The sequence below is a fragment of the Amycolatopsis panacis genome, assembly GCF_003600245.1.
Classification (GTDB): Bacteria; Actinomycetota; Actinomycetes; order Mycobacteriales; family Pseudonocardiaceae; genus Amycolatopsis; species Amycolatopsis sulphurea.
The window spans coordinates 1-55,842 of record NZ_QZFV01000142.1 but is presented as its reverse complement, the minus strand read 5'-3'; the positions used below and the strand labels follow the sequence as shown (position 1 = coordinate 55,842).

The following is a 55,842-nucleotide window of genomic DNA, read 5'->3' as shown; positions in this document are numbered from 1 at the left end:
CATGGTCGAGGATCCCCTCCCCCACCCCGAAAACGCAACCGGCGGCACACGAGGAAAACCTACGTGCGCCGCCGGGGGTCCAGGGGGCTTGCCCCTGGCGGGGGCTTGGGGGTTCGACCCCCAAAGGCTACTGCGGAGTGAGCCCAGGCGAAGCGCCCTCAGACGCCGGCATGGCTCGACCCGCGACAGCAGCGGAAATCAGCGCTTGCTGTACTGCGGAGCCTTGCGGGCCTTCTTGAGGCCGTACTTCTTGCGCTCGGTGGCCCGCGCGTCGCGGGTCAGGAAGCCGGCCTTCTTCAGCGCCGGACGGTCCTCGCTGTCGACCTCGACCAGCGCACGGGCGATGGCCAGGCGCAGCGCACCGGCCTGGCCGGAGATGCCGCCGCCGTGCAGGTTGGCGAAGATGTCGAAGGAGTCCGGCTTCTCGACCGTGACCAGCGGCTCGCGGATGAGCTGCTGGTGCACCTTGTTCGGGAAGTACTCCTCGAGGGTGCGGCCGTTGAGCTTGAACTCACCGGTGCCCGGCACGACGCGAACGCGCACCACGGCCTCCTTGCGGCGGCCGACGGTCTGGGCGTTGCCCCCGGCGGCCCGCGACGGACGTGCGGCGGCGGGGGTCTCGCTGGTCGCCACGGCCTCGCCCTCGGGGGTCTCCGTGGAGGCGACGACCTCGGTCTCGGTGCTGGTCACAGACTGTTCCTCGCTCACTTCGCGACCTGCGCGATCTTGGTGATCTCGCGCGCCTGCGGCTGCTGCGCGGCGTGCGGGTGCTGCGGGCCGGCGTACACCTTCAGCTTCTTGCCCATGGCGCGGCCGAGCTTGGTCTTGGGCAGCATGCCCTTCACGACCTTCTCGACGAGGCGCTCGGGCTTGGTGTCGAGCAGCTCGCCGAAGGAGCGCTTCCGCAGGCCACCGGGGTAGCCGCTGTGCCGGTAGGCGAACTTCTGCTCGCGCTTGTTACCGGTGAGCGCCACCTTGTCGGCGTTGACGATGACGACGAAGTCGCCGGTGTCCACGTGCGGGGCGTAGGTCGGCTTGTGCTTGCCGCGCAGCAGCGTGGCGACCTCGGTCGCGAGCCGTCCGAGCACGACATCCTCGGCGTCGATCACGTGCCAGGCACGAGTGACGTCGCCGGGCTTGGGGCTGTACGTGGGCAAGGGTCTACCTCGTCGTCAACATTGCGTGTGGGTTCTGTGCGGGCCGAGCGCTGACGCGCCGCAACGCACAACGACGTATGACGATACCCCTGGGGTACCGAAGCGGTGCGACGGGGGTCGCAACCCGGTCCGTCGCGCGGTGCCGGACTTTACCGTTCCGGGTCGCCGGAAGCCGCCGGAAACGCTGCGTCGCTGCTCCGGACACCTCAGTCGGCCGCGCAGCGCGCCCGGCCGAGGACCTGGGGACAGGGGTGAGCGGTCGAGCGAGGACGCCCCGGACGATCTGTGCCACGGTTGCGACGCTGGCGCTCGCCACGGCGTGCGGGCAGGCCCGTGCCGGCACCGCGCTCGCGGACGGCGACCAAGCCGCGGCGTACGTCGACGCGCACCGGCAGCCCCGAGAGCCGCGTAGCGCACAACCGGTCGCAGCGGGACCCGAACGAGATCATCGACACCCTCACTCCGGCCGAAGGCACAGGCGAGTACGTCTTCCTCGGGGCGACGTACAAGTCGCTGGCGCCGACGTCGTGGGTGTCGATGCCGAAGCCCGAAGCGGGCCTCACACAGCCGTGCGCGTGGACCTGCGGCCGGACTCCGCAACCATCCAATGTGGACAATGCGACACCGGGCGGCGGGTTCGGCGCGTTCGCCGGGGACACCTTGGCACAGAATCCCTTACAGGACGGTGTTTCCCGGGTACTCGAAGAGAGTTGCGGAGACCCGGGTGTCCAGAATGTCGAATGCCCGGCCGGAGAAGCCGCCGAAAACGGGACCACCGTGCAGATCGGCGGGCAACCGAAGAAGGTGACCGCAGGAGTCCTCAACGACAAGCCGGAATACGCGTCGGCGCGCCACGCCGAGAACCCTTGCGCAGCAACAAAAGGGCTGCGCACGAAAACGGCGGGCCCGCACCCGGAGGTGCGCGGCCCGCCGTGGTTTCGCCGGAACCCGGATCAGAACAGGTTCTGCACGTTCCGGTCCGTGGCCTGGTAACCGTCGGCGATCTGCGGCAGCACGGCGGCGATCTGCGCGAGCAGCTGCTTGAGGTCCTCGAACTTGCTGTCCCACTGACCCTGCGCGACCATGTACTGGTCCTTCGCCTCACCGGTCCAGTCCTGGACCAGCGGGTCGAGGTCCTTCTTCAGGTTCTCGAACAGGGTGGCCAGCTGGTTGGTGGTGGCGGTGCAGTCCTCCGACGCGCGGTGGATGGTCGCCGGATCAACGACAATGCGGCCGTCAGGCATGGTGAACTCCCATCAAAGAAAGAAAGCTGGTGAAAGAAAAAAGAAACGAGCAGCTCAGCCGAGGACGCCGAAGCCCTTGTTCATGGACTCCATGATTTCCTGCTGCTGCTGCTCCGAACGCTGGTAGGTGGAACCGGCTTCCTTGAGCAGTTCACCAATGTGCTGCAGGGCGGAGTTGAGGCCCTTGCCCGTTTCGTTGAAGCGCACCATCACGTTGGTGAACGCGGCCTGGGCCTCGCCCTGCCAGCCCGCGCGAGTGGCCTCGATCTCACCCTCGAGCTTGGACAGCTGCTGGTCCATCTGCGCACGAACGTCAACGACGCGACCTTCGGCCGCGGTGAACTGTTCAGGAGTCCCGGTAAAGCCGCCAGCCATGGGAGCTACCCCCTTCGTTAGTGGTTGTGCGTACCGCCTCTGTGTTCCGGTACGCACCTACGACGAAGACAGTGCCAGTTCGGTTCACACTTGTCGCGATTTCCCGGGAAGTAGTTGCTTGCGTGAACGCCGATCGGGGGAACCGATCCCCGAACGGATCATCGACCCGGCAAGGGCCGGCCGAAAAGATGGTTGCCCACCAGCGTGATTAGCACTCGCACAGCGGCACCGAAGCTCACGCCTCACGCATGATTCGCACCTGCGAAAAGTCCTCGTCTTCACCCGGCCGTGGCGAATCGGCGGGAACCGGCGCGGATTCGGCGGGCACGACCGGGAGCGGCAGCCCGCACGCGCGGCGGAACCGTCGCGCGGCACCACGCAAGGCCGGTGGCGTCGCGGCCCCGGCCGACGGCCGTCGCCTGCCGAATTCCTTGCGCAGTTCCCGGTTCTCGTCGCGGTGGCGCTCGGTGCGGGCGAGGGCGGTGCCCGCGACCCGGCGGGAGAACGTGACCGCGTCCTGTCCCGCGCGGGTGAACGCCGCCGCGGCGGACTCCGGTTCCGAGGACACAAGCGGCTCCTTCAGTCAGTTGCCGATCTTCAGCGTCCGCACAATCTGCGTACAGGCCGCATCGACGCGCTGCCGCAACGCCGGATCCCGGTACTGGCAACCGACGTGCACCCCGAGCCGGCCCTGCACCACGACGTACCAGTCGACCTCGGCGCCGTCTTCCTTGCTCTGGTGGTAACCGAGCACGGTCCGGCCACCATAGGCCACGTCCGGCCGGAATGCGCTGTATCCGGCACGCTGATTCACCGTGGAACGCAGATCCTGCTGGAACCGCTGCGGATTCGCGGTGGCGTCGTAATCGAGTACGTGTTCCTCCGCGGCCACCAGATCATCGCCCGTGGGGACGTCCTGCGGGCGCAGGATCACCTGCCGGTCGGCGACCACGTCACTGGTCTGAATCCAGTCCGCCGGTGCTTCGAGACTGAAGTCGTATTGCCGGAACGTCCGTCCGGCCGCAGCCGAATCCCCCGAGCTGCTGAAGATCGCTACTCCCACCGCGACAAGAGCGGCGACCACCACGGCAGTGCCGATCAGCACCAGCGGCCGACGCCGGTTCTTCGCACCGCTGCCCGGATTCACCGCAGGCGGGATGGGCACCGGAGCGCCGGGGGTGCCCGGACGGTACGCGGCCGGGCCGGCGCCGAAAGCGCGACCGTACTGGCCCGCCGGAGCCGCGCGACCGGGAAAGGAACCGGGCGGTGGTAAGGGAAAACCCCGTCCCGGCGACGGCGCAGGCGGCCCGCCACGGTGAGCGCGGACGTCCGGTTGTCCGGTCGGGCGAACCACCTCGGTCCGCTGCTGCTCCGGATGCGGCCCCGCGATCGAGGTACCGGGCAGCGCGCCGGTGCGGTCCGGATCGATCTGCACCGCACGCAGCGCGCCACGGGCGACGACCGTCTCCGGCTGGTCGAGACTGGTCGGCACGACACCGGTGCGTTCGTGTGCCAGCCGCGAGATCATCGGGATCCGGCTCGACCCGCCGACCAGGAAGATCGCGGCGAGCTGCTGGGGCCGCAGCCCCGCGTCCGCGATGGCCGCGCTGGTCAGCTCGACCACCCGGCCGAGCGGGGTGGCGATCAGCCGCTCCAGATCCTCCCGGGTGACATGCGCGTCCGGAAACGGCGGCGGCAGCGGTACGTCGGTGTAGGCGTGCCGGGACAGCGTTTCCTTGGCACCACGCACATCCTGGCGCAGCACCCGGCGACGACGCCGGTCGGCCAGCTCCCGGCCCGCCACCAGTTGTTGCCAGGCCTGCGGATCCGCCTCCGACACCAGTGATCCGACGTGGTCGAGCAACGTCTGGTCGATGTCCGCGCCACCGAACCCGGGGTCCCCGCGAGTGGCGAGCACCTGGAATCCCCCGCGCCGCGGCGGCCCGCCCGCGGCTCGCGCGGCTTCCGGCGAGCGGCGGACCACGCTGACGTCGACGGTGCCGCCGCCGAGGTCGAGCACCGCGAGCACGTCACCCGGGGTGCCGGAGTACTCGACCGTGCGCCCGTCCGGCCGGGAACTCGGCGCGAACGTGGCCGCGTGGTAGACCGCCGCGGCGACCGGCTCCGGCACCAGGGCGACTTCCCTGGCCAGCCGCCCCGCGGCCTGGCGGAGCAGCCGGGTGCGAATGGCGCCCCAATCGGCCGGATGCGTGAGCACGAGGAGATCGACCTCGGCCTGCCCGGCAATGCGCCGGGCCTCCGCGACGCCACGGGCCAGCACCGCGTGCACGACGTCGGTCACCTGCAGCACGGAATCGCCGAGCAGCAGTTCGCCTTCGTCGATCCGCCGCTTCGGATTCGGCTCATAGCGCGACGGATCGACGGCGGCCTGCCGTTCGGCCTCCTGGCCGACGAACAGCGTGCCGTCGGCCGCCGCGTACACCGCCGAAGACATGAGCGGCTGGCCGTCGATGACCACCACCTGCGGGTCGCGCCCGTGGACCGACGCGACAACGCAGGTGCTTGAGGTCCCGAAGTCCACCGCGACCCGCACGCTCACCCGGCACCTCGGTCACCGGCCGCCGGCACGCGCTCGTCGCTGTGGTTCAGTCGGGCTGGATCCATGAGACCTGTACGAGTTGGCGGCCGCCCTTGCGGCTGAGCATGGTGCCCCGGCCGGGCGGCATCGGGCCGGCTTTGATGGTGCCGATGAGGGCGCCCTCGTCCTTGGAACCGTTCATGACCATACCGGGTGCGGCGAGTTCCTTGAGCTTGCCGATGATCGGGTCGTAGGCGGCGCGGGAGGCGCCACCGGTGCGGCGGACCACGATCAGGTGCAGGCCGACGTCCTTGGCCTGGGCGAGGAACTCCGACAGCGGCTTGAGCGGGTTGCTGGTCTGGGTGGCGACCAGGTCGTAGTCGTCGACCAGGATGAACAGCTCGGGGCCGGTCCACCAGGAACGGTTCTTCAGCTGTTCCTGGGTGACGTCGGGGCCGGGCAGGCGCCGGGTCATCGACCCGTGCACGTCCTTGACCATGCTGTCCAGCTGCGCCGACGACACGGCGTAGCCGAGCAGCGAGTCCCCGGACAGGAAGCCGAGCATGGTGCGCCGGTAGTCGACGAGCAGGATCACCCCTTCCTGCGCGGTGTAGCGCTCGGCGATCCCGCGGGCGATCTGGCGCAGCAGGTTCGTCTTGCCCGACTCGCCGTCGGCGAAGGCGAAGAAGTGCGGCTCGGCGTCGAAGTCGAGATACACCGGCGAGAGGTCTTCCTCGCTGACCCCGAACGGCACGAGCTTGCTGTCCCGGCGCTTGTCCTGTGCCAGCACGTCGTCGTAGGTGATCAGCTCCGGCAGCAGCCGGACCTGCGGCGCGACCCGGCCCCGCCAGGCGCCCCGGATCTTCGCCACCGCGTCCGCGACCCCGGCCGCCAGCGTGTCCGGATCGCTGGACCCGTCGATCCGCGGCAGCCCGGTCAGCAGGTGCAGCTTGTCCCGGGTGAGCCCGCGCCCCGGCCGGCCGGTGGGCACGTTGCCCGCGGTCCGCCGGTCCATCTCCGACTCGGTCGGATCACCCAGCCGCAGCTCGAACCGGGTCCCGATCATGTCCTTGATCGCCGGGCGCAGATCCGCCCACCGGTTCGCGGAGATGACCACGTGCACCCCGTAGGCCAGGCCCTGGGTGGCCAGCCGGGTGATCGTCTGCTCCAGCTCGTCGAAGTCGTCCCGCAGTGCCCGCCAGTTGTCCACGACCAGGAACGCGTCGCCGAACGGGTCCTGCTCGGCGGTGATCTCGCCCCGGCGCTTGCGGTTGCGGAAGTCGGTCATCGAGTCCACGCCCAGCGCGCCGAACCGGCCTTCCCGCTCGGTCATCAGCGTGGTCAGCTCCGCCACGATCCGGCGGGCCTTGTCCGGCTCCCGGCGCGCGACCGCGACCCCGCCCACGTGCGGCAGGTCCGCCAGCCCGGCCAGCGTGCCGCCACCGAGGTCCAGGCAGTAGAACTGGATCTCCTCCGGGGTGTGGGTCAGCGCCATCGACATGATCAGCGTCCGCAGCATCGTGGACTTGCCCGACTGCGGGCCACCCGCCACGATCCCGTGCCCCGCGGCGCCGGAGAAGTCGCCCCACAGCATGTCCCGGCGCTGCTCGAACGGCCGGTCCACGACCCCCAGTGGCACCTGCAGCCTGCCGTTGCCGAAGAAGCCCACCGGCGAGAGCCCGCGGTCCTCGGTCGGGTTCAGGTTCGGCAGCATGGTGTCCAGCGAGCTGGGCTCGTCCAGCGGGGGCAGCCACACCTCGTGCGCGGGCGGGCCCTGGCCGATGAACCGCTCGACCATCACGTCCAGTTCGGAAGGCTCGTTCGAGTCCTCCACCTCCGGTTTCGGGGCCTCCTGCGCCACCGGCTCCGGTTCGGGTTCCGGCTCGGGCGGCAGCTCCACGAAGTCCGGTACGAACAGCTGCGGGCGCTTGTCCGCCCGCACCACCGTCGCGGCCGGCCCGGCCGCCTTGATCCCGGCCGGGCGGTACGGGCCCGACACGTACGAGGCCTTGAACCGCACCATCGTCAAGGTGTCGAACTTCAGGTAGCCCGAACCCGGGATCGAGGGCAGCTCGAACGCGTCCGGCACCCCGATCGCCGCCCGCGATTCCGCCGCGGAGAACGTCTTCAGGCCGATCCGGTAGGACAGATAGGTGTCCAGCCCGCGCAGCTTGCCCTCTTCCAGCCGCTGCGAAGCGAGCAGCATGTGCATCTGCAGCGACCGGCCCACCCGGCCGATCTGCAGGAAGATGTCGATGAAGTCCGGCTTCGCGGTCAGCATCTCGGAGAACTCGTCGATACAGATGAACAACGCCGGCAGCGGATCCAGATCGGCCCCGTTCTCCCGGGCCTTCTCGTAATCCCAGACGTTCTTGTAGTTCCCCTTCGCCAGCACCTCCTGGCGCCGGTTCACCTCACCCGCGATCGCGTCCTTCATCCGGTCCACCAGGGTCAGGTCCCCGGCGAGGTTCGTGATCGTCGCGGCCACGTGCGGGGCCTTGTCCAGACCGAGGAAGGTGGCGCCACCCTTGAAGTCCACCAGGATCATGTTCAGGCTGGTCGAGGAGTGCGTGGCCAGCAGCCCGAGCACCAGCGTGCGCAGGAACTCCGACTTACCCGAACCGGTCGCCCCGATGCACAGGCCGTGCGGGCCCATGCCCTCCATCGCGGCTTCCTTGATGTCGAGCTCCACCGCCTGCCCGTACTCGCCCACCCCGAACGGCACCCGGTAGCGGTCACGCACCGGCCGCGGCCGCCAGGCCTGCTGCACGTCGAAGGTCATCGGGTCGCCGGGGATGCCCAGCAGCTCCAGCAGCGTCGGGTTCGACAGCAACGGCTCGTCGTCCGAGGCCTCCGCGCCCTCGCCGCCACCGACGCGGTACGGCGCGATCAGCCGGGACAGCGACTCCGCCTCCACCATCGACAACCGGTCCGGACGGCCGAACCACTCCACCCCGCCCGCACTGCGCGCGCCCAGCCGTTCCTGCTCCACGACCAGCCGCAGGCCACGCCGGGCCGCCAGGTTGCCCAGTGAATCCGACAGGTCGATCAGCGTGACCCCGACCAGACCCTCCTCCAGGATGATCTGCTCCTCACGCGTCACCTCACCGTCGTCGATGATGATCACCACGTGCGGCTGATCCGGCGGCGGCGTCGCATTCCGCGAGAACCGCTGCCGTTCCCGCAATTCCTCATCCAGCCACACTTCGAGCTGCGCCAGCGAACCGGCCATCATCCGCAGCTGCCCGATCCCGTCCGAGAGCGCTGGATGCTGCACGTGCGGGAGCCACTTCGCCCACTCCCACTCCTCTTTCGCCCGGCCGCTGGTGGCCACCGCGATCATCACGTCGTCCGGCGAATGGAAAGTCACCAGCTGGGCCACCATCGCCCGCGCCAGCTGCCGGGTCAGTGCCCGCTCGCCCTGCATGCTCACCGCCGCGAAACCGCGCAAGGTGATCTGGGTCGGCAGATCCGGCACGATCGAATGCGCCCGCACGAACCGCCGCAGCGCCAGCGTCGCGATCGGCTCCAGCTCGTCGACCGGGCCGGTCTGCGGCGGCACCAGCCGGGTCGCCAGCCGGTGCGAGCTGCGCCCGACCCGCAGGTGCAGGAAGTCCTGGTCGTTCTGCCGCCGCTCCCACATCCGCCGGCTCGCGGCCAGCGACCACAGCGACTGCGGATCCGGGTGCACCCACTCCAGCGCCGCCCGCTGGTCGACCATCGCCTCCCGGGCGCGGTCGCGCATCTGGCCGAGGTACCGCAGATAGTCCTTGCGGTCCTCGTCCATCTCGGCCTTCTTGGCCCCGCCGCTCTTGCCGCCCCCGCCGGCGAGCATGCCGACGGTGCCCATCAGCATCATGCCGCTCATCATGATCGTGGTCGGCTGCCCGCCACCGGCGGTGAACATGTAGACCATCATCCCGAGCGAAGCGAAGATCATCACGCCCGGAATCGCCTTGGCGACGATGTTGCCCGGGATCGTGCGGGGTACCTCGGGGGGCGGTTCGAGATGCACCTCGCCACCCGGCGGGCGTGGCGCGGCCAGCCGCGGTGACTTCTTGAACTGCAGCGTGCTCATCGAAGGACCCCTCTACTCCTGCTCGACGCCTGCACCCGGGTGCGCGGGACAACCTACCGAACGCCGCCCCGGAAATCCGGCCAACACCGGGATCGGCGTCGCCGGCCGCCCGCCGCCCGGTCCAGGCAGCCCGAGTGTAGGGACCTGCGCCGACCGCGAGCGCCGCCCCCGGCCCGCCCTGGGGCCTGGCCGGGTATTTCGCCGACGATTTATCGGCAGCGGCTGAAACCGGGCGGCAGGTTCGGTATAAGTTCCCCCGGAGTGACTCATCAGAGCGGGGGCATCTAGTGGCAACGGGCACGACGGTTTTCAGCAGGGTCACGGTGGTGGCACCGACGACACGCATCGACGTCGCGTTGCCCGCCGACGTCGGGGTCGCCGACCTGCTGCCGATGCTCCTGAAGATGGCCAAGGAGGTCACCCCCGACGGCGGAGCGCGCCACGGCGGGTGGGCGCTGGCCAAGCTCGGCGACGCCCCGCTCGACCCGAGCCGCACGCTGGCCTCGCTCGGCGTCGTCGACGGCGAACTGCTGCAGCTGCGCAAGCGCAACGAGAACCCGCCGCCACCGCTGTTCGACGATGTCGTGGACGCGATCGCGGAGGCCGAGCCGGACACCTTCCGGCCGTGGACCAAGGAAACCGCCCAGCGGTTCGGGCACGCCGCGGGCGGGCTCGCGCTGGTGCTGTCCGCGGTCGCGCTGTTCTTCAGTGGCTCGCTTTACGGCGGGTCCTCGATCGGCGCGGCCATCGCCGGCGGCCTCGGCGCGATCGCCTGCGTCGCGGTCGGCGCGACGCTGGCCAAGGGCTACCAGGCCGAGGCGACCGGGGTGCTGATCGCTGCGGCGGGCGGGCTGCCGCTGGCCTTCGTGAGCGGCTTCTGCATCGTGCCGGGGTTGTCCGTGCGGGCGAATCTGCTGCTTGGCTCGGTGCTGGTACTGATCGTCGCCGCGGTCTGCATCCTGGTCATCGGCGCGGGCATCCGGGTGTTCATCGCCGCGGCCACGGCGGGCGCCTTCGCCGCGCTCGCCGCGCTGGTGGCCACGCTGGTCACCACGGCCTCCGCGCCGGAGGTCGCCGCCGGGGTCGTCGCCGTGGCGCTGGCCTGCATCTCGCTGCTGCCACGCACCACGATCTGGCTGGCCAAGCTGCCGCTGCCGCACGTGCCGAGCACCGCGGAGGAGCTCAAGGAGGACTCCGGCTTCCCCGACTACGCGGCGATCGAACAGCGCACCGCGATCGCGCACGACTACATGACCGGCCTGATGATCGGCTGCGGTGCCAGCGCCGCGCTCGCCTCGATCATCGCGGCCAGTGGGCCGAACATCTTCGGCCCGATTCTCGGCATCGTCGCCACGCTCGTGCTGCTGCTGCGCGCCCGTGCCTACGCCAATGGCGCGCAGGCGATCGCGCTGCTCACCACGGGCATGATCGCCGCCGCGGGGATCCTGATCGGCGGGCTCTTCTCGGCCACGCCCGAACATCGGCTGATGTACGTCTTCGGCATTCTGGTCCTGGTCGCCGCGGGTTCGCTGGTGGTCGGCGTGATCTTCCCGAACCAGCGGTTCTCCCCTCCCCTGCGGCGCACCGTGGAGATCATCGAGGCGATCTGCATCGCGGTGGTGCTGCCGCTCGCCCTCGGCGTGATGGACCTCTACATGACGCTGCGCCACCTCAACCTCAAGTGAGGGCCGCGATGGCTGCTGCCTCCCGACGTTCCGCCCCTCGCCGGCTCGGTCTCTCCGGCCGGGCCGGGGCCGCCGTCGTCGCGGCCGGCCTCGGAGTGCTGTCCCCGTTCGCTGCCACGCCGGCGGCCGCGCAAAGCGCCCCGGCCGGTTCCTGGGCCACCCCGCCGCCGATGAACGGCTACGACGGCCTGCCCAACGACACCAAGGCGCCGGACAAGCCCTACGAGCAGAAGACCGACTGCGTCAAGCGCAGCCTCGGCGAGAACGTCCAGATCAACTCCCGCCCGTGGGGCCAGGACTACCTGCAGCTGCTGAAGGCGCAGGAGATCGTCCGGGCCGCCAAGCACAGCGTCGGCGGGAACCAGCGGGTCGCGGTGGTGGACACCGGCGTGACCCGGCACCCGTGGTTCCAGGGCCGGGTGGAAGCGGGTGGCGACTACGTGCTCCCGACCCCCGCCGGGCAGGCCGGGCTGCAGGACTGCGACGGGCACGGCACCGAGGTGGCGGGCATCATCGCGGGTGATCCGAAGGACCCGAAGGTGGGCTTCATCGGAGTCGCGCCGGACGCGCGGATCGTCTCCTACCGGCAGCTGAGCGAGAACTACGGGCCGAAGGACAAGAACAGCTCCCCGAACGGCGGCGGCAGTCCCGGCGGCACCGGGCCACAGCAGGGCGGCAACAACGGCGACAGCAGGCAGATCGAGAAGGGCGACACCGCGGGCACGCTGGGCTCGCTCGCGCAGATCATCCGCGGCATCGCCGACCGCGGCGACATCGGCGTGATCAACATGTCGCTGGACCACTGCCGCCCCGCCCCGCCCGCGGACATCCAGCCGAGCGAACGCCAGGTACAGGCCGCGGTCAAATACGCGACGGACAAGGGCGTGGTGATCGTCGCCGCCGCGGGCAACGTGTCCGACAGCTGCCCGCAGAACGACCAATCCGATCCGAACAAGCCGAAGTCCATCGTGACGCCGCCGTGGTTCTCCGACGACGTGCTCTCCGTCGGCGCGATCGACAAGGACGGCAGCGTCGCGAGCTTCAGCGTGCACGGCCCGTGGATCGGCGTCGCCGCGCCGGGGACCGAGATCGTTTCGCTGGACCCGGCCGAGAACTCGACCGGCCTGGCGAACCGCGTGATCACCAGAGGCACCCAGGCCAGCCCGATCCAGGGCACCAGTTTCGCCGCGCCGTACGTGGCAGGCGTCGCCACGCTCGTCCGGCAGATGTACCCGGATCTCGACGCCCGCCAGGTGATCAAGCGGATCAAGACGACCGCGCAGCACCCGGCCGCACCGGGTGGCCACGACGACTACGTGGGCTACGGCGTGATCGATCCGGTCGCCGCGCTCACCGCGAACCTGCCCAACGACGTCGGCAACCTCGCCACGCCGAACCCGGTGGTGCAGGCCGCCCAGCTGCCACCGGCGGACGGCATCAGCTCCACCCCGATGATCGTCGCGCTCGCCGGTACCGGCGGCGGGCTGGCCGCACTGCTGATCACGCTGTTCGTGATGCACACGATCCGGCGCAACCGGGGACGATCCACGCCGCCACGCTGACCGAGCGTCCGTCCACTGTGGACGGGCGTCCGGTCAGCCACGGCGCTTTCGCTTGGCGGCCTTTTCCGCGTCAGTGGGCTCGCCGAGGACCGGGGGCGTGACCGGATCCGGCTCACCGAAGATCTCCCCTGGTTTGGCCGGGAACCGTTCCCGGCCCTTGCGCGGGCGCTCGCGGCCACCGGCATCTCCGCCGAAACCACCGAAACCCATCATCGGCACGCCGTTGCCCTGGTTCTGCGGCGAAGCCGGTGCGACGGCCGGCAGCGGTTCGACCGGCGCCACCCCCGCCTGGCCCGGTTCGGCGGCGGTCTCCTTGCCGTGCTCCAGCGCGGACGGGTGCACCGAATCGTCGCCCGTCACCTCGTCCACTGTGGACGCAGGTGCGGAATCGCCTTGCGCGGAAAGAACTTCCGTCCCAACCCCTTCGGCCGTGAGCCGGAACTGCCCCGCCGGGTAATGGCGGCGCAGCTCGATGCCCGGCTGTCCGGACGGCGCGTCCATCCCCTCGCACAGCCTGACGAACTGCTGCAGTACGTCCTGGGCAGAGGCGTGCAGCACCTCCAGCGATTGCCCGGTCTCGCGCAGCTGCGCACGGGCGCGGGTGCTCCCGCCGACTGGCAGCAGCGCCGACTCGGACAGCACGTCCGCCGCGTCCACGAGAATCTCCTCGGCCGCGTCGACGATGCGGCGGACCGAGCCGGACAGCTCTTCCAGCGCACCGGCGAGCACTTCGAGCGCGTCCTCGGCACCTTCGCTCGCCGACCGGATCTCGCCGAGGTAAGCGACGAACGCGTCCGCGTCCGGACCCGTCCACACTGCGTCGAGTTTGCCGAGATCCTCGGCGAGATCAGCCGAAACCCGGGCAGCCGTGCCCGCCGCGGCCCGCAGCCGTGCCGCCTCTTCGGTCAGCTCGTCCCACTTCCCGGTCAACGGCCGGTAGAAGGCCTCGACCGGATCGGTGGCACCGAGTTCCCTGGCGAGTTCGGAGACGAACGCCGCCGACGGCCCGGTCACGAGATCCGCCCCGCGCGCTCGATCCGCTCGGCCGCGTCCGCGTCGCGCTGCTCGTGGCCCGAAGTGAGCTGCTCCAACGCTTCCGTGACCGACCGCAGGGCGGCAACCCCGGCACCGAGCTGACGGCGCAGTACCCCGGACGCCACGGCGTACGACTCGCCGACGCCGAGATCGGCGCCGAGCCCGCCGTAAGTCTCGGGTCTGGTCGCGCCCTGGCCCACTTCGGCCGCAGCGGCAGCGAGTTCGTCGGCGGCTCGCGCGACTTTCGCCGCGTAGCCGCCGACAACCGCGCTGTCGATGCGTACAGCAGCCGGTCCCGGCACGCTCATGGCATCCTCCGCTCCACCAGGGTCATGTGTGGAGTGGACGGACGGACTGCCCGGTCAGTTCCCGGCTGCCTGCTGGTTTTTCGCTTGCGGGAACGACCCGGCGTTCGGGTCGATCGGCACCGTGTCGAACTGCTTGAGCACGTTCTGGGTGTTCAGCGACGCCCCGGTGGGCAACAGCCCGATGATCGACTCGGGGGCGGGCAGCCGGTGGTCGAGGCCGAGACTGTCCGCGGTCGTCACATCCGGGACGCCGTAACGGATCCCGCGGTCCGAGATCAGCTGGATCGGGCCCTTCTTGAAGGTCGCGCTCGCGTCGGTCGCCGACTGCACCACAGCGGCGCGGCCGGGCGGCATGTAGAAACCGGTGATCGGCAGCCCGCTCGGCCCGGTGCTGCTGACGTTGAGCAGCTTGGACGAGCCGTCCGCGTTGTTGTCCACCGGGAGCTTGTCGCTGACGTACACCGAGGTGTGCGCTTCGTTCTTCCCCTCGTCGTAGGACCAGCCCAGGCAGGCCACCGGCGAACCCTGGGTGGCGTCCAGCACGGTCGGCACCTGGGCCGGGAAGTCGTCCACCTTGATGTAGTTCGGGTCCGACGGCCGCAGCTGCTGGACCCCGTTGATCGAGGGCAGCGGCAGCACCGGCGTGGTGCTGGAGCTGCCGTTCACCGCGGTGCGCACAATGTCCGCGACGGCGGGCGTCACCTCCTGGATCCCGCCCTGGCTGATCAGCCAGAACTGCTCCGGGCTGCCGGTCGGCTGGGTGGCGAACACCTGGCCGATGGTCATCCCGCTGAGCCCCTGCGGTGGCGTGCCGCCCGCGTTCGCCACCGTCGGCGGGACCAGCTTGGAGACCTCGGGGATCGCGTTCAGGAAGGCTTGGGACATCTTGCGGGCCTTCTCCGGCAGGTGCAGCGCGGCGCGCACCGGATCGTTCCCGCCGGAGGGCACCTCGGCCCGCACCGTGCCCGCGTTCGGCCTGCTCTGCGTGGGCTTGAGCCGGTAGATCAGGTAGGTCTTGCCGTTGCCGGTGGTGCCGAGCAGGGCCGCGTTGTCCTTCAGCTCGGGACCCAGGTTCGGCACTCCGGCGAACACGTCGGTGTCGGTCTGGTTGGGCGCGTCCTGCTGCGGCAGGCTCGGGTCCAGCCGCACCTGGTCGCAGACCGCCCAGTTGGGTGAAATGCGCTGGTCACCGCTCGGCAACAGCTGCGGCCCGTCCGGGATACCGGTCAGCTTCTCGCGCGGGATGTTCTTCAGCTGCTCATCCGAGACGACGGTGGGTGCCTTCACCTCGACCGCCTGCTGCGGCCCGCCCTGTTGCGGCTGTCCGCTGCCCTGCTGTTGCTGCGCCTGCTGCTTCTGCGCCATCAGGATCAGCCTCGCGGAGGCGAGGTTGAAGGTGGGGATCAGCCGCTGCGGATTCCCGGTGACGACGTAGACCGTGCCGGACTGCTCACCGATCACGATGTTCTCCGAGGCGGGCACCGAGGGGGCCGGGCTGAGCAACCCCCACAGCACGAAGACGACCGCGCCGAGCACGCCGAGGATGACCCCGACCACGGTCGCCCGGGAATGGGTGCGCATCGGATCGTGCAGCATCACCGCGTCGCGCCGGACGAGCGCCGACTGCATCCGGCGCAGCACGAACTTGTAGGCCTGAACCTGAGATTTAGTCGTGGGCGTTGATGGCATTCTCGACCTACAGTCCTCCCCGTCGCGGTACGGTTCCGCAGGATAGCCGTACGGGGACCGTCTGGTGTGGGGTTTCTACCAACTCCGGCTAGGGTCAGGCATCCCGGGATCGGCTTTCCGGTACATCGCACTCACGAGGGGAACAGACGCGCGGATGTCCGTCAGCACGCCTCCACGTCCGCCTGGTCCGCAGGGACCGCCGCCGCCTCCCGGAGGTCGTCCCCCGGGTCCGCCGCAGCGGCCCGGCAGAACCGGTGGGCCGGGTGTGCCGCCGGGTGTGCCGGTGATGCCCCCTCGGGGTCCCGGTGGACCTGGTGGGCCCGGTGGACCTGGTGGACCCGGCGGGCCGAGTGGTCCGGGCGGTCCCGGACCGAACGGACCCCGGACCGGACGCCCCGGTGGGCCGAACGGACCCGGCAGGCCCGGACCCGGCGGCCCGAACGGACCCGGCGGAAGTGGCGGTGGCCCAGGCGGGCCGAGTGGTCCGGGCGGCCCCGGCGGTTCCGGTGGTGGCCCGGGTGGTCCCGGCGGCAACGGTCCCGGTGGCCCCGGCGGTCCAGGCGGTTCCCCGGACGGCGAACCCTCCCCTCAGCCCCCCGGCGTCCGGATCTCCCCGCCGCTGCGGCAGCGTTCCGGCGGGATCACGCTCGGCGCGCTGCCGGTCGCGAACCTGGTGCTGCTGGAGATCGGCGTCACGATCGGGCTCGTGCTGCTCGCCATCGACATGTCGCTCAAGTACGTCGCCATCGGGGTGGCCGCGCTCGGGCTGGTACTGGCCTTCCTGCGCTGGGGCGGCAGCTGGTTCACCCAGTGGCTCGGCCTGACCCTGCGGTACCGGTTCCGCTCGCACGGCCGGGTCGCGACTCCGCCGCCGCCCGATCTCGAAGAGCTGCCCGAGGAGAGCGCGGTCACGGGCCCGGAGGACGCCCGCGTCAACCTGCTGCGGCTGGCCGTGCCCGACCTGGTCGTCGCGCACGGAGTGGATCACGAGCGCCAGCAGGTCGGGATCGCGTGGGCCGACGGCACCTGGACCGCGGTCCTGCTGGTGGAGCCGACGCCCGCGCTGATCACCCAGGCCGGCGGCGCGCCCAGCCTGCCGCTGTCCGCGCTGGCGCCCTGCCTCGAAGACCGCGGAGTGGTGCTCGACTCCATCCAGATGATCTGGCACAGCTACCCGGGTTCGGCCGCGCTGCCGTCGGATTCGCCCGCGCTCAGCTCCTACATGGAGGTGCTCGGCCCGCTGCCCGCGGCGGCTCGGCGCACCACCTGGATCGCCGTCCGGCTCGACCCGAAACGCTGCCCGGCCGCGATCCGGGAGCGTGGCGGTGGCGTCGTCGGCGCGCACCGTGCGCTGATCGGCGCGCTTTCGCGGGTGCGCAACGCGCTCGAATCCCGTGGCGTGCCAACGCGTCCGCTCGATCCGGACGAGCTGTTGCGCGCCAGCATCTCGGCGGCGGAACTGACCTCGGTCGCGGGTTCGGCCACGGAGGTCACCCTGCAGGAGAACTGGACCGGCGTCACCGCGGCCGGGATCGGGCACTCCAGCTACGCGATCACGAACTGGCCGAAGAGCAGGATAACCGGCAGCCTCAACGCACTCACCAGCGTACGGGCCTTGTCCGCGACGGTCGCCATGTCGATTTCGCCCTCCGCCGACGAGGGCCGCATCGGCCTGCGCGGCGTGGTCCGGCTCAGCGCCCGCAACCCGCGTGAACTCGACGCCGCCGACCAGCGGCTGCAGAGCATCTCGGAGCGGCTCGGGGTCGAGCTGACCCCGTTGCGGGGCCTGCAGGTCTCCGCCTTCGCCGCGACCCTGCCGATCGGAGGTACCGCGTGAGCATGCGGTTGCGTGACGTCGTCCAGAACGCCGGGGTGTCCCCGGAGTTCTCCGTCGACCCGGCGATGCTGGACGCGATCAGCCCGTCCGGCGACCGCGGCGGGATCGTGCTCGGCTCCGGGCTCAAGGGCGAGCCGCTCACCGTGTCCGCGCTGCGCTCGGCACCCACCCGCATCGTGCTCGTCGGCGGCCTCTATCTGGCCCGCCAGGTGGCCATGCGCGCGATGGCGGTCGGCGCGTGGGTGGTCGTGGCCACCGGGCGTCCGGCGGCCTGGCAGGTACTCTCGCAGGCCGCGGGCACCCGCGATGGGCGGTCGTCCCCGCTGGTGCAGATCCGCCGGCTGTCCCCGGTCGAGCTGCCGCGGCCGTCCGAGGACGCGCCGTTGCTCGTGGTGACCGACGGCGGGCCGACCCCGCAGGACCTGTTCCCGCCCCGGTCGCCGTGGCAGACCACGGTGTACGTGCTGCCGTACCTGCACCCGCAGGCGGGCGCCACGGCCAACGCCGCGGACCTGGTACTGATGCAACGGCTTCCTGCCGGGCAGGCCGAGCTGGCCGCGCGGATCTGGCGCCTGCCCCCGCAGATGATGCGCCAGCTGACCACGCTCAAGGACGACCAGGTGGTGGCGCTCGGCCGCAATCTGTGGCGCCCGCTGCGGCTGGTCACCACACAGAAAGAGCAACAACTACTCGGACCGGTCCGCCGCGGTGACTGAAAACCGGCCGATGATCGCCCGATCGGTTCCCGAATCGGCCGATCGGCTGATCACCTAGGACCAACGGATCGGCCACGATGAGCCACATGCTGATCAAGAAGCTCATCGGGCCGGCCCTCGCCGGACTGCTGCTCGTACCACTCGCACCCGGGGTCGCGACGGCAGCGGACACCCTGCACTGGCAGCCCTGCCGGAAGATCGCCGGCGAATGGCCCGCGGACGACCAGCGCACCGAATGCGCCACGATCAAGGTTCCGGTCGACTACGCGAAGCCGGGCGGACGCACCTTCGACCTCGCGGTGAGCCGGATCAAGGCCACCGGCACCCGGGACGGGGCCATCCTCGTCAACCCGGGCGGCCCCGGCGCCTCCGGAATGGACATGCCGAAAAAACTACTCGATTCGAAGGCAGCCGGTATCGGTGTGCACCACGACCTCATCGGCTTCTCGCCGCGTGGGATCGGCTACAGCGCGGCACTGTCCTGTAAGTGGGACCGGGCGAGCCCGGACTCTTCGCTGACCGAGAAGGAAAAGGCCCGTTTCAAATCCGAGAAGAACGCCACGCGGTACCGGGAATGCGTGGCGAAGGATCCGGAGTTCGTGGCTAATCTGACCACCGGAAACATCGCCCGCGACATGGACCGGATCCGGCAGGCGCTCGGCGAGGAGAAGATCGGCTACTACGGCGTCTCCTGGGGCACCGCGCTCGGTGCGGAATACCGCACGCTGTTCGACGACCACGTCGACAAGATGCTGCTCGACTCGGTGATGGCGTCCACTTTGGACCTCACAAGGGTCGATCACGACACGGCGGCGGCGCAGGAGAACACATTCCACGACTTCGCCGGCTGGCTGGCCGGCAACGACCGGATCTACCACTTCGGCACCACGAAGGCCGCCGTCCTCAAGACGCTACTGGACCTGCGGGCGAAGATCGACCACGGCGACATCGATCCCCTGCTCACCTCTGCCCGCCAGGACTGGCCGGGGTCGGCTCAGGACCTGGCGAAACTCCGCGACGGTAAGCCCGCCCACGCCACGGCACCGGCCGACCGCACCGGCTTCGACTGGCACCATCCGGACCCGACATTCGGCTGGGACCAGCAAGATGCTCTGCTCTGCAACGAATCGACCGGCACCCGCGACTTCGAAACGCACTGGCGCAACCGAACGGCGCTGACCGCCGAATTCCCCATCGCCGGCAGCTACGGCGAATACGACGGTCGCTGCGCCGGCTGGCCACTGCCCGCCACGCCTTGGCATTTCGCCCCGGGAAAGAGCCCGCTTCAGCTCGTCGGGCACGCCTACGAGTCGGTAACACCGCTACCCTGGGCCAAGGAAATGCGCGCCCACATCGGCGGCTCGCTCCTCACCATCGAGGACGACCAGCACGGCTCGCTGCCGTTCCTTCCATGCGCGTCGAAGGCGGTGGAGTTCTTCGACACCGGCAAGACCTCGGACACCACCTGCCCCGGCGCCCCGATCCCGCCGGCGGCCTAGGACCCGGTCACGGGTGGCTGGGCGTCCTCGGCGCGGACCCATTTCGCCAGGCGCTCAGCCACCGACTGGTACGGCAACGTCCCGGTCGCGGACGCGATCACCAGGTCGTAGGCGTCGTCCTCGAGTGCATCCAGGTCGTAGCCGTTCAGCCCGTAGAACACGAACACCGACATCCAGCCCAGCCGCTTGTTCCCGTCGACCAGCGGATCATTCCGGACAAGGGATTCCAGCAGCACCGCGGCCTTGTCGTGCAGCTCGGGATAGGCGTCCTGCCCCATGAGCGACACTTTCGGCCGGTGCGCCGCCGCGTCCAGCAAGCCGAGATCCCGCACCCGGGAAACTCCGAGATCACCCGCGAGGGCGAGCAGATCGTCCAGCGTCAGATACTCGAACTTCACTACTGCTCGAACTTTACTGCGCCAAGCGATCGAGCAAGCCCGCGTACCGGGACCGCCCGGCCACCGAAAGGCTGTGCACCCGCTCATCCCGGACCTGACGAGCCGCGGCGTCGGTGATCGCCCGCACCACCGCCTCGTGCTTGCTCACCCCGTTCACCTCCGCGAGCATGCCCAGAGCGCGCTCCTGCTCCTCGCTCAGCCTCAACGTCATAGCCATACCCAAGATGATACCACTCTGGTATCACGCGCCTCGACGTCGCTCACTGTCCAGTCCCACCACGCACGTTGCGCGTCTGCTCCGCGCGAGCCGCCAGTTCGGCATCCGGGGGGTAGTCCACCGCGGTCAAGGTGAGGCCGTGTGCCGGGGCGACGGCGCTGTCCCGCCGCCCGCTCGCCAGTACGTCCCCCGGCCACTCCGGGGCGCGGCGGCCATCTCCGACCAGCAGGAGAACACCGACCAGGCTGCGGACCATCGAATGACAGAACGCGTCCGCGGAGACCCGGGCCTCCACCAGGTACTCGTCAATCCGAGTCCAGGAGAGGTGCTGCAGCTCGCGGATAGTGGTGCCGCCCTCGCGCTGCTTGCAGTACGCGGCGAAGTCCTGCAGGCCCAGCAGATCCTGCGCGGCCGCGTTCATCCGGTCCGTGGACAACGGACGCCCCCACGCCAGGGTGTCGTTGCGGCGCAACGGATCCACGCCCCACGGCGCGTCCGAGACGCGATAGCGGTAATGCCGCCGGACGGCGGAGAAACGAGCGTCGAAACCGGCGGGGGCCACGCTCGCCCGCAGCACCCGGACGTCGGCGGGCAGCAGCTTGTTCCACCGGCCGCGCATCCGGGTCAGGTCCGGGATGCCCTGCTCGTCCACCGGGATCCGGCCGGGTGCGGCCGGAACCAGCGGCACCACGTCGACGTGCACGACCTGTCCGCTCGCGTGCACGCCGGCGTCCGTACGGCCGGCCACCACGACCGATTTCGGTACCTCGGCGCCCGGTGGCTGGCGCTGCAGAGCCTCCTCCAGGCAAGCCTGCACGGTGCGGCGGCCGGGCTGGCGGGCCCAGCCGGAGAAGTCCGTGCCGTCGTAGGAGACGTCGAGGCGCAGACGAACGAGCCCGCCCTCCCCGGGGGGAGTGGCGGGCTCGTCCGATGCCGGTGTTGCCGTCAGGACTCAGTCCTTCTTGGCGTCCGCGTCGGCCTCGGTCTCGGCGGCGGCCTCGGCCGGAGCCTCCTCGGTGGTCTCCGCGGTCGCGGCGGCCTCCTCGGTCACCTCGGCGGCGGACTCCTCCGAGGTGGACTCCTGCGAGGTGGACTCCTCGACGACGGCCGGAGCCTCGGCGTCCTTCGCGAACTTGGTCTTGCGCGCCCGCTCGGCCTCCGAGGTCACGGTCTTCTCCGCGACCAGTTCGATGACCGCCATCGCCGCGTTGTCACCCTTGCGCGGAAGCGTCTTGGTGATCCGGGTGTAGCCACCCGGGCGCTCCGCGAAGTGCGGCCCGATCTCGGCGAACAGCTTGTGCAGCACGTCCTTGTCCCGGACGACCTTCTGCACGAGGCGACGGTTGTGCAGGTCGCCCCGCTTCGCCTTGGTGATCAGCTTCTCGGCCAGCGGGCGGACCCGGCGGGCCTTGGCCGCGGTGGTGGTGATCCTGCCGTGCTCGAACAGCTGCGTGGCCAGATTGGCCAGGATCAGCCGCTGGTGGGCGGACGACCCGCCGAGCCGGGCTCCCTTGGTAGGGGTGGGCATGGGTTCTCCTCGTTCAGCTCACAGCGTCCGGGCACGCGGCCTCAGAGCTGCTCGGTCTCTGCGTAGTCCTGGCCATCGTCGTGGCCCTCGTCCGAAATCCCGCCGCCGATCCCGGCGACCCCCTCGGCTGCCCAGCCTTCGCCGTCGTACCCGGCGGCGGCCGCGGACGGATCGAACCCGGGCGGGCTGTCCTTGAGCGCCAGGCCGAGGCCGACCAGCTTCAGCTTGACCTCGTCGATCGATTTGGCGCCGAAGTTGCGGATGTCGAGCAGGTCCGCCTCGCTGCGCGAGACGAGCTCACCGACGGTGTGGATGCCCTCGCGCTTGAGGCAGTTGTAGGACCGGACGGTGAGGTCCAGGTCCTCGATCGGCATCGCGTAGGCGGCGATGGTGTCCGCCTCCTGCGGCGACGGGCCGATCTCGATGCCCTCGGCGTCGACGTTCAGCTCGCGGGCGAGGCCGAACAGCTCCACCAGCGTCTTGCCCGCCGAGGCCACCGCGTCCCGCGGGGTGATCGACGGCTTGGTCTCGACGTCCAGGATCAGCTTGTCGAAGTCGGTGCGCTGCTCGACCCGGGTCGCCTCGACCTTGTAGGTCACCTTCAGCACCGGCGAGTAGATCGAGTCCACCGGGATCCGGCCGATCTCCGCGCCCGCCTGCTTGTTCTGCAGGGCCGGAACGTACCCGCGGCCGCGCTCGACGACGAGCTCGATCTCGAGCTTGCCCTTGCCGTTCAGCGACGCGATGTGCAGATCCGGGTTGTGCACGGTGACGCCGGCCGGCGGCACGATGTCGGCGGCCGTGACCTCACCGGGGCCCTGCTTGCGCAGGTACATGGTGACCGGCTCGTCCTCCTCCGAGGACACGACCAGTTCCTTGAGGTTCAGGATGATGTCGGTGACGTCTTCCTTCACCCCGGGAACGGTGGTGAACTCGTGCAGCACGCCGTCGATGCGGATGCTCGTCACGGCCGCGCCCGGAATGGACGAGAGCAGCGTGCGCCGCAGCGAGTTGCCGAGCGTGTAGCCGAAGCCGGGCTCCAGCGGTTCGATGGTGAACCGGGAGCGGGTCTCGTTGACCGTCTCTTCGCCGAGAGCCGGCCGCTGGGAAATCAGCATCTTCCTTGTTCCTTTCCAGACGGCGCCCGCCATATGACGCCGAAGGGATGGCGTGGCGGCGGCGCACCGTCCGCGCCGCCGCCGGTGAAACCTACTTCGAGTAGAGCTCGACGATCAGCTGTTCCTGCACCGGAACGTCGATCTGCGCACGCTCCGGGAGCTGGTGCACCAGCACGCGCAGGTTCGACGGGACGACCTGCAGCCAGGCCGGCACCGGGCGCTCGCCGAAGGACTCCTTCGCCGCCACGAACGGCAGCATGCCCATCGACTTCGGCCGCACGTCGATGATGTCCCACTTGGACACCTGGTACGAGGGCACGTTGACCTTGACGCCGTTGACCAGGAAGTGGCCGTGGCTGACCAGCTGGCGCGCCTGGCGGCGCGTGCGGGCGATGCCGGCGCGGTAGATCACGTTGTCCAGCCGCGACTCGAGGATCTGCAGCAGCACCTCACCGGTCTTGCCCGGACGCCGCACGGCCTCCTTGTAGTACCGGACGAACTGCCGCTCGAGCACGCCGTAGGTGTAGCGAGCCTTCTGCTTCTCCTGCGACTGCAGGAGGTACTCGGACTCCTTGATCCGGCCGCGGCCGTGCTGGCCGGGCGGGTACGGGCGACGCTCGAAAGCCTGGTCGCCGCCGATGAGGTCGACCTTGAGGCGACGCGAGATGCGCGTCGCGGGGCCGGTGTAGCGAGCCATGTTTTAGTACTCCTCCCCGTTCCTCAGACCCGGCGCCGCTTGGGCGGGCGGCAGCCGTTGTGAGGCTGCGGGGTCACGTCCTGGATGGTGCCGACCTCGAGGCCGGCCGCCTGCAGTGAGCGGATCGCCGTCTCCCGGCCCGAACCCGGGCCCTTCACGAAGACGTCGACCTTCTTCATGCCGTGCTCGGCCGCCTTGCGGGCGGCGTTCTCGGCGGCCATCTGCGCGGCGAACGGAGTGGACTTGCGCGAGCCCTTGAAGCCCACGTGCCCGCTCGAGGCCCACGCGATCACCGCACCGGTCGGGTCGGTGATCGAGACGATGGTGTTGTTGAAGGTGCTCTTGATGTGCGCGTGACCGTGCGCGACGTTCTTCTTTTCCTTGCGGCGGACCTTTTTGGTCCCCGCAGTGCGTGACTTCGGTGGCATATTCGAGGGTTCTCCTGTTAACGCGCGTTCTGGAGGTGTTCGGCGACGGCTTCCTGCTGCCCGCGCCGGATGATCGATCCGGCGTCGGTGTAGAGCTCGCGCAGCGCCATCGGACGGGCGTAGAGCGCCTTGGGCGAGACACAAGCCGTCGCGCGGCGGCTCGCGCCGCCTGCCATGCGCACGGCCTTCTTGCCCCGGACGCTCACTTCTTGCCGGCCTTCTTCTTGCCGGCGACCGTCTTCTTCGGGCCCTTGCGGGTACGGGCGTTGGTCTTGGTCCGCTGGCCACGGACCGGGAGACCACGACGCCAGCGCAGGCCCTGATAGGTGCCGATCTCGATCTTGCGCCGGATGTCCGCGTTCACCTCACGGCGAAGGTCACCCTCGACCTTGAAGTTCTCGTCGATGTACTCGCGCAGCTTGATCAGGTCCTCGTCGCTGAGATCCTTCACGCGGGTGTCCGCGTTCAGCTCGGCGGCGGCGATCATCTGCTTGGAGCGAGTACGGCCGATGCCGTAAATGTAGGTCAGCGCGATCTCCAGCCGCTTTTCGCGGGGGAGGTCGACGCCAGCGAGTCGTGCCACTGGTGCTCCTTCTTCGGTTTCGTCTTCAGGTCTGCTCCCCGACCGGTTCCGGAACCGACTCGCCTGTCGTGCCCGTGGCTTGCGCCTCGGGTGTCCCGGCCCCGGCCTGAAGTCCGGGGGTGCGCCGGACCGCTTACGCGGCCCGGCAGGTGCGGGGAGGGTGGGTAGCCGTCAAGCGGCCTGCTGCAGGTGCGGTGCTCAGCCCTGACGCTGCTTGTGACGCAGGTTCTCGCAGATCACCATGATCCGGCCGTGGCGGCGGATCACCTTGCACTTGTCGCAGATCTTCTTGACGCTCGGCTGGACCTTCACGTCTTCCTGCTTCCTGCTCTTCTCTGCTCTCGCGCGATCACTTGTAGCGGTAGACGATGCGGCCGCGGGACAGGTCGTAGGGCGAAAGCTCCACGAGTACCCGGTCCTCCGGCAGGATGCGGATGTAGTGCTGCCGCATCTTGCCGCTGATGTGCGCGAGAACCTTGTGGCCGTTCTCCAGTTCGACACGGAACATCGCGTTGGGGAGCGGCTCCACCACGCGGCCTTCGACCTCGATGGCCCCGTCTTTCTTAGCCATGTCCTCCGCAATCCTGATACACGCCCGAGTGCCCGGCGTGATCGTTCTCGAGCTCGAGTCCTTGCTTACTGGGTGGTGCGTCCGGCACACTCCACCTCCGACTCCGTTGTTCGCGACGATTCACGAGCAGGCTGGAACCGGCGTACGAGCGCGCCGACTTGACAGTGTACGCAACCCATGTAATGCGGCGCCAACGGGGGTCGGGCTACTCCCCTGCGCGGACCACCGGCGATCCGGTGCGCAGCCGGGTCAGGACTCTTCGGGAGCGGTCAGCACCCACGGCCCGTCCGCGGTGATCGCGACGGTGTGCTCCCAGTGCGCGGCCCGCGAACCGTCCGCGGTGACCACCGTCCAGCCGTCGTCCAGCTCCTCGGTCTCACCCCCGCCGCCGGTCAGCATCGGCTCGACCGCGAGCGCCATGCCGGGCTTGAGCCGCGGGCCTTTGCCCGGTTTGCCGACATTCGGCAGGAACGGCTCCATGTGCATCTGGCTGCCGATACCGTGCCCGCCGTACTCGAGGATCATCCCGTAGCCGACGCCGTGCTCCCGGCCGGCCTTTTCGGCCGCGGTCTGCACCGCGTGCGAGATGTCGGTGAGCCGGGCGCCGGCGCGGACCGCCGCGACCCCGGCCCACATCGCCCGTTCGGTGGCCTCGGACAGCTTCCGGTCCTTTTCCGAGACCTCGCCGACGGCGATGGTGACCGCGGAGTCGCCGTGCCAGCCGTCCAGGATCGCGCCGCAGTCCACCGAGATCAGGTCGCCCTCGCCGAGCACCTGCTCCTTCGCCGGGATGCCGTGCACGATCTGCTCGTTCACCGAGGCACAGATCGAGGCGGGAAAACCGTGGTAACCCTGGAACGAGGGCACCGCGCCGGCGTCGCGGATGGTCTGTTCGGCGAGTTCGTCCAGTTCGGCGGTGCTGACCCCGGGCCGGGCCAGGTCCCGGACCGCGGCCAGGGTGCGCGCCACGATCAGCCCGGCCGCGCGCATCGCCTGCAGCTCGCCGCGGGTCTTGACCTCGATCATGCGCCCACGGCGGAGCACCTGCAGAACACGCAATCCTCCGAGATTCACGTGCGGTCGCGCAGCGCTTCCAGTACCCGGCCGGAGACCTCGTCCACCGCGCCGACCCCGTCCACGGTCACCAGGATCGCCGAGTAGTACTCCAGCAGCGGCGCCGTCTCCGACACGTAGACCTGCTGGCGGCGGCGGATCACGTCCTCGGTGTCGTCCGAGCGGCCACGCGACATCAGCCGGCCGACCACCACGTCCTCGGGCACCTGCAGCTCGATCACCGCGTCGAGCCGGGTGTCGGCCTCGGTCAGCATCTCGCCGAGCACCTCGGCCTGCTTGGTGTTGCGCGGGAAACCGTCGAGCAGGAAGCCGGCCTTGGCGTCCGGTTCGGCCAGCCGCTCGCGGACCATCTCGTTGGTGACCGAGTCCGGGACCAGCTCACCGGAGTCGAGGTAACGCTTCGCCTCCTGGCCCAGCGGGGTCTCCTGGCCGACGTGCGCGCGGAACAGGTCGCCGGTGGAGATGTGCGGGATCCGCAGCTGTTCGGACAGGGCCACCGCCTGGGTGCCCTTGCCCGCGCCGGGCGGTCCGACGAGAACCAGTCGCGTCACTTCAGGAACCCTTCGTAGTTGCGCTGCATCAGCTGGCTTTCGATCTGCTTCACGGTGTCGAGCCCGACACCGACCATGATCAGCACAGCCGTGCCACCGAACGGGAAGTTCTGGTTGTTCCCGCTACCGGTGAGGGACAGGAAGAAGTTCGGGAGGATCGCGATGATGCCCAGGTAGAGCGAGCCCGGCAGGGTGATCCGGCCGAGCACGAAACTCAGGTACTCGGCGGTCGGGCGGCCGGGGCGGATGCCCGGGATGAAGCCGCCGAACTTCTTCATCTCCTCGGCCCGCTCGTCCACGTTGAACGTGATGGTGATGTAGAAGTACGTGAAGAAGATGATCAGCGCGAAGTACAGCAGGATGTGCACCCAGCTGCCCTGGTTGACGATGTAGTTCTGGATGAACGACTGCCAGCCGGAGTTGCTGTTGGGATCCCCGATCAGCTGGCTGATCAGCTGCGGCAGGTACAGCAGCGAGGAAGCGAAGATGACCGGGATGACACCGGCCTGGTTCACCTTGATCGGCAGATAGGTGGAGGTACCGCCGTACATCCGCCGGCCGATCATCCGCTTCGCGTACTGCACCGGGATCCGCCGCTGGCCCTGCTCCACGAAGATGACGCTGGCGATGATCACCAGGCCGAACACGCAGACCACGACGAGCGAGATGCCGCCGCCGTTGCTCAGGATGTTGGCGCCCTCGGTGGGGATGCGCGCGGCGATGTTCAGGAAGATCAGCACCGACATGCCGTTGCCGACACCGCGCTCGGTGATCAGCTCGCCCAGCCACATCATCACCGCGGTGCCCGCGGTCATGGTGATCACGATCAGCGCCAGCGAGTAGATGCCGTTGTCCGGGATGATCTGCTGCGAGCAGCCCTGGAACAGGGTGCCGCGGTCGGCCAGCGCGACCACGCCGGTGGCCTGCAGGATCGCCAGCGCGATCGTCAGGTACCGGGTGTACTGGGTCAGCTTGTTCTGGCCGGACTGGCCTTCCTTCTTCAGCTCCTCGAACCGCGGGATGACCACGGTGAGCAGCTGGACGATGATGCTCGCCGTGATGTAGGGCATGATGCCCGTCGCGAACAGCGAAAGCTGCAGCAGCGCACCACCGCTGAACAGGTTGAGCAGCTGGTACACGCCCTGCTGGTCAGCCTGGTTGGTGCACGCCTGGACGGCGGAGAAGGAGATCCCCGGGGCCGGAATGGCGGCACCGATCCGGTAGACCGCGACGATGGCTAGCGTGAACAGGATCTTCTTACGTAGATCCGGCGTCGCGAGAGCCGAGCGGAAGGCGCTGAGCACGCGGGGGACCTCCTCGGCGTCGTCAGTCGTCCCGACCGACGATCGGCTTGGTCGGCACGGAGCCGACAGGAACTCTATTTCACTGGCAGGCAAGCCAGGAACGCTTCAGGGCACACCGGTCCCGGAAGCGTGCCGCCGACTCTAACAGCTTCGACAGTCCGGCCCGCAGCGTGTGTACGTTTGCCGCGCCAGAGGGGTCCGGCGCGCCGGCCGGACGGTGCAGGTGAGGCCGTTCGAAGGCGCCGGCCTCACCTGTTCGGCCGCGGGCATTCGGCGGGTTTTCCGCTGCCCGGCAGGGAAAAGCGCAGTGGCCCACCCGGCGGCTGCCGGGTGGGCCACTACAGCGGAAAGCGCACTGCTCAGTTGACGGTGGCCGAGCCACCGGCAGCTTCGAGCTTCTCCTTGGCGGAGCCGGAGAACGCGTCGGCGGTGATGTCCAGCTTGACGCCGTTCACCTCACCGTTGCCGAGCACCTTCACGAGCTTGCCCTTGCGGACCAGCCCGTTCGCCGCCAGCTCCGCCGGGCCGACCTGACCACCGTCGGCGAACACCCGGGCGATGTCGCCCACGTTCACCGGCTGGTACTCGGTGCGGAACCGGTTCTTGAAGCCGCGCAGCTTCGGCAGCCGCATGTGGATGGGCATCTGCCCACCCTCGAACCCGGCGGGCACGTTCTTCCGGGCCTTGGTGCCCTTCGTACCGCGACCGGCGGTCTTGCCCTTGGAACCCTCACCACGGCCGACCCGGATCTTGTCGCGCTTGGCGCCGGGGGCGGGCCGCAGGTGGTGGATCTTGATGGCCGTCATGCCTTGACCTCCTCGACCTCCACCAGGTGGCGGACGGTGTGGATGAGGCCGCGCACCTGGGGGGTGTCCTCACGCACGACGCTCTGGCGGATCTTGCGCAGCCCGAGGGTACGCAGGGATTCGCGGTGCGCGTGCTTCGTGCCGATCTTGCTCTTGACCTGGGTCACCTTCAGCTGAGCCATGTCAGACCCCCTGGCCGGCACGCTGACGCAGCATCCGGGCCGGCGCGACGTCCTCGAGCGGCAGGCCACGGCGGGCCGCGACTGCCTCCGGACGCTGCAGGCCCTTGAGGGCCGCCACGGTCGCGTGCACGATGTTGATCGCGTTGTCGGAGCCGAGCGACTTCGACAGCACGTCCTGGATGCCCGCGCACTCCAGCACCGCGCGCACCGGACCACCGGCGATGACCCCGGTACCGGCGGACGCCGGACGCAGCAGCACCACCCCGGCGGCCTCCTCACCCTGGATCGGGTGCGGAATGGTGCCGCCGACGCGAGGCACGCGGAAGAAGTTCTTCTTCGCCTCTTCGACGCCCTTGGCGATGGCCGCGGGAACTTCCTTGGCCTTGCCGTAGCCGACGCCGACCTGGCCGTCGCCGTCGCCGACGACCACCAGTGCGGTGAAGCTGAACCGACGACCACCCTTGACCACCTTGGCCACGCGGTTGATCGTCACGACCTTCTCGAGGTGCGGAGACTTGTCCTGGGCCGCTCCGCCACGGCCGCCGTCGCGCCGGTCGCGACGGTCCCGCCGGTCACCGCGGTCGTTGCCGCCCTGACCCGGTCCGCCCTGGCCGCCGCCGAATTGCCGTGTACGTCCCGGCATCAGGCTTTCCTTCCATTCACGAGCATGTGCATCAGAACTTCAACCCCGCTTCACGAGCGGCGTCGGCGAGAGCGGCGATGCGGCCGTGGTAGGCGTTGCCACCCCGGTCGAACACCACGGCCTCGATGCCTGCTGCCTTGGCCCGCTCGGCGACGAGTTCGCCGACCTTCGCGGCCTTGGCCTTCTTGTCGCCCTCGAAGGACCGCAGGTCCGCCTCGAGAGTGGACGCCGACACCAGCGTGTGGCCGGCGAGGTCGTCGATCACCTGCACGGCGATGTGCCGCGAGGACCGCTTGACGGCCAGCCGCGGCCGCACCGGGGTGCCGCCGACCTTCTTGCGGAGGCGGAAGTGCCGACGGGTCTTCGCGACGCGGCGGCGGGTCGAGATGTCCTTGCCGACCGGCTTGCGCTTCGTGGTAGTCGTGTCGCTCATGATCACTTACCCGTCTTTCCGACCTTGCGGCGGATCTTCTCACCCTCGTAGCGCAGGCCCTTGCCCTTGTACGGGTCCGGGCGGCGCAGCTTGCGGATGACCGCGGCCGTCTCGCCGACCTTCTGCTTGTCGATGCCGGAGACCGAGAACCGGGTCGGCGTCTCCACCTTGAAGGTGATGCCTTCCGGGGCCTCGATCTTCACCGGGTGGCTGTAGCCGAGGGCGAACTCGAGGTCCGAGCCCTTGGCCTGCACGCGGTAACCGACGCCGTGGATCTCGAGCTTCTTCTCGTAGCCCTGGGTCACGCCCACCACGAGGTTGTTCACCAGCGTGCGGGTGAGCCCGTGCAGGGCCCGGCTCGTGCGCTCGTCGTCCGGGCGCTTCACCAGCAGGGCGCCGTCCTCGCCGCGCTCGACGACGATCGGCTCGGCGACGGTGTGCTCCAGGGTGCCCTTGGGCCCCTTGACCTGGATGTGCTGACCGTCGATGGTCACCTCGACCCCGGAGGGGACGGCGACCGGCAGCTTTCCGATGCGTGACATGTCTGTGCCCCCTCCCTTACCAGACGTAGGCGAGGACTTCGCCGCCCACGTTGTTGCGCTTGGCCTGCCGGTCGGTCTGCAGGCCACCGGACGTCGAGATGATCGCGACGCCGAGGCCACCCAGCACGGACGGCAGTTCGGTCGATTTTGCGTACACCCGCAGACCCGGCTTGGACACCCGCCGGAGACCGGCGATGCTGCGCTCCCGGTTGGGGCCGTACTTCAGCTCGACGACCAGGTTCTTGTGCTTCTCACCCGGCTCGTCGCGGTAGCTCGCGATGTAGCCCTCGCGCTTGAGGATCTCGGCGATGTTCGCCTTGATCTTCGAGTGCGGAAGCACGACCTCGTCGTGGTAGGCCGAGTTCGCGTTGCGCAGACGGGTCAAGAAGTCTGCGATGGGGTCGGTCATCGTCATGGTGACCTGTCAACCTTTCTCGCCTGGTTCCCCACCCCTGCCCTGGGTCGGCAGCGGTGGGGCCTGTGGCGAACTGGGAAATAGAGTTTCGAGCCTTACCAGCTGGACTTGCGGACACCGGGCAGTTCGCCCGCGTGCGCCATCTCCCGGAGGCAGATCCGGCACAGCCCGAACTTGCGGAACACCGAGTGCGGACGCCCGCACCGGTTGCAGCGGGTGTAGCCGCGCACCGCGAACTTCGGCTTCCGCGCGGCCTTGCTGATCAGCGCTTTCTTGGCCATCGGCTCAGTTCTCCTTGAACGGGAAGCCGAGCTTGCGCAGCAGCGCCCGGCCCTCGTCGTCGGTGGTGGCAGTGGTGACGACGGTGACGTCCATACCGCGCGGACGGTCGATGTCGTCGGGGTTGATCTCGTGGAACATCGACTGCTCGTTGAGACCGAACGTGTAGTTGCCGTTGCCGTCGAATTGCTTGGCCGACAGGCCGCGGAAGTCGCGGATACGGGGCAGCGCGATGGTCAGCAGCCGGTCGAGGAACTCCCACATCCGGTCGCCGCGCAGCGTGACGCGCGCACCGATCGGCTGGCCCTCGCGCAGCTTGAACTGCGCGATGGACTTGCGGGCCTTCCGGACCTCCGGCTTCTGGCCGGTGATCAGGGAGAGGTCGCGGACCGCGCCCTCGATCAGCTTGCTGTCGCGGGCGGCGTCCCCGACACCCATGTTCACGACGACCTTCACGACGCCGGGAATCTGGTGCACGTTGGGGATGGCGAACTCCTTCTGGAGTTCACCCTTGATCTCTTCGCGGTACCGGGTCTTCAGACGCGGCACGATCTTCTCTGCGGTGGTCATGTCAGATGTCCTTGCCGTTCCGGCGCGAGACCCGGACCTTCTTGCCGTCCTCGCCGATGCGGTAACCCACCCGGGTCGGCTTGCCGTCCGAGTCCACGACCATCACGTTCGACACGTGGATGGGCGCCTCCTGGGTCACGATGCCACCGGACTGCGCGCCCCGCTGGGTCTGGCTGATCCGGGTGTGCTTCTTGATCCGGTTCACGCCCTCGACCAGCACTCGCTCGCGCTCCGGGTAGGCCTGGATGACCTTGCCCTTGGCACCCTTGTCCTTGCCGGCGATGACGACGACCGTGTCGCCTTTCTTCACCTTCATCACAGCACCTCCGGCGCGAGCGAAATGATCTTCATGAACTTTCGGTCGCGCAGCTCGCGGCCCACCGGGCCGAAGATGCGGGTGCCCCGGGGCTCGTTGTCGTTCTTGATGAGCACGGCGGCGTTCTCGTCGAAGCGGATGTACGAGCCATCGGCCCGACGCCGCTCCTTCACCGTGCGGACGATGACGGCCTTGACGACGTCGCCCTTCTTCACCCCGGCAGCCGGGATGGCGTCCTTCACGGTGGCGACGATGATGTCGCCGATGCCGGCGTAGCGCCGCCCGGACCCGCCGAGAACGCGGATGCAGAGGATTTCCTTCGCACCCGTGTTGTCGGCAACCCGAAGCCGCGACTCCTGCTGGATCACGTCAACTCCTGTATGTCGCGCTGGTTCTCACGTGGTGAATAGACACCGTCGCGAGCCTTGCGGAACCAAGAGCTCCCGGGAAAACCCGAAGAGCCCTGCTTACTTGGCCTTCTCCACGACCTGCACCAGCCGCCAGCGCTTCGTCGCCGACAGCGGCCGGGTCTCCATCAGGCTGACCCGGTCGCCCTCGCCCGCCTCGTTGTTCTCGTCGTGCACCTTGACCTTGGTGGTGCTGCGGAGAACCTTCGCGTAACGCGGGTGCTTCTTGCGGTCCTCGAGCTCGACCACGATCGTCTTGTCCATCTTGTCCGAGACGACGTAGCCCTCGCGCACCTTGCGGTAGTTGCGCGCGACCTTCTCGGTGGGCTGCTCGCTCATGCGGCACCTTCACTCTCGGTGTCGGGGGCCACGGACAGGCCGAGCTCACGCTCACGCATGACCGTGTAGATCCGCGCGATGTCCGAACGGACGGTGCGCAGCCGACGGTTGTTGTCCAGCTGCCCGGTGGCCATCTGGAACCGGAGGTTGAACAGCTCCTCCTTGTACTCCTTCAGGCGCAGCACGAGCTCTTCGGCGGTGAGCTCACGCAGCTCGGATGCCTGTGCGGCTCCGCTGGCCATCAGAACTCACCTTCCCGGGTCACGATGCGGCACTTCATGGGGAGCTTGTGGATCGCGCGGCGGAGCGCCTCGCGGGCGGTCTCCTCGTTCGGGAAGCTGATCTCGAACATCACGCGGCCCGGCTTCACGTTGGCGATCCACCACTCCGGCGAACCCTTACCGGAACCCATCCGGGTCTCGGCGGGCTTCTTGGTCAGCGGGCGGTCCGGGTAGATCGTCGTCCACACCTTGCCGCCACGCTTGATGTGACGGGTCATGGCGATACGAGCGGACTCGATCTGCCGGTTCGTCACGTAGCTGTGCTCGAGCGCCTGGATGCCGAACTCGCCGAAGCTGACCTTCGTACCGCCCTTGGCGGCGCCGTGGCGCTTCGGGGAGTGCTGCTTCCGGTGCTTGACCTTGCGCGGGATGAGCACGTCTCAGCCCTCCGTCTTTTCAGCGGTCTCGGCGGCCGGGGCCGCCTCGGTCGCGGTGTCGCTCTTGGCGGCGGCCGCCGCACGCCCGGCCTCGGTCGAGGTCGGGGTCGTGCCGGAGGCACCGGAACGACGCGGGCGGGACGGGCGGTCACCACGGTCGCGGCGCGGGGCCCGCTCGGCTGCCGCAGCGGCGTCGCGCGCCTCGCGGGCCTTGAGGCCACCGACCAGCTCACCCTTGTAGATCCACACCTTCACGCCGATGCGGCCGAACGTCGTCTTGGCCTCGAAGAAGCCGTAGTCGATGTCGGCACGCAGCGTGTGCAGCGGGACCCGGCCGTCGCGGTAGTGCTCGGAGCGGGACATCTCGGCACCGCCGAGACGACCGCCGCACTGCACGCGAATGCCCTTGACCTGCGGGGAGCGCATGGAGCTCTGGATCGCCTTGCGCATCGCGCGGCGGAACGCCACACGGTTGCTCAGCTGCTCCGCGACACCCTGCGCGACCAGCTGCGCGTCGGACTCGGGGTTCTTCACCTCGAGGATGTTCAGCTGGACCTGCTTCTTGGTCAGCTTCTCCAGCGCGCCGCGGATCCGGTCGGCCTCCGCGCCGCGACGGCCGATGACGATGCCCGGCCGGGCGGTGTGGATGTCCACGCGGACGCGGTCACGGGTGCGCTCGATCTCGACCTTGGAGATGCCGGCGCGCTCCATACCGGTGGAGAGCAGCTTGCGGATCTTGACATCCTCGGCCACGTACTCCGCGTACTGCTTGTCGGCGTACCAGCGCGACTTCCAGTCGGTGGTGATACCCAGGCGGAAGCCGTGCGGGTTGATCTTCTGGCCCACTACCGGCCACCTGCCTTCTTCTTGCTCTGCGCCTTCTTCACGTCGGCCTTCGGACGGGCCTCGACCTCGACGGTGATGTGGCTGGTCCGCTTGCGGATCCGGTACGCGCGGCCCTGGGCCCGCGGGCGGATGCGCTTGAGGGTCGGGCCCTCGTCGGCGTACGCGTTCTTGACCCAGAGGGTGTCCGGGTCCAGCTGAAGGTTGTTCTCGGCGTTGGCCACGGCGCTGGCGAGCACCTTCGCGACCGGCTCGCTGGCCGCCTGCGGGGCGAACCGGAGCACGGCCAAGGCGTCGGCGGCGCTACGTCCCTTGATGAGCTCGATCACCCGGCGCACCTTCATCGGCGAGTCCCGGACGAAGCGAGCCCGCGCGTACGCCGTAGGCAGTTCAGCCTCGACGGTCGCGTCGTTCTGGGCGTTCATCGCTACTTCCCTTGTCTTTTCTCGTGCCCGCTCAGCGGCGGCGCGACTTGCGGTCGTCCTTGATGTGACCCTTGAAGGTCCGCGTCGGGGCGAACTCGCCCAGCTTGTGACCCACCATGGCCTCGGTGACGAACACCGGGACGTGCTTGCGGCCGTCGTGCACCGCGATCGTGTGCCCGAGGAAGTCGGGGATGATCGTGGAGCGGCGCGACCAGGTCTTGATCACGGTCTTCTTGCCCGATTCGTTCAGCGCGTCCACCTTCTTGAGCAGGTGGTCGTCCACGAACGGGCCCTTCTTAAGGCTGCGTGGCATGTGCTTCTACCTCCCTGCTCAGCGCTTCTTGCCGGTACGCCGGCGGCGGACGATGAGGGCGTCGCTCGGCTTGCGCTTGCGCGTACGTCCCTCGGGCTTACCGTTCGGGTTGACCGGGTGGCGACCACCGGAGGTCTTCCCTTCACCACCACCGTGCGGGTGGTCGACCGGGTTCATCACGACACCACGGACCGTCGGGCGCTTGCCGCGCCAGCGGTTGCGGCCCGCCTTGCCCCAGTTGATGTTGGCGTGCTCGGAGTTGCCGACCTCACCGATCGTGGCGCGGTTGCGCACGTCCACGTTGCGGATCTCGCCCGAAGGCATCCGCAGCTGGGCGTACGGCCCGTCCTTGGCCACGAGCTGCACGCGCGCACCGGCGGACCGGGCGATCTTCGCGCCGCCGCCGGGGCGGAGCTCGATCGCGTGGATCACGGTGCCGACCGGGATGTTGCGCAGCGGCAGGTTGTTGCCCGGCTTGATGTCCGCGCGCGGACCGTTCTCGATCGGGTCGCCCTGCTTCAGCTTGTCCGGGGCGATGATGTAGCGCTTCTCGCCGTCGGCGTAGTGCAGCAGCGCTATGCGCGCGGTGCGGTTGGGGTCGTACTCGATGTGCGCGACCTTGGCCGGCACGCCGTCCTTGTCGTGGCGACGGAAGTCGATCACGCGGTAGGCGCGCTTGTGGCCGCCACCCTTGTGCCGGGTGGTGATCTTGCCCGAGGAGTTCCGGCCGCCCGAACCGCTCAGCGGACGCAGCAGCGACTTCTCCGGCGTGGACCGGGTGATCTCGGCGAAGTCCGAGACGCTCGAACCGCGACGACCCGGGGTCGTCGGCTTGTACTTGCGGATGCCCATTGTCAGCTCAGTCCTTTACGCGGTGGGTCCGCCGAAGATCTCGATCGCCTTGCTCTCGGGCGAAAGAGTCACGATGGCGCGCTTGGTGTCCTTGCGCTTGCCGAAGCCGGCGCGAGTCCGCTTCCGCTTGCCCTGCCGGTTGGCCGTGTTGACACTGACCACCTTGACGCCGAACACCTTCTCGACCGCGATCTTGATCTGGGTCTTGTTGGCGTCCGGACGCACGATGAACGTGTACTTGTGGTCCTCGAGCAGCCCGTAGGACTTCTCCGAGATGACCGGCGCGAGCAGGATGTCGCGGGGATCCGGAATGGCGATCGAGCTCACTTGTCGTCACTCCCTTCCGCAACTTCGCTTTCGCGCGCCACGGCCTTGGCACCCTTGCCCCGTACGGGACCGGCGACAAAGGCTTCGTAGGCGGCCCTGGTGAACACGACGTCGTCGTTCACGAGCACGTCGTAGGTGTTGAGCTGGTCGGCCCAGATCAGGTGCACGTGGGTCAGGTTCCGCGCGGACACCCAGGCGAGTTCCTCGCCGCGGTGCAGCACCACGAGCACGCGAGTGGCCTGCGTGACGGCGGCGATCGCGGACTTGGCGGACTTGGTCGAGGGCTTCTCGCCGGTGACCAGTTCCGTCACGACGTGCAGCTGCCCGGCGCGCGCCCGGTCGGAGAGGGCACCGCGCAGCGCGGCGGCCTTCATCTTCTTCGGGGTGCGCTGCGAGTAGTCGCGCGGCGTGGGGCCGTGCACGACGCCACCACCGGTGAACTGCGGGGCGCGGGTCGAACCCTGCCGCGCGCGGCCGGTGCCCTTCTGCCGGTACGGCTTCTTGCCGCCGCCGCGGACCTCGCCGCGGGTCTTCGTGTCGTGCGTGCCCTGGCGCGCGGCGGCCTGCTGGGCCACCACGACCTGGTGCATCAGCGCGATGTTGGCCTGCACGTCGAAGATCTCCGCAGGGAGTTCGAGCGTGCCGTCGGCTTTACCGGCCGGGGTCTTCAGCTCGACGCTGGTCATTCTCAGTTACCACCCTTCGCGGCGCTGCGCACGAACAGCAGGCCGCCCTTGGGACCGGGCACGGCGCCCTTGATCAGCAGCAGGCCGTCCTCGGCACGCACCGCGTGCACGGTCAGGCCCTGCGTGGTGACCCGGTCGTTGCCCATCCGGCCCGCCATCCGCAGGCCCTTGAACACGCGGCCGGGGGTGGCGCAGCCACCGATCGAGCCCGGCTTGCGGTGCACGGCCTGCGCACCGTGGCTGGCGCCCTGGCCCTTGAAGCCGTGGCGCTTCATGACACCGGCGTAGCCCTTGCCCTTGCTGGTACCGGTCACGTCGACCGAGGTACCGGCGGCGAACACCTCGGCGGTGATCTCCTGCCCGACCTCGTAGGTCTCCGCGTCGGTGGTGCGCAGCTCGGCGAGGTAGCGCCGCGGGGTCACGCCCGCCTTGTCGTAGTGGCCGGTGCGCGGCTTGTTCACCTTGCGCGGGTCGATCGCGCCGAACGCCAGCTGCACGGCCGTGTAGCCGTCCTTGTCCTGGGTCCGAACCTGGGTGACCACGTTCGGACCGGCCTTCACGACAGTCACCGGGACGACCCGGTTCTGCTCGTCGAAGACCTGGGTCATGCCGAGCTTCGTGCCCAGGATGCCCTTTACCTGCCTGTCAGACATGAGAGTCTCTTATCTCCGCCGCTCGCCGCGCTCTACTGGATGTTGACGTCGACGCTCGCCGGGAGGTCGATGCGCATGAGCGCGTCCACCGTCTTCGGCGTCGGGTCGAGGATGTCGATCAGACGCTTGTGCGTGCGCATCTCGAAGTGCTCGCGCGAGTCCTTGTACTTGTGCGGCGAGCGGATGACGCAGTAAACGTTCTTCTCGGTGGGCAGCGGCACCGGCCCGAGAACCCGGGCGCCGGTGCGCGTGACCGTCTCCACGATCTTGCGCGCGGAGCTGTCGATCGCCTCGTGGTCGTAGGCCTTGAGCCGAATGCGGATCTTCTGTCCCGCCATAGTGGCTGCGTTCCTTGTCGTCTCGTGCCGCTTTGTCTCGTCAACCCGGGCCGGAGCCCGGGTTTCAGCAGTTCAACGGCCCTGTCCCCGGTCCACGCGGTCGGGCGTGTCGCGCCCGCCGCACAGACGGATCCCTAAGGATCGTCGTCTTGCCTGGTCTTCCTCAACGTGAGGAGGCCGCGGGCCGGCATGCCGTCCCTACTGGCCTGTGCCCGCCAGCCGCACCCGAAGGAAGAGCTCTACGGACCGTGGCCACTCGCGCGGGGGCGGCCGGAACCCCTGCCGATTCACACCGACGGGAGTTCGGCCGCCCCGGAACGAGCAACCTGATTAGTGTCGCACACGTGATTTGACGCCCCTGACCCGGGGGTGTATCAGCCCCCGGCGGTCGACCCGACATCCCTGCCGAACCACCGCCGGGGGTCCGGGGGCGAGCCCCCGGCTGGGGCGTGGGGGCTCGGCCCCCACACAACACCAGCACTCGATCACGGCTCGCGCCGTCGGCGAGCGCAGCTCACCCCATCGAGGGCGCCGAATCACTTGTTGATCTTGGTGACCTGGCCCGCGCCGACGGTCCGGCCACCCTCACGGATGGCGAACCGCAGACCCTCGTCCATCGCGACCGGCTGGATCAGCGCGACCGTGATGTCGGTGTTGTCGCCCGGCATGACCATCTCGGTGCCCTCGGGGAGGGTCACCACGCCGGTCACGTCGGTGGTGCGGAAGTAGAACTGCGGGCGGTAGTTGTTGAAGAACGGGGTGTGACGGCCACCCTCGTCCTTCGACAGGATGTAGACCCGGCCCTCGAAGTCGGTGTGCGGGGTGGTCGTGTTCGGCTTCACCACGACCTGGCCGCGCTCGACGTCCTCGCGCTTGATACCGCGCAGCAGGAGGCCGACGTTGTCGCCCGCCTGGCCCGAGTCGAGCAGCTTGCGGAACATCTCGACGCCGGTGACCGTGGTCTTGGTCGACTTCTCGCGGATACCCACGATCTCGACCTCTTCGTTGACGTTCACGACGCCGCGCTCGACGCGACCGGTCACCACGGTGCCGCGGCCGGTGATGGTGAAGACGTCCTCGATCGGCATCAGGAACGGCTTGTCCAGCTCGCGGACCGGGTCCGGCACGTTGTCGTCGACGGCGTGCATCAGCTCGAGCACGGCCTTCGACCACTTCTCGTCGCCCTCGAGCGCCTTGAGGCCGGACACGCGCACGACCGGCGCGTCGTCGCCCGGGAACTCCTGCGAGGACAGCAGCTCGCGGACCTCAAGCTCGACGAGCTCGAGGATTTCCTCGTCGTCGACCATGTCGGACTTGTTCAGCGCCACGACGATGTAGGGCACACCGACCTGACGGGCGAGCAGCACGTGCTCGCGGGTCTGCGGCATCGGGCCGTCGGTCGCGGCGACCACCAGGATCGCGCCGTCCATCTGGGCGGCACCGGTGATCATGTTCTTGATGTAGTCCGCGTGACCGGGAGCGTCCACGTGGGCGTAGTGCCGCTTCTCGGTCTGGTACTCGACGTGCGAGATGTTGATCGTAATACCGCGCTGCTTCTCTTCCGGCGCGTTGTCGATCTGGTCGAACGCACGGGCCTCGTTCAGCTCCGGGTACGCGTCGTGCAGAACCTTGGTGATCGCCGCGGTCAGCGTGGTCTTGCCGTGGTCGACGTGACCGATGGTGCCGATGTTGACGTGCGGCTTGCTCCGCTCGAACTTCGCCTTCGCCACTGGAATGTCCTCCTGGACTGGATTTCGCTTGGTGCGCGCCGGCCGACGTGGCTGCCGGCTGACGCTCTGTTTGACGCCGCCTCCGCGGGAAGACCTGCGTCGGCGGATTTCTCGTCGGTGCTGCGGACGTTCAGGAGCTTTCCTGTGCCCGCGTGCGGCCGGGGATTACTCTCCGGTCGCCTTCGCGATGATTTCCTTCGCGACGTTCGCGGGAACCTCGGCGTAGGAGTCGAACACCATGGAGTAGTTCGCCCGGCCCTGGGTGCGGGACCGCAGGTCACCGACGTAACCGAACATCTCCGACAGTGGGACCAGTGCCTTCACGACACGGGTACCGGCGCGCTCCTCCATGGCCTGGATCTGGCCACGGCGGGAGTTGAGGTCGCCGATCACGTCGCCCATGTAGTCCTCGGGAGTCGTGACCTCGACGGCCATCATCGGCTCGAGGATGACCGGACCGGCCTTCCTCGCGGCTTCCTTCATCGCCATCGAACCGGCGATCTTGAACGCCATTTCCGAAGAGTCGACCTCGTGGTACGCGCCATCCAACAAGGTGAACTTCAACCCGACGAGCGGGTAGCCGGCCAGCACGCCGTACTGCATGGCGTCCTGGGCGCCCGCGTCGACCGACGGGATGTACTCCCGCGGCACGCGGCCACCGGTGACCTTGTTGTCGAACTCGTAGAGGGCACCGTCGGTGCGCTCGAGCGGCTCCAGCTTCACGATGACCTTCGCGAACTGGCCGGAACCACCGGTCTGCTTCTTGTGGACGTAGTCGAGCTTGTCCACCGTCTTCTTGATCGTCTCGCGGTAGGCCACCTGCGGCTTGCCGATGTTCGCCTCGACCTTGTAGTCGGACTTCATCCGGTTGACCAGCACCTCGAGGTGCAGCTCGCCCATGCCGGCGATGATCGTCTGGCCGGTCTCCTCGTCCAGCTTGACCTGGAACGTGGGATCTTCCTCGGCCAGCTTCTGGATCGCCAGGGAGAGCTTCTCCTGGTCGGCCTTCGTCTTCGGCTCGATGGCCACCCGGATGACCGGCTCCGGGAAGGTCATCGACTCGAGCACGATCGGGTTCTGCGGGTCGGCCAGGGTGTCCCCGGTGGTGGTGTCCTTCAGGCCGATGACCGCGTAGATGTGGCCGACCTGGGCGTCGTCGACCGGGTTCTCCTTGTTGGAGTGCATCTGGAAGATCTTCCCGATGCGCTCCTTGCGCTCCTTGGTCGCGTTGACGACCTGGGCGCCGGCGCCGACCTTGCCCGAGTAGACCCGGATGTAGGTCAGCTTGCCGAAGAACGGGTGCGCGGCGATCTTGAACGCCAGGGCCGCGAACGGCTCGTCCACCGAGGCCTTGCGGCTGACGGCGGTCTCGCCGTCGGGCAGCAGGCCCTCCACGGCGGGCACGTCCAGCGGCGAGGGCAGGTAGTCGATGACCGCGTCGAGCATGGGCTGCACGCCCTTGTTCTTGAACGCGGAACCGGCCAGCACCGGGAACGCCGCACGGGTGATCACGAGCTCGCGGATGCCGGACTTGATCTCGGCCTCGGACAGCTCCTCACCCTCGAGGAACTTCTCCATCAGCGCGTCGTCGGTCTCGGCGACGGCCTCGATCAGCTTCTCGCGGTACTCCGCGGCCCGGTCGGCCAGGTCGGCCGGGATGTCCTCGACGGCGTAGTCCTCGCCCTTCTGGACCTCGCCCTTCCAGACCAGTGCCTTCATCCGGACCAGGTCGATGACGCCCTCGAACTCGTTCTCGGCGCCGATCGGCAGCTGGATGGCCAGCGGCTTGACCCCGAGCCGGTCTTCGATGGTCTTGAGGGTGTAGTAGAAGTCCGCACCCAGCTTGTCCATCTTGTTGACGAAGCAGATGCGCGGGACGTCGTACTTGTCCGCCTGCCGCCAGACCTGCTCGGACTGCGGCTCGACGCCTTCCTTGCCGTCGAACACGGCGACCGCGCCGTCGAGCACCCGCAGGTTGCGCTCCACCTCGACGGTGAAGTCGACGTGCCCGGGGGTGTCGATCAGGTTGATCTGGTGGTCGGCCCAGAAGGTGGTGGTGGCAGCCGAGGTGATGGTGATCCCCCGCTTCTGCTCCTCCTCCATCCAGTCCATGGTGGCGGCGCCGTCGTGGACTTCGCCGAGCTTGTAGTTGATCCCGGTGTAGAACAGGATCCGCTCGGTGGTGGTGGTCTTGCCGGCGTCGATGTGCGCCATGATCCCGATGTTGCGGACCTTGTTCAGGTCGGTCAGCACGTCACGTGCCACGAGAATGTTCCCCTGTCTCAAGCGTGGGGCCCGGCATGGCTTGCATCGGCAGCCGGGCGGTCATCACCAGCGGTAGTGCGCGAAGGCCTTGTTCGACTCGGCCATCTTGTGCGTGTCCTCACGGCGCTTGACGCTGGCGCCAAGGCCGTTGCTCGCGTCCAGCAGCTCGTTCTGCAGCCGCTCGATCATCGTCTTCTCGCGGCGGGCCTGCGAGAAGGAGACCAGCCAGCGCAGCGCCAGCGTGGTGGAGCGGCCGGGCTTGACCTCGATCGGCACCTGGTAGGTGGCACCACCGACGCGGCGGCTCTTCACCTCGATGGTGGGCTTCACGTTGTCGAGCGCGCGCTTGAGCGTGACGACCGGGTCGGTGCCGGTCTTCTCGCGGGCGCCTTCCAGCGCGCCGTAGACGATGCGCTCGGCCAGGGACCGCTTGCCGTCCTTGAGCACCTTGTTCACCAGCTGGGTGACCAGCGGGGAGGCGTAGACGGGGTCGGAGATCAGCGGCCGCTTCGGCGCGGGACCCTTGCGAGGCATTAGCTCTTCTCCTTCTTCGCGCCGTACCGGCTGCGCGCCTGCTTGCGGTTCTTCACACCCTGGGTGTCGAGCGAACCGCGGATGATCTTGTAGCGAACACCCGGCAGGTCCTTGACCCGGCCACCGCGCACGAGCACCATCGAGTGCTCCTGGAGGTTGTGGCCTTCACCCGGGATGTACGCGGTGACCTCGATACCGCTGGTCAGCTTCACACGAGCAACCTTGCGCAGGGCCGAGTTCGGCTTCTTCGGGGTCGTGGTGTACACGCGGGTGCACACGCCACGACGCTGCGGGCTCCCCTTGAGGGCCGCGGTCTTCTGCTTGGCAGCCTTGTCCTGGCGGCCCTTGCGGACCAGCTGCTGGATCGTGGGCAATGGACCAGCTTTCTGTCGCGATCTTGCTTTCTTCGTGTCTTCACCGGCCCCCGCGGTCGGGCGTGTCGGCCCGTGTCACGGTCTCTCGACCGGTAACTTCCCGGAGGGATTTTCCGTCGGAACCCCACGTGGGCGAGGCCGGTGAACCGGGTGCGCAAGCACCCCGCTCATGCCCAACGGCACGCGGAGCGGCCCGACGCCTGCCGGGCACGGTCTCCAAAGATACCCGGCCACTGCGCGCAGGGTCCGGGCGGGGGTCGCTACCGGCGGCGACCGGCCATCGTAACCCCGGATCGGGGGCCCGTGCGGCGGTGCCGCGCGGGAAATCCATGCGGGAGTCCATGGAGCGGAACACCAAGGGGTACCCCGGCTATTCCTCGTCCGGCTTCGCGTGGTCCGGGTACCCCGGGTTCGGGTCCCGGGAGAGGTCGATCAACGGGTGCACCCCGGCCCCTTCCGGCGCAGCGTGGCTGCCCCCGCTCTTCGTCTCCCCCTGCGGCTCGGCGTTTGCACTGCCGTCCATGACGCACTCCTCGTTTCGGTTTCCCCTGCCGCAGGCACGGTACCGGGCAGTGAAACGACTGGACGTGCTTCCCCGGGATGAGCGGATGGAATGGACACCCCGCCGAGGTCCCGGCCACCGGCCGAAGTGGACACCACGCGCGAGAAAGCTTTACCGCGGAGGAGAATCCGGTATCAATGGCCGGTCGAGGCGCGCCACTCGATGACCCCCTTGAGCGGCTCCTGATCAGGCGCGGGGGCCCGGCCGTCCAGCTCATCGAAGAGGAGGGCGACCGCCCGCCCGCCGAGTTCCTCGATCGGGGCCTGCAGGCTCGTGATCGCAGGCTGGTGGGATCGGGTGTAGCCGCTGTCGAGCAGCGACGCGATCATCAAGTCCTGCGGAATTCCCAGCCCGAGCTTCTGTGCGATATCGGCGATACCGGCGGCGAAGCGGCCCGCGGAGGTGACCACCGCGTCGGGTCGATCCGGCCGGGCGAGATACGGCTCCACCAGAAGCCGCGCACCCTGCACGCCCTCGCCTTCGTCGAGTTCTTCGACCAGTGGCGACCGCCCCCGCCGCTTGCTCCAGTCAAGGAATACTTCGCGGGAGTAGCGGGTCCAGGCGTTGTTCTCCTTGCCGACGATCGCGAGAATGTTGCGCGCGCCCCGCGCTTCGAGCCCGTCGAGGACTCTTGTCATCCCGTCCGCGTGGTCGAGTGCGGCGACCCAGGGCAGGTCGGGCCGGTCAGGGTTCTCTTCGATCATCACCGTGGGAAGATCCCGCTCCAGCAGCTCGTCGACCACCGGGCCGCTGCCGTAAGGGCCGGCGACGATGTACCCCGTCGACCTGGACCTGGCGCAGTGACGCGTCCCCGAAGGACGGCGAGGACCAGCGCGCAGTTCCGCTCCACCACGTGGACCGCGATCGCGCCGTATGGTCTCGGTTCCGCTGATCGAGCCCGCGATCGCGTCCCTGGGCCGGAGAACGCGTGCGAAACCGTGCTGACCGAGACGTTGGCACGCTCGGCAACATCACGAATCGTCACCCGGCCACGTCGCGTCGGGCTTCCCACCTGCTCGAACTCCTCACCGGAGACGGTCTCCAAGGCGGGTCTCGACATCCACCTGGACCGACCTTGCCGTACCCGTCAAAACGTTTTGACAAGTCGGCCGCAGCCCCCACCCCGGCGCCTCGGCTCGAGACAAAGCTCAACGAGGAGGTTTGCTGTGACGGATGTTTCAATGCGGAAGCGCGCCGTCGGCTCGGCGGCGATCGGCCAGTTCGTCGAGTGGTACGACTTCGTCGTATACGGCTATCTTGCGGTCACCATCGGCAAGCAGTTTTTTCCCGCGACCGACCCGGTTGCCGCCCTCCTGGCGACCTTTGCCATCTACGGAGCCGGCTTTTTGATGCGCCCACTGGGCGGGGTGCTGTTCGGCCATATCGGCGACCGCCGAGGCCGGCGCAACGTCCTGGCGATGATCATTCTGATAATGGGTGCGGCGACTGCCGGGGTCGGCATTCTCCCCACCTACGCGATGATCGGCATCTGGGCACCCGTGCTGTTGCTGGTCTGCCGGTTGCTCCAGGGGCTCTCGGCGGGCGCGGAACTCATCGGCTCGAACACGCTGGTGCCGGAGTATTCCGATCCGCGAAGACGCGGCTTCCTGATCGCCCTTACCTCGGGATTCTCGGCCGTCCCGCCGATCTTCGCGGCGCTGTTCGTTCTCCTGCTGCAGAACGTCATGACCGCCGGCTCGTTCACAGCGTGGGGCTGGCGGATCCCCTTCCTGCCCGGCGGTGCCCTGTCGCTCGTCGGCCTGTACATGCGCCACCGGCTCAACGAATCGCCCGTCTTCGAGGAAGCTCACGCCCAAGAAAAGGTCGCGCGCTCCCTTTTCCATCACCTTCGCGATCGCGGTCCTCTCCGGCCTGGACTTCTACATGCTCAGCGGCTATATGTCCAGCTACCGGACGGTGCAAGTCGGTATATCCTCGAACAACGCGCTGCTGTCCAACAGCATTTCCTTCGTCGTCGTGTTCATCTTGACCCTCGTATCCGGCTAATTTGTCGGATCGATGGGGAAGGAAGCCGGTCCTGAAGATCGGCACGGTCCTGGTGATCATCATGCCGATCCCGGCCTTCCTGATCGCCGGCGGAGGCAGTTCCTGAGCACCTGGATGATCTCCCGGACGGGGAACAATCTGGCACCTGCGTTCTATATCACCGGCGTAGCGATAGTGGTGCTGATCGTAACCTTCTCCCTCAAAGAGACCGCCGGCATTCCTCTGAACCAGATCGACGAAGAGTCTCGCCCGAATTGACCATCGGGTGCGTCCAGTTCAAGCCGATCGAAGGAGACAAGGCCGGCACCCAGGGCGTCGGCAAAGTCGGTGTGGAGGGCCCTGCGCAGCTGCGGAGGGCTGTGAAGGGCCCCTTCACGGACTCTGAGTCCGTCAGGGGCACCCTCACGGACCCGGAACCGGTCGGGCAGCCACGGCTCTCTCTGCTGATCACGGGTCCTCGACCAACTTTGCCGGGACCCTGAGGCCGGCACCGGCTTGGCCACCTATGAGAAGGGGGACTTCAGCGACATCGCGGAGCCCGTCGAAGGGCCGAGCGTCCAGGTGCTGCAGGAGCGCGCCCGCCACCTGGGGTCTACATCGTCGGCTCCTCGTTCACCTGATCGACGGGAAATACCACAACATCGCGCCGGACGGGATTGTGGGTTCGTACTCCAAGACCCACCTTTGCGACGCCCCCGGTCGTGCCGATATTCCGAAGCCGTTCATGGAGTCGGACAATATCGTCCCCGGATCCGACCCGCCGGTGTTCGAGACGGACTTCGGACCACTTGGGTATTTCGATCTGCGCGGATCTGCGCTGGCCGGAGGTCTATCGCGTGCTCGCACTCAAGGGCGCCCGGATCATTTTGTGCGTAACCGGATTCCTCAGCCCGCGCCTGGACCACTGGGAGTTCCTGCTCCGTGCCAGGGCGACCGAGAACCAGGTGTTCGTGGGTGGGCTCCGGTATGACCGGGATCGATGCGACGAGCGGTGTCTCGTTCGTCGGGCGGTCGATGATCGTGGATCCGTGGGGCGTTCCGGTGGCCATCGCGTCGGACGGCGAAGGGATCGTCACCACGACCATCGATCTCGATCTCGTCGATCAGGTCCGAGAAGCGTTCCCCCTGCTGACCAAGCGGCGGCCGGAACTGTCCGGCGCCGGCCTCGAAACACCCCTTCGTCGCCCGCGACGGACGAATCCTGCGACAAGGGCTGTGAAGGGTCCCTTCACAGCGTCGAAACCTCGGGTGACAACAGCGAAGGGCCCTGGAACGCGGGAGGCATTCCAGGGCCCTTGCTCGGCTGGCTACGCGGGGGTCAGCGGAAGTCGCGACCGAAGTCGTAGTCGTCCAGCGGAACCGCGGCGCCGGTGCCGGAACCGAAGACATCCGGGGTGTAGTAGCCGTCGTCGTAGGACGGGATCGCGTAAGCCGCGACCCGGGCCTCCTCGGTCGGCTGCACCTGGATGTTGCGGTAGCGGTTGATCCCGGTACCGGCCGGGATCAGCTTACCGATGATCACGTTCTCCTTGAGGCCCACGAGCCTGTCGCTGCGGCCGTTGATGGCCGCGTCGGTCAGCACGCGCGTGGTCTCCTGGAAGGAGGCCGCGGACAGCCAGGAGTCGGTGGTCAGCGACGCCTTCGTGATACCCATCAGCACCGGGCGGCCCGAGGCCGGATCGCCGCCCTCGGCGACCGCGGCCCGGTTCGTGGCCTCGAACTTCGTGCGCTCGGGCAGCTCGCCCGGCAGGAAGTCCGTCGCCCCGGAGTCGATGATCGTCACGCGGCGCAGCATCTGCCGCACGATGACCTCGATGTGCTTGTCGTGGATCGACACACCCTGCGCCCGGTACACCTTCTGGACCTCGTCGGTCAGGTGCATCTGGGCCTCGCGCGGCCCCATGACCCGCAGCACCTCGTGCGGGTCCGGCGTGCCTTCGAGCAGCTGCTGGCCGACCGCGACGTGGTCGCCGTCGCCCAGCGGGCCGTTCGGGGTGTTGGCCAGCCGCTGCCGCTTGGACAGCTTGTCGAAGACGATCTCCTCCGACCCGTCGTCCGGGATCAGGGTGATCTTCCAGAACCGCTCGCTCTCCTCGATCCGCACGCGGCCGTCCACGTCCGCGATCGGCGCCTTGCCCTTGGGCACCCGGGCCTCGAACAGCTCGGTGACCCGGGGCAGACCGGTCGTGATGTCGTCACCGGCGACACCACCCTGGTGGAAGGTACGCATCGTCAGCTGCGTACCCGGCTCACCGATCGACTGGGCGGCGACAATGCCGACCGCCTCGCCGACGTCGACCAGCTGGCCGGTCGCCATCGAGCGGCCGTAGCAGGTCGCGCACACGCCGACCGCCGACTCGCAGGTCAGCACCGAGCGCACCTTGACCTTGGTGATGCCGCTGGAGATCAGCTTCTCCAGCGCCGGGTCACCGATGTCGTCGCCCGCGTTGAGCACGACGTTGCCCTTGGCGTCCACCGCGTCCGTCGCGAGGTTCCGCGCGTACACACTGGTCTCCACGTGCTGGTCGCGCACGACCTTGCCGCCGAACTCCTCACCGATCGGCATGTTGATGCCGCGGGAGGTGCCACAGTCGACCTCGCGGACGATGACGTCCTGCGACACGTCCACCAGACGCCGGGTCAGGTAACCCGAGTCGGCGGTCCGCAGCGCGGTGTCGGCCAGGCCCTTCCGCGCACCGTGCGTGGCGATGAAGTACTCCGCCACGGACAGGCCCTCACGGAAGTTCGCCTTGATCGGCCGCGGGATGTACTCACCCTTCGGGTTCGACACCAGGCCACGCATCCCGGCCAGCGACCGGACCTGCGTCATGTTGCCCGCCGCGCCGGACTTCACGATCATCGCGATCGGGTTGTCGTCCGGCAGCGCCGTCTCCATGATCTTGTGCACTTCTTCGGTGGCCTGCGTCCACACCTTGACGAGCTCGTTGTTGCGCTCGGTGTGCGAGAGCTGACCACGCTGGTAGCGCTTCTCGACCTGGTCGGCCTTGCCCTCGTACTCGTCGAGAATGGCCTTCTTACCGACCGGGGTCAGCACGTCCGAGATGGCCACCGTGACCCCGGAGCGGGTCGCCCAGTAGAAACCGGCGTCCTTGAGCTTGTCCAGGGTCTGCGCGACCTGCGTCATCGAGTACCGCTCGGCGAGGTCGTTCACGATCGCGGCCTGCCGCTTCTTCGGCATCGGCTCGTTCACGAACGGGTAGTCCGCCGGCAGCAGGTCGTTGAACAGCACCCGGCCCAGGGTCGTCTCGGCCAGCCAGGTCCGGCCCGGCTCCCAGCCCGCCTCCGCCAGCCGCGCCTCGTCGGACTTGGCCGGCTGCCGGTCGGCGATCCGGATCTTGATCGGGGCGTGCAGGCTCAGCGCCTTGCGGTCGAACGCCATGATCGCCTCGGCGGGCGAGGAGTACGCGTTGCCCGCGCCCTCGGCGTTCTCGTTGAGCCGGGTCAGGTGGAACAGCCCGGTGACCATGTCCAGCCGCGGCATGGCCAGCGGACGGCCCGAGGCCGGCGAGAGGATGTTGTTCGCCGACAGCATCAGGATCCGCGCCTCGGCCTGCGCCTCGGCCGACAGCGGCAGGTGCACCGCCATCTGGTCACCGTCGAAGTCCGCGTTGAACGCCTCACAGACCAGCGGGTGCAGCTGGATGGCCTTGCCTTCCACCAGCTGCGGCTCGAAGGCCTGGATACCCAGCCGGTGCAGGGTCGGCGCCCGGTTGAGCATCACCGGGTGGCCGGTGATGACCTCTTCCAGCACGTCCCACACCTGCGGGCGCGAACGCTCCACCATCCGCTTGGCGGACTTGATGTTCTGCGCGTGGTTGAGGTCCACCAGCCGCTTCATCACGAACGGCTTGAACAGCTCCAGCGCCATGTCCTTGGGAAGACCGCACTGGTGCAGCTTCAGCTGCGGCCCGACGATGATCACCGAACGGCCGGAGTAGTCCACGCGCTTGCCGAGCAGGTTCTGGCGGAACCGGCCCTGCTTGCCCTTGAGCAGATCCGACAGCGACTTCAGCGGCCGGTTGCCCGGACCGGTGACCGGACGCCCGCGGCGGCCGTTGTCGAACAGCGCGTCGACGGCCTCCTGCAGCATCCGCTTCTCGTTGTTGACGATGATCTCGGGCGCGCCGAGGTCGATCAGCCGCTTGAGCCGGTTGTTCCGGTTGATCACCCGGCGGTACAGGTCGTTGAGGTCCGAGGTGGCGAAGCGGCCACCGTCGAGCTGCACCATCGGGCGCAGGTCCGGCGGGATCACCGGGACCGCGTCCAGCACCATGCCGCGCGGGTCGTTGCCGGTCGCCTGGAAGGCGGCCACCACCTTGAGCCGCTTGAGCGCGCGCAGCTTCTTCTGGCCCTTGCCGTTGCGGATGGTGTCGCGCAGGTTGTCCGCCTCTGCGGCCACGTCGAACTCGGTGGCCAGCTTCTGGATGGCCTCCGCGCCCATGCCGCCGGTGAAGTACTCGCCGTAGCGGTCGACCAGCTCGCGGTAGAGCAGCTCGTCGGCGATCAGCTGGCGGGTGTCGAGCTTGGTGAAGGTGGTCCAGACCTCTTCGAGACGGTCCAGCTCGCGGCCGGCCCGGTCGCGCAGCTGGCGCATCTCACGCTCGCCGCCCTCCTTGACCTTGCGGCGCACGTCGGACTTGGCGCCTTCGGCCTCCAGCTCGGCCAGGTCGGCTTCCAGCTTCTGCGCACGCGCCTCGATGTCGGTGTCGCGCTTGGTCTCGAGGTTCTTGCGCTCGACGCCGATCTCGTTCTCCAGCGTCGGCAGATCGTTGTGCCGCAGCTCGGTGTTCACCCCGGTGATCACGTAGGCCGCGAAGTAGATGATCTTCTCGAGATCCTTGGGCGCCAGGTCCAGCAGGTAGCCCAGGCGGGAGGGCACGCCCTTGAAGTACCAGATGTGGGTGACCGGCGCGGCCAGCTCGATGTGGCCCATCCGCTCGCGGCGCACCTTGGCACGGGTCACCTCGACGCCGCAGCGCTCACAGATGATGCCCTTGAACCGGACGCGCTTGTACTTGCCGCAGTAGCACTCCCAGTCCCGGGTCGGACCGAAGATCTTCTCGCAGAAGAGGCCGTCCTTCTCGGGCTTGAGCGTCCGGTAGTTGATGGTCTCCGGCTTCTTCACCTCGCCGAAGGACCACTGACGGATGTCGTCGGCCGTGGCCAGACCGATCCGAAGTTCATCGAAGAAGTTGACGTCTAACACGTCTTCCTTCCCTCTTTCCCTTGAGGATTAAGGCTTTTGGTGGCCCGGGAACCAACCGCACCTCAGGGGTACCGTGACGTAAATCGAGCACGGTACCCCTCCCAGCGAGACGGTCATTCGCAACGCGACCACACTTGGAAATGTCGGAGAGGCGGACTAGTGCACGACGTCGTCCACGCTGGGCGACTCGTTGCGGGACAGGTTGATGCCGAGGTTCGCCGCGGCGCGCTCGAGGTCCTCGTCGTCGGAGTCGCGCATCTCGATCGCCGCGCCGTCGCTGGAGAGCACCTCGACGTTGAGGCACAGCGACTGGAGCTCCTTGAGGAGCACCTTGAACGACTCCGGGATGCCCGGCTCGGGGATGTTCTCCCCCTTGACGATCGCCTCGTACACCTTGACGCGGCCGACCACGTCGTCCGACTTGATCGTCAGCAGTTCCTGCAGCGTGTAGGCCGCGCCGTAGGCCTGCATCGCCCAGCACTCCATCTCACCGAAGCGCTGGCCACCGAACTGCGCCTTACCACCGAGCGGCTGCTGGGTGATCATCGAGTACGGGCCGGTGGAGCGGGCGTGAATCTTGTCGTCGACCAGGTGGTGCAGCTTCAGGATGTACATGTAGCCGACCGACACCGGGTACGGGTACGGCTCGCCGGAGCGGCCGTCGAACAGCGTGGCCTTGCCGTTCTCCTTGACCATCCGCTCGCCGTCGCGATTCGGCTTGGTCGCGCCCAGCAGCCCGGTCAGCTCCTCCTCCTTCGCGCCGTCGAACACCGGGGTGGCGGTGTTCGTGTTCGGCGCGACGTCGTAGAGCTCGGGCGAAAGGTTCTTCGCCCAGTCCGGGTTGCCCTCGATCGTCCAGCCCTGCGAGGCCAGCCAGCCCAGGTGCAGCTCCAGGATCTGGCCGATGTTCATCCGGCGCGGCACACCGTGGGTGTTGAGGATGATGTCGACCGGGGAACCGTCCTCCATGAACGGCATGTCCTCGACCGGCAGGATCTTGCCGATGACACCCTTGTTGCCGTGCCGGCCGGCGAGCTTGTCACCCGGCTGGATCTTGCGCTTCTGCGCCACGTAGACGCGGACCAGCTCGTTCACGCCCGGGGGCAGCTCGTCGTCGTCCTCGCGGGAGAACACCCGGATGCCGATGACCTTGCCGGTCTCGCCGTGCGGCACCTTCAGCGAGGTGTCGCGGACCTCGCGGGCCTTCTCGCCGAAGATCGCGCGCAGCAGGCGCTCCTCCGGGGTCAGCTCGGTCTCGCCCTTCGGCGTGACCTTGCCGACCAGGATGTCGCCGTCGCGGACCTCGGCGCCGATCCGGATGATGCCGCGCTCGTCGAGGTCGGCCAGCACCTCCTCGGAGACGTTCGGGATGTCCCGGGTGATCTCCTCGGCGCCCAGCTTGGTGTCGCGGGCGTCGATCTCGTGCTCCTCGATGTGGATCGACGTGAGCACGTCGTCCTGCACCAGGCGCTCGGAGAGGATGATCGCGTCCTCGTAGTTGTGGCCCTCCCACGGCATGACCGCCACGAGCAGGTTCTTGCCGAGTGCCATCTCACCGTTCTCGGTGGACGGGCCGTCGGCGATGACCTGGCCCTGCTCGACCCGGTCGCCCTCGTTGACGATCGGCCGGTGGTTGAAGCAGGTGCCGTGGTTGGAGCGGCGGAACTTGTACAGTCCGTAGCTCTTGCGGGTGCCGTCGTCGTGCATGATCGTGATGATGTCCGCGGACAGCTCCTCGACCACGCCCGCCTGCTCGGCGACCAGGACGTCCCCGGCGTCGACCGCGGCGCGCAGCTCCACGCCGGTGCCCACGTACGGCGACTGGTTGCGCAGCAGCGGCACCGCCTGACGCTGCATGTTCGCGCCCATCAGCGCGCGGTTCGCGTCGTCGTGCTCGAGGAACGGGATCATCGCGGTGGCGACCGAGACCATCTGCCGCGGCGAGACGTCCATGTAGTCGATCTCGAGCGGGTCGATCAGCTCGACCTCGCCACCCTTGCGGCGGCCCAGCACCTTCGACTCCACGAAGTGGCCGTCGTCGGTCAGCGGGGCGTTGGCCTGCGCCTTGACGAACCGGTCCTCCTCGTCCGCGGTCAGGTAGTCGACCTGGTCGGTGACCTGGCCCTCGACCACCTTGCGGTACGGGGTCTCGATGAAACCGAACGGGTTGACCCGCGCGTAGGAGCAGAGCGAGCCGATCAGGCCGATGTTCGGGCCTTCCGGCGTCTCGATCGGGCACATCCGGCCGTAGTGCGAGGGGTGGACGTCGCGGACCTCCATGCCGGCGCGCTCACGGGACAGACCACCCGGGCCCAGCGCGGACAGACGCCGCTTGTGCGTCAGGCCGGAGAGCGGGTTGTTCTGGTCCATGAACTGCGACAGCTGCGAGGTGCCGAAGAACTCCTTGATCGCCGCGCCGATCGGGCGGATGTTGATCAGGGTCTGCGGCGTGATCGCCTCGACGTCCTGGGTGGTCATCCGCTCGCGCACGACGCGCTCGGTGCGGGAGAGACCGACCCGGATCTGGTTCTGGATCAGCTCGCCGACGGTACGCAGGCGGCGGTTGCCGAAGTGGTCGATGTCGTCGGTCTCGACCGGCACCTCGACGCCGGCGGAGCTGGTCATCTTGTCCTCGCCGGCGTGCAGCCGGACCAGGTACTCGATGGCCGAGACGATGTCCTCTTCGGTCAGCGTGCCGGTGTCGTACGGCGCGTCGAGGCCGAGCTTCTTGTTCGTCTTGTAGCGGCCGACCTTGGCCAGGTCGTAGCGCTTCGGCTTGAAGAACAGGTTCTCCAGCAGCGTCTGCGCGCTCTCCTTCGTGGGCGGCTCACCCGGGCGCAGCTTGCGGTAGATGTCCAGCAGCGCCTCGTCGGTGCCCGCGGTGTGGTCCTTCTCCAGGGTGGCCAGCAGCGTCTCGGAGAAGGAGAACCGCTCGCGGATCGCCTCGGTGCTCCAGCCGAGCGCCTTCAGCAGCACGGTGACCGGCTGGCGGCGCTTGCGGTCGATGCGCACGCCGACGGTGTCGCGCTTGTCCACGTCGAACTCGAGCCACGCGCCGCGGCTCGGGATGACCCGCACGCTGAAGACGTCCTTGTCGGTCGTCTTGTCGACGCTGCGGTCGAAGTACACACCCGGGGAACGCACCAGCTGGGACACGACGACCCGCTCGGTGCCGTTGATGATGAAGGTGCCCTTGTCCGTCATCACCGGGAAGTCGCCGAGGAAGACCGTCTGGCTCTTGATCTCGCCGGTGTTGTTGTTGACGAACTCGGCGGTCACGAACAGCGGCGCCGCGTAGGTCATGTCCTTGTCCTTGCACTCCTCGATCGAGGCCTTGACCTCGTCGAAGCGCGGGGCGGAGAAGGACAGCGACATGGAACCGGAGAAGTCCTCGATCGGGGAGATCTCGTTGAGGACCTCTTCCAGACCGCCGACCGGGTGCTCTTCACCGTCGTTGACGCGGCGCTCGAACCACGCCTCGTCGCCGGTGAACCACTGGAACGACTGAATCTGCACGTCCAGCAGGTTGGGGGTGGAAAGTGGCTCGCGAATCTTTGCGAAGGAGACCCGCTTGGGCGCTCCGGGAATGCCCGAGGCCTGCGAGCGGGGTTCAGCCGAGGTGGTCGCAGCAGTGGCCTGGTTCGCGGGAGAGACTGCCAAGATGCGTCCTTCCGGGGACAATGAGCGGTGAGCAGCCGCGATGGCAAGAGCTGTCGCGGACTGTCAGGGGTGCCGTGTGCCCACTATCCTAACTACCGGCTCCGGGCAGCCTGAAAGAGGGCAGCGCAAAGAGGCAGTCTAGCCCGAACGACGCGGTCTGTCCAGGGGGCGCTCCCGACGGGGCCCAGCCTGTCGCGCGGCGTTTCCGGTAGTACCGTCCAGCCTCCCGGATCCCCCGGTTTCGCGCCCCTCCCGCAAGGGCCGCGTTCCCGGCCGGAACCGTTGGCAGTAAGCGTGAACCCACGGCGCGCGAGAGTCAAGATGCCACACTGTGGTCCCTCCCGTTGGCGCAGCGTCGCAGGGGGTACCGCAGAGGGTGACCGAGCGGACGCTCGTCCCGGTGACCACCGGGGATGCCCGGCGGGCGCGTGGGGCGCGGAGCGGAGCCGGCGGCCCTGCGGAAGCCCCCCGGGGGGCCTCAGGGTGTCGGCAAAGTTGGTCGGGGACCCGGCAGTGGGCGATGCGGAGGTGTGTGTGCGACCACCTCGTGGCGTGCGCCGGACCGGTTTCGGGTCTGTGAAGGGACCCTTCACAGACTCAGAGTCCGTGAAGGGTCCCTTCACGGACCTCTACACCGACTTTGCCGACACCCTGGGGGCCTGTTGAAGGGCATCGTCGGGTCCGGCTGGGGCCGCGATCCGGCGGAGGCGTTCGGCAAGCTGGTCGCGAACATCGGTCTCATCGCGGTCACCGGCGCTGCGGGTGCCGCCGGTGACGTCGCGACCGGCGCGGACAAGGCCGCCGTCGAAGCCGCGGGGCAGCCGGACGCGAAGCCGGCGAGACTGCCGACCGGCTGGACGGGACTCCACCCGAACACGCCGCCCATCCCAGCGGCCACGAGCCGGTGCCGCACTCCCCCGGCGCACTACCTGGCCGAACCGGATGGCGCACGCGCCGGACGCCGGGCAGCAGCTTCCGGGTGACAGCCGCCCGGCCGGCGGAAACGGAAACTGGACCATTCATTTGCCTGGAAGGTGAACGGAATGCCGGACGAAGTACCGTTGAGCCACGAAAAGCTGCGGCGAAAATACGAAACGAACCCGGACGATTTGTCCCCGGAGGACCGGGCAGGGCCCCGGCAAAGTTGGTCGGGGGCCCGGCAGCGGGCGATGCGGAGGTGTGTGTGCGACCACCTCGTGGCGTGCGCCGGACCGGTTTCGGGTCCGTGAAGGGACCCTTCACGGACTCTGAGTCTGTGAAGGG

Annotated in this window: 62 protein-coding genes and 3 pseudogenes; 11 read left to right on the top strand and 54 right to left on the bottom strand. The window is 68.5% G+C overall.

Translation table 11 applies throughout. From position 1 onward, the window contains the following. Nucleotides 1-198 precede the first annotated feature (198 nt). Nucleotides 199-690 (bottom strand): 30S ribosomal protein S9, encoded by a 492-nt coding sequence (gene rpsI, locus D5S19_RS29600; protein ID WP_098511551.1) that lies wholly within the window; start codon nt 688-690, stop codon nt 199-201. A 14-nt stretch (nt 691-704) separates the two neighbouring features. Continuing rightward, complete coding sequence (rplM, locus tag D5S19_RS29595) at nt 705-1,157, bottom strand: 50S ribosomal protein L13 (protein ID WP_120026641.1); 453 nt, start codon at nt 1,155-1,157, stop codon at nt 705-707. A gap of 333 nt (nt 1,158-1,490) precedes the next feature. Between rplM and D5S19_RS29590 the strand changes: the two genes are divergently transcribed. Further along, on the top strand, nt 1,491-2,150 hold the full coding sequence (locus D5S19_RS29590; protein ID WP_233574239.1) for a DUF4333 domain-containing protein: 660 nt from the start codon (nt 1,491-1,493) through the stop codon (nt 2,148-2,150). Here D5S19_RS29590 and D5S19_RS29585 read toward each other — a convergent pair. The 5 genes from D5S19_RS29585 to eccCa all read right to left on the bottom strand — a co-directional run bounded on the left by D5S19_RS29585 (nt 2,111) and on the right by eccCa (nt 9,393). Beyond that, a complete protein-coding gene (locus tag D5S19_RS29585; protein WP_120026640.1) occupies nt 2,111-2,401 on the bottom strand; it encodes a WXG100 family type VII secretion target in 291 nt (96 codons plus the stop codon). The genes D5S19_RS29590 and D5S19_RS29585 overlap by 40 nt on opposite strands. A 54-nt stretch (nt 2,402-2,455) precedes the next feature. Beyond that, on the bottom strand, nt 2,456-2,776 hold the full coding sequence (locus D5S19_RS29580) for a WXG100 family type VII secretion target (protein ID WP_120026639.1): 321 nt from the start codon (nt 2,774-2,776) through the stop codon (nt 2,456-2,458). Nucleotides 2,777-3,011: 235 nt separating this feature from the next. After that, nucleotides 3,012-3,344, bottom strand: coding sequence for a hypothetical protein (locus D5S19_RS29575; RefSeq protein ID WP_120026638.1), 333 nt, complete (start codon nt 3,342-3,344; stop codon nt 3,012-3,014). Between the two features lie 15 nt (nt 3,345-3,359). Further along, nucleotides 3,360-5,336 (bottom strand): type VII secretion-associated protein, encoded by a 1,977-nt coding sequence (locus D5S19_RS29570; protein ID WP_120026637.1) that lies wholly within the window; start codon nt 5,334-5,336, stop codon nt 3,360-3,362. Between the two features lie 46 nt (nt 5,337-5,382). Further along, complete coding sequence (gene eccCa / locus D5S19_RS29565) at nt 5,383-9,393, bottom strand: type VII secretion protein EccCa (RefSeq protein ID WP_120026636.1); 4,011 nt, start codon at nt 9,391-9,393, stop codon at nt 5,383-5,385. A gap of 287 nt (nt 9,394-9,680) precedes the next feature. Here eccCa and eccD point away from each other — a divergent pair, with 287 nt between their 5' ends. Both eccD and mycP read left to right on the top strand, forming a co-directional pair. Continuing rightward, on the top strand, nt 9,681-11,078 hold the full coding sequence (eccD, locus tag D5S19_RS29560; protein WP_120026635.1) for a type VII secretion integral membrane protein EccD: 1,398 nt from the start codon (nt 9,681-9,683) through the stop codon (nt 11,076-11,078). Between the two features lie 8 nt (nt 11,079-11,086). Further along, nucleotides 11,087-12,640 (top strand): type VII secretion-associated serine protease mycosin, encoded by a 1,554-nt coding sequence (gene mycP, locus D5S19_RS29555; protein ID WP_120026634.1) that lies wholly within the window; start codon nt 11,087-11,089, stop codon nt 12,638-12,640. A gap of 33 nt (nt 12,641-12,673) precedes the next feature. Here mycP and D5S19_RS29550 read toward each other — a convergent pair whose 3' ends face one another. From D5S19_RS29550 to eccB, 3 genes are read right to left on the bottom strand one after another with little or no spacing between them, the layout of a single operon-like run. Next, complete coding sequence (locus D5S19_RS29550; protein ID WP_120026633.1) at nt 12,674-13,654, bottom strand: WXG100 family type VII secretion target; 981 nt, start codon at nt 13,652-13,654, stop codon at nt 12,674-12,676. Beyond that, complete coding sequence (locus D5S19_RS29545; RefSeq protein ID WP_120026632.1) at nt 13,651-13,983, bottom strand: hypothetical protein; 333 nt, start codon at nt 13,981-13,983, stop codon at nt 13,651-13,653. Before D5S19_RS29545 ends, D5S19_RS29550 begins: the two co-directional genes overlap by 4 nt. A 54-nt stretch (nt 13,984-14,037) precedes the next feature. Further along, nucleotides 14,038-15,672 carry a type VII secretion protein EccB gene (gene eccB, locus D5S19_RS29540; protein WP_120026631.1) on the bottom strand — a complete coding sequence of 545 codons (1,635 nt, stop codon included), beginning with the start codon at nt 15,670-15,672 and terminating at the stop codon, nt 14,038-14,040. 607 nt (nt 15,673-16,279) lie between these two features. On the opposite strand from eccB, the gene eccE reads away from it, so the two are divergent. From eccE to D5S19_RS29520, 3 genes are all read left to right on the top strand, one after another. Further along, nucleotides 16,280-17,509, top strand: coding sequence for a type VII secretion protein EccE (gene eccE / locus D5S19_RS29530; RefSeq protein WP_120026717.1), 1,230 nt, complete (start codon nt 16,280-16,282; stop codon nt 17,507-17,509). Then, nucleotides 17,506-18,225 (top strand): hypothetical protein, encoded by a 720-nt coding sequence (locus D5S19_RS29525; RefSeq protein ID WP_120026630.1) that lies wholly within the window; start codon nt 17,506-17,508, stop codon nt 18,223-18,225. Before eccE ends, D5S19_RS29525 begins: the two co-directional genes overlap by 4 nt. Before the next feature lie 77 nt (nt 18,226-18,302). Then, complete coding sequence (locus tag D5S19_RS29520; RefSeq protein WP_233574238.1) at nt 18,303-19,724, top strand: alpha/beta fold hydrolase; 1,422 nt, start codon at nt 18,303-18,305, stop codon at nt 19,722-19,724. Here D5S19_RS29520 and D5S19_RS29515 read toward each other — a convergent pair. The 42 genes and pseudogenes from D5S19_RS29515 to D5S19_RS33660 all read right to left on the bottom strand — a co-directional run. Then, on the bottom strand, nt 19,721-20,122 hold the full coding sequence (locus D5S19_RS29515; protein ID WP_233574237.1) for a type II toxin-antitoxin system death-on-curing family toxin: 402 nt from the start codon (nt 20,120-20,122) through the stop codon (nt 19,721-19,723). The two genes, D5S19_RS29520 and D5S19_RS29515, sit on opposite strands and share 4 nt — an antisense overlap. 13 nt (nt 20,123-20,135) lie before the next feature. Beyond that, nucleotides 20,136-20,339 carry a DUF1778 domain-containing protein gene (locus tag D5S19_RS29510; RefSeq protein WP_120026628.1) on the bottom strand — a complete coding sequence of 68 codons (204 nt, stop codon included), beginning with the start codon at nt 20,337-20,339 and terminating at the stop codon, nt 20,136-20,138. 43 nt (nt 20,340-20,382) lie between these two features. Then, nucleotides 20,383-21,225, bottom strand: a complete 843-nt coding sequence (gene truA, locus D5S19_RS29505; RefSeq protein ID WP_120026627.1) for a tRNA pseudouridine(38-40) synthase TruA — start codon at nt 21,223-21,225, stop codon at nt 20,383-20,385. Between the two features lie 66 nt (nt 21,226-21,291). Further along, the gene (gene rplQ / locus D5S19_RS29500) at nt 21,292-21,867 is read right to left on the bottom strand and encodes a 50S ribosomal protein L17 (RefSeq protein ID WP_120026626.1); all 576 of its coding nucleotides are present in this window, start codon (nt 21,865-21,867) and stop codon (nt 21,292-21,294) included. 41 nt (nt 21,868-21,908) lie between these two features. Then, a complete protein-coding gene (locus tag D5S19_RS29495) occupies nt 21,909-22,985 on the bottom strand; it encodes a DNA-directed RNA polymerase subunit alpha (RefSeq protein WP_120026625.1) in 1,077 nt (358 codons plus the stop codon). Nucleotides 22,986-23,076: 91 nt separating this feature from the next. After that, nucleotides 23,077-23,682, bottom strand: a complete 606-nt coding sequence (rpsD, locus tag D5S19_RS29490; RefSeq protein ID WP_120026624.1) for a 30S ribosomal protein S4 — start codon at nt 23,680-23,682, stop codon at nt 23,077-23,079. Nucleotides 23,683-23,705: 23 nt separating this feature from the next. Continuing rightward, entirely contained in the window at nt 23,706-24,110 is a 405-nt protein-coding gene (gene rpsK, locus D5S19_RS29485) for a 30S ribosomal protein S11 (protein ID WP_098511580.1), read from the bottom strand. Nucleotides 24,111-24,127: 17 nt separating this feature from the next. Further along, nucleotides 24,128-24,316 (bottom strand): hypothetical protein, encoded by a 189-nt coding sequence (locus D5S19_RS29480; protein WP_098511581.1) that lies wholly within the window; start codon nt 24,314-24,316, stop codon nt 24,128-24,130. After that, nucleotides 24,313-24,693 (bottom strand): 30S ribosomal protein S13, encoded by a 381-nt coding sequence (gene rpsM / locus D5S19_RS29475; protein WP_098511583.1) that lies wholly within the window; start codon nt 24,691-24,693, stop codon nt 24,313-24,315. Before rpsM ends, D5S19_RS29480 begins: the two co-directional genes overlap by 4 nt. A gap of 198 nt (nt 24,694-24,891) precedes the next feature. Continuing rightward, nucleotides 24,892-25,005, bottom strand: a complete 114-nt coding sequence (rpmJ, locus tag D5S19_RS29470; RefSeq protein WP_004558882.1) for a 50S ribosomal protein L36 — start codon at nt 25,003-25,005, stop codon at nt 24,892-24,894. A gap of 37 nt (nt 25,006-25,042) precedes the next feature. After that, nucleotides 25,043-25,264: a translation initiation factor IF-1 gene (infA, locus tag D5S19_RS29465; protein ID WP_098511584.1), complete on the bottom strand. Its 222-nt coding sequence runs from the start codon at nt 25,262-25,264 to the stop codon at nt 25,043-25,045. 249 nt (nt 25,265-25,513) lie between these two features. Beyond that, a complete protein-coding gene (map, locus tag D5S19_RS29460) occupies nt 25,514-26,290 on the bottom strand; it encodes a type I methionyl aminopeptidase (protein WP_120026623.1) in 777 nt (258 codons plus the stop codon). 44 nt (nt 26,291-26,334) lie between these two features. Further along, nucleotides 26,335-26,889, bottom strand: coding sequence for an adenylate kinase (locus tag D5S19_RS29455; RefSeq protein ID WP_120026622.1), 555 nt, complete (start codon nt 26,887-26,889; stop codon nt 26,335-26,337). Next, nucleotides 26,886-28,193, bottom strand: a complete 1,308-nt coding sequence (gene secY / locus D5S19_RS29450; protein ID WP_120026621.1) for a preprotein translocase subunit SecY — start codon at nt 28,191-28,193, stop codon at nt 26,886-26,888. Before secY ends, D5S19_RS29455 begins: the two co-directional genes overlap by 4 nt. A gap of 359 nt (nt 28,194-28,552) precedes the next feature. After that, entirely contained in the window at nt 28,553-28,999 is a 447-nt protein-coding gene (rplO, locus tag D5S19_RS29445; RefSeq protein ID WP_098511591.1) for a 50S ribosomal protein L15, read from the bottom strand. After that, nucleotides 28,996-29,181, bottom strand: coding sequence for a 50S ribosomal protein L30 (rpmD, locus tag D5S19_RS29440; protein WP_033291195.1), 186 nt, complete (start codon nt 29,179-29,181; stop codon nt 28,996-28,998). Before rpmD ends, rplO begins: the two co-directional genes overlap by 4 nt. Nucleotide 29,182: 1 nt before the next feature. Beyond that, a complete protein-coding gene (gene rpsE / locus D5S19_RS29435; protein ID WP_098511592.1) occupies nt 29,183-29,824 on the bottom strand; it encodes a 30S ribosomal protein S5 in 642 nt (213 codons plus the stop codon). 31 nt (nt 29,825-29,855) lie between these two features. Beyond that, nucleotides 29,856-30,257, bottom strand: a complete 402-nt coding sequence (rplR, locus tag D5S19_RS29430) for a 50S ribosomal protein L18 (protein ID WP_098511593.1) — start codon at nt 30,255-30,257, stop codon at nt 29,856-29,858. A 2-nt stretch (nt 30,258-30,259) separates the two neighbouring features. Continuing rightward, nucleotides 30,260-30,799 carry a 50S ribosomal protein L6 gene (rplF, locus tag D5S19_RS29425; protein WP_098511594.1) on the bottom strand — a complete coding sequence of 180 codons (540 nt, stop codon included), beginning with the start codon at nt 30,797-30,799 and terminating at the stop codon, nt 30,260-30,262. A gap of 16 nt (nt 30,800-30,815) precedes the next feature. After that, nucleotides 30,816-31,214: a 30S ribosomal protein S8 gene (gene rpsH, locus D5S19_RS29420; RefSeq protein WP_020662789.1), complete on the bottom strand. Its 399-nt coding sequence runs from the start codon at nt 31,212-31,214 to the stop codon at nt 30,816-30,818. A gap of 95 nt (nt 31,215-31,309) precedes the next feature. Then, nucleotides 31,310-31,495 (bottom strand): type Z 30S ribosomal protein S14, encoded by a 186-nt coding sequence (locus D5S19_RS29415; RefSeq protein ID WP_098511596.1) that lies wholly within the window; start codon nt 31,493-31,495, stop codon nt 31,310-31,312. A gap of 4 nt (nt 31,496-31,499) precedes the next feature. Further along, on the bottom strand, nt 31,500-32,063 hold the full coding sequence (gene rplE, locus D5S19_RS29410) for a 50S ribosomal protein L5 (protein WP_098511597.1): 564 nt from the start codon (nt 32,061-32,063) through the stop codon (nt 31,500-31,502). Between the two features lies 1 nt (nt 32,064). Beyond that, the gene (gene rplX, locus D5S19_RS29405; RefSeq protein WP_005166786.1) at nt 32,065-32,379 is read right to left on the bottom strand and encodes a 50S ribosomal protein L24; all 315 of its coding nucleotides are present in this window, start codon (nt 32,377-32,379) and stop codon (nt 32,065-32,067) included. Beyond that, the gene (gene rplN, locus D5S19_RS29400; protein WP_098511599.1) at nt 32,379-32,747 is read right to left on the bottom strand and encodes a 50S ribosomal protein L14; all 369 of its coding nucleotides are present in this window, start codon (nt 32,745-32,747) and stop codon (nt 32,379-32,381) included. The genes rplX and rplN overlap by 1 nt, the downstream gene beginning before the upstream one ends. 99 nt (nt 32,748-32,846) lie before the next feature. Then, nucleotides 32,847-33,125 carry a 30S ribosomal protein S17 gene (gene rpsQ, locus D5S19_RS29395; protein ID WP_120026620.1) on the bottom strand — a complete coding sequence of 93 codons (279 nt, stop codon included), beginning with the start codon at nt 33,123-33,125 and terminating at the stop codon, nt 32,847-32,849. Continuing rightward, nucleotides 33,122-33,367, bottom strand: a complete 246-nt coding sequence (gene rpmC / locus D5S19_RS29390) for a 50S ribosomal protein L29 (RefSeq protein WP_098511602.1) — start codon at nt 33,365-33,367, stop codon at nt 33,122-33,124. The genes rpsQ and rpmC overlap by 4 nt, the downstream gene beginning before the upstream one ends. Continuing rightward, on the bottom strand, nt 33,367-33,783 hold the full coding sequence (gene rplP, locus D5S19_RS29385) for a 50S ribosomal protein L16 (protein ID WP_098511603.1): 417 nt from the start codon (nt 33,781-33,783) through the stop codon (nt 33,367-33,369). Before rplP ends, rpmC begins: the two co-directional genes overlap by 1 nt. Nucleotides 33,784-33,786: 3 nt before the next feature. Beyond that, nucleotides 33,787-34,629 carry a 30S ribosomal protein S3 gene (gene rpsC / locus D5S19_RS29380; RefSeq protein ID WP_098511605.1) on the bottom strand — a complete coding sequence of 281 codons (843 nt, stop codon included), beginning with the start codon at nt 34,627-34,629 and terminating at the stop codon, nt 33,787-33,789. After that, entirely contained in the window at nt 34,629-35,051 is a 423-nt protein-coding gene (rplV, locus tag D5S19_RS29375; protein WP_120026619.1) for a 50S ribosomal protein L22, read from the bottom strand. Before rplV ends, rpsC begins: the two co-directional genes overlap by 1 nt. A 31-nt stretch (nt 35,052-35,082) precedes the next feature. Further along, nucleotides 35,083-35,364, bottom strand: a complete 282-nt coding sequence (gene rpsS / locus D5S19_RS29370) for a 30S ribosomal protein S19 (protein WP_003102083.1) — start codon at nt 35,362-35,364, stop codon at nt 35,083-35,085. Nucleotides 35,365-35,382: 18 nt separating this feature from the next. After that, nucleotides 35,383-36,216, bottom strand: a complete 834-nt coding sequence (gene rplB / locus D5S19_RS29365) for a 50S ribosomal protein L2 (protein WP_120026618.1) — start codon at nt 36,214-36,216, stop codon at nt 35,383-35,385. 15 nt (nt 36,217-36,231) lie between these two features. Continuing rightward, nucleotides 36,232-36,543, bottom strand: a complete 312-nt coding sequence (gene rplW, locus D5S19_RS29360; protein WP_098511610.1) for a 50S ribosomal protein L23 — start codon at nt 36,541-36,543, stop codon at nt 36,232-36,234. Further along, the gene (rplD, locus tag D5S19_RS29355) at nt 36,540-37,229 is read right to left on the bottom strand and encodes a 50S ribosomal protein L4 (protein WP_120026617.1); all 690 of its coding nucleotides are present in this window, start codon (nt 37,227-37,229) and stop codon (nt 36,540-36,542) included. The genes rplW and rplD overlap by 4 nt, the downstream gene beginning before the upstream one ends. A gap of 2 nt (nt 37,230-37,231) precedes the next feature. Further along, nucleotides 37,232-37,882 carry a 50S ribosomal protein L3 gene (gene rplC / locus D5S19_RS29350; RefSeq protein WP_120026616.1) on the bottom strand — a complete coding sequence of 217 codons (651 nt, stop codon included), beginning with the start codon at nt 37,880-37,882 and terminating at the stop codon, nt 37,232-37,234. Between the two features lie 32 nt (nt 37,883-37,914). Then, nucleotides 37,915-38,220 carry a 30S ribosomal protein S10 gene (rpsJ, locus tag D5S19_RS29345; protein WP_098511615.1) on the bottom strand — a complete coding sequence of 102 codons (306 nt, stop codon included), beginning with the start codon at nt 38,218-38,220 and terminating at the stop codon, nt 37,915-37,917. A gap of 536 nt (nt 38,221-38,756) precedes the next feature. After that, a complete protein-coding gene (gene tuf / locus D5S19_RS29340; protein ID WP_120026615.1) occupies nt 38,757-39,950 on the bottom strand; it encodes an elongation factor Tu in 1,194 nt (397 codons plus the stop codon). Nucleotides 39,951-40,115: 165 nt separating this feature from the next. Further along, nucleotides 40,116-42,215: an elongation factor G gene (fusA, locus tag D5S19_RS29335; RefSeq protein ID WP_120026614.1), complete on the bottom strand. Its 2,100-nt coding sequence runs from the start codon at nt 42,213-42,215 to the stop codon at nt 40,116-40,118. A gap of 63 nt (nt 42,216-42,278) precedes the next feature. Next, the gene (gene rpsG / locus D5S19_RS29330) at nt 42,279-42,749 is read right to left on the bottom strand and encodes a 30S ribosomal protein S7 (protein WP_007031033.1); all 471 of its coding nucleotides are present in this window, start codon (nt 42,747-42,749) and stop codon (nt 42,279-42,281) included. Beyond that, nucleotides 42,749-43,123, bottom strand: coding sequence for a 30S ribosomal protein S12 (gene rpsL / locus D5S19_RS29325; protein ID WP_003102113.1), 375 nt, complete (start codon nt 43,121-43,123; stop codon nt 42,749-42,751). Before rpsL ends, rpsG begins: the two co-directional genes overlap by 1 nt. Before the next feature lie 370 nt (nt 43,124-43,493). Then, entirely contained in the window at nt 43,494-43,646 is a 153-nt protein-coding gene (locus D5S19_RS32625) for a hypothetical protein (protein ID WP_199730768.1), read from the bottom strand. 173 nt (nt 43,647-43,819) lie between these two features. Then, entirely contained in the window at nt 43,820-44,524 is a 705-nt protein-coding gene (locus D5S19_RS29320; protein ID WP_267901176.1) for a substrate-binding domain-containing protein, read from the bottom strand. Between the two features lie 80 nt (nt 44,525-44,604). Then, nucleotides 44,605-44,745, bottom strand: a pseudogene (locus tag D5S19_RS33660) (LacI family DNA-binding transcriptional regulator); the annotation flags it as partial. A gap of 106 nt (nt 44,746-44,851) precedes the next feature. Here D5S19_RS33660 and D5S19_RS29310 point away from each other — a divergent pair. The 4 genes and pseudogenes from D5S19_RS29310 to D5S19_RS34265 form a co-directional block, all read left to right on the top strand. After that, nucleotides 44,852-45,727, top strand: coding sequence for an MFS transporter (locus D5S19_RS29310; RefSeq protein WP_147397530.1), 876 nt, complete (start codon nt 44,852-44,854; stop codon nt 45,725-45,727). Continuing rightward, a complete protein-coding gene (locus D5S19_RS31830; RefSeq protein ID WP_147397529.1) occupies nt 45,705-45,950 on the top strand; it encodes a hypothetical protein in 246 nt (81 codons plus the stop codon). Before D5S19_RS29310 ends, D5S19_RS31830 begins: the two co-directional genes overlap by 23 nt. 443 nt (nt 45,951-46,393) lie before the next feature. Continuing rightward, nucleotides 46,394-46,633 (top strand): annotated as a pseudogene (locus D5S19_RS34270) (nitrilase-related carbon-nitrogen hydrolase); the annotation flags it as partial. 25 nt (nt 46,634-46,658) lie between these two features. Then, a pseudogene (locus D5S19_RS34265) lies at nt 46,659-46,793 on the top strand (nitrilase-related carbon-nitrogen hydrolase); the annotation flags it as partial. 217 nt (nt 46,794-47,010) lie between these two features. Here the strand turns inward: D5S19_RS34265 and D5S19_RS29300 are convergent. Next, nucleotides 47,011-50,919 carry a DNA-directed RNA polymerase subunit beta' gene (locus D5S19_RS29300; RefSeq protein WP_120026609.1) on the bottom strand — a complete coding sequence of 1,303 codons (3,909 nt, stop codon included), beginning with the start codon at nt 50,917-50,919 and terminating at the stop codon, nt 47,011-47,013. Between the two features lie 156 nt (nt 50,920-51,075). After that, a complete protein-coding gene (gene rpoB / locus D5S19_RS29295) occupies nt 51,076-54,579 on the bottom strand; it encodes a DNA-directed RNA polymerase subunit beta (protein ID WP_098511633.1) in 3,504 nt (1,167 codons plus the stop codon). Between the two features lie 662 nt (nt 54,580-55,241). Here rpoB and D5S19_RS29290 point away from each other — a divergent pair. Beyond that, nucleotides 55,242-55,562, top strand: coding sequence for a hypothetical protein (locus D5S19_RS29290; protein WP_120026608.1), 321 nt, complete (start codon nt 55,242-55,244; stop codon nt 55,560-55,562). Nucleotides 55,563-55,842: the final 280 nt, after the last annotated feature.

Excerpts from the sequence above, each read along its gene's own strand:
- rplO (WP_098511591.1), bottom strand. The coding sequence starts at position 28,999 with ATGACGGCCATCAAGATCCACCACCTGCGGCCCGCCCCCGGCGCCAAG.
- D5S19_RS32625 (WP_199730768.1), bottom strand. The coding sequence starts at position 43,646 with ATGGACGGCAGTGCAAACGCCGAGCCGCAGGGGGAGACGAAGAGCGGG.
- D5S19_RS29510 (WP_120026628.1), bottom strand. The coding sequence starts at position 20,339 with ATGGCTATGACGTTGAGGCTGAGCGAGGAGCAGGAGCGCGCTCTGGGC.
- rpsJ (WP_098511615.1), bottom strand. The coding sequence starts at position 38,220 with ATGGCGGGACAGAAGATCCGCATTCGGCTCAAGGCCTACGACCACGAG.
- rpsD (WP_120026624.1), bottom strand. The coding sequence starts at position 23,682 with ATGGCTCGCTACACCGGCCCCGCGACGCGCATCTCGCGTCGCCTCAAG.
- infA (WP_098511584.1), bottom strand. The coding sequence starts at position 25,264 with ATGGCTAAGAAAGACGGGGCCATCGAGGTCGAAGGCCGCGTGGTGGAG.
- eccB (WP_120026631.1), bottom strand. The coding sequence starts at position 15,672 with ATGCCATCAACGCCCACGACTAAATCTCAGGTTCAGGCCTACAAGTTC.
- D5S19_RS31830 (WP_147397529.1), top strand. The coding sequence starts at position 45,705 with ATGGGGAAGGAAGCCGGTCCTGAAGATCGGCACGGTCCTGGTGATCAT.
- rplQ (WP_120026626.1), bottom strand. The coding sequence starts at position 21,867 with ATGCCCACCCCTACCAAGGGAGCCCGGCTCGGCGGGTCGTCCGCCCAC.
- map (WP_120026623.1), bottom strand. The coding sequence starts at position 26,290 with ATGATCGAGGTCAAGACCCGCGGCGAGCTGCAGGCGATGCGCGCGGCC.
- D5S19_RS29585 (WP_120026640.1), bottom strand. The coding sequence starts at position 2,401 with ATGCCTGACGGCCGCATTGTCGTTGATCCGGCGACCATCCACCGCGCG.
- D5S19_RS29545 (WP_120026632.1), bottom strand. The coding sequence starts at position 13,983 with ATGAGCGTGCCGGGACCGGCTGCTGTACGCATCGACAGCGCGGTTGTC.
- rplR (WP_098511593.1), bottom strand. The coding sequence starts at position 30,257 with ATGAGCGACACGACTACCACGAAGCGCAAGCCGGTCGGCAAGGACATC.
- rplD (WP_120026617.1), bottom strand. The coding sequence starts at position 37,229 with ATGACCAGCGTCGAGCTGAAGACCCCGGCCGGTAAAGCCGACGGCACG.
- rpsS (WP_003102083.1), bottom strand. The coding sequence starts at position 35,364 with ATGCCACGCAGCCTTAAGAAGGGCCCGTTCGTGGACGACCACCTGCTC.
- rplE (WP_098511597.1), bottom strand. The coding sequence starts at position 32,063 with ATGACCACCGCAGAGAAGATCGTGCCGCGTCTGAAGACCCGGTACCGC.
- rplX (WP_005166786.1), bottom strand. The coding sequence starts at position 32,379 with ATGAAGGTGAAGAAAGGCGACACGGTCGTCGTCATCGCCGGCAAGGAC.
- rpsH (WP_020662789.1), bottom strand. The coding sequence starts at position 31,214 with ATGACGATGACCGACCCCATCGCAGACTTCTTGACCCGTCTGCGCAAC.
- rpmD (WP_033291195.1), bottom strand. The coding sequence starts at position 29,181 with ATGGCTCAGCTGAAGGTGACCCAGGTCAAGAGCAAGATCGGCACGAAG.
- rpmC (WP_098511602.1), bottom strand. The coding sequence starts at position 33,367 with ATGGCCAGCGGAGCCGCACAGGCATCCGAGCTGCGTGAGCTCACCGCC.
- rpsG (WP_007031033.1), bottom strand. The coding sequence starts at position 42,749 with ATGCCTCGCAAGGGTCCCGCGCCGAAGCGGCCGCTGATCTCCGACCCC.
- D5S19_RS29520 (WP_233574238.1), top strand. The coding sequence starts at position 18,303 with ATGAGCCACATGCTGATCAAGAAGCTCATCGGGCCGGCCCTCGCCGGA.
- mycP (WP_120026634.1), top strand. The coding sequence starts at position 11,087 with ATGGCTGCTGCCTCCCGACGTTCCGCCCCTCGCCGGCTCGGTCTCTCC.
- eccCa (WP_120026636.1), bottom strand. The coding sequence starts at position 9,393 with ATGAGCACGCTGCAGTTCAAGAAGTCACCGCGGCTGGCCGCGCCACGC.
- rpsE (WP_098511592.1), bottom strand. The coding sequence starts at position 29,824 with ATGCCGGGACGTACACGGCAATTCGGCGGCGGCCAGGGCGGACCGGGT.
- D5S19_RS29415 (WP_098511596.1), bottom strand. The coding sequence starts at position 31,495 with ATGGCCAAGAAAGCGCTGATCAGCAAGGCCGCGCGGAAGCCGAAGTTC.
- rplV (WP_120026619.1), bottom strand. The coding sequence starts at position 35,051 with ATGAACGCCCAGAACGACGCGACCGTCGAGGCTGAACTGCCTACGGCG.
- rplF (WP_098511594.1), bottom strand. The coding sequence starts at position 30,799 with ATGTCACGCATCGGAAAGCTGCCGGTCGCCGTCCCCTCCGGGGTCGAG.
- rplC (WP_120026616.1), bottom strand. The coding sequence starts at position 37,882 with ATGTCTGACAGGCAGGTAAAGGGCATCCTGGGCACGAAGCTCGGCATG.
- rpsK (WP_098511580.1), bottom strand. The coding sequence starts at position 24,110 with ATGCCACCGAAGTCACGCACTGCGGGGACCAAAAAGGTCCGCCGCAAG.
- D5S19_RS29580 (WP_120026639.1), bottom strand. The coding sequence starts at position 2,776 with ATGGCTGGCGGCTTTACCGGGACTCCTGAACAGTTCACCGCGGCCGAA.
- D5S19_RS29495 (WP_120026625.1), bottom strand. The coding sequence starts at position 22,985 with ATGCTGATTTCCCAGCGGCCGGCTCTCGGCGAAGAGACGGTCAACGAG.
- rpsQ (WP_120026620.1), bottom strand. The coding sequence starts at position 33,125 with ATGAGCGAGCAGCCCACCGAGAAGGTCGCGCGCAACTACCGCAAGGTG.
- rplB (WP_120026618.1), bottom strand. The coding sequence starts at position 36,216 with ATGGGCATCCGCAAGTACAAGCCGACGACCCCGGGTCGTCGCGGTTCG.